The 57,671-nt window shown below is 36.8% G+C and carries 48 protein-coding genes and 2 tRNA genes (2 of these 50 only partly in view); 16 read left to right on the top strand and 34 right to left on the bottom strand.

All coding sequences use genetic code 11. The features are described from left to right. Nucleotides 1-3,914, top strand: partial view of a PKD domain-containing protein gene (locus tag LK994_RS07035; RefSeq protein WP_229762189.1) — the 3' portion only. It extends 766 nt beyond the left edge of the window; the window shows 3,914 of its 4,680 coding nt (coding positions 767-4,680); its start codon lies beyond the left edge, outside the window; its stop codon occupies nucleotides 3,912-3,914. Between the two features lie 2 nt (nucleotides 3,915-3,916). Here the strand turns inward: LK994_RS07035 and LK994_RS07030 are convergent, their stop codons facing one another. The 8 genes from LK994_RS07030 to LK994_RS06995 all read right to left on the bottom strand — a co-directional run bounded on the left by LK994_RS07030 (nucleotide 3,917) and on the right by LK994_RS06995 (nucleotide 10,834). Further along, entirely contained in the window at nucleotides 3,917-5,071 is a 1,155-nt protein-coding gene (locus LK994_RS07030; RefSeq protein WP_229762188.1) for an esterase-like activity of phytase family protein, read from the bottom strand. Between the two features lie 38 nt (nucleotides 5,072-5,109). Beyond that, a complete protein-coding gene (locus tag LK994_RS07025; protein WP_229762187.1) occupies nucleotides 5,110-5,409 on the bottom strand; it encodes a Dabb family protein in 300 nt (99 codons plus the stop codon). A 169-nt stretch (nucleotides 5,410-5,578) separates the two neighbouring features. After that, on the bottom strand, nucleotides 5,579-6,994 hold the full coding sequence (locus LK994_RS07020; RefSeq protein ID WP_229762186.1) for an NAD(P)(+) transhydrogenase (Re/Si-specific) subunit beta: 1,416 nt from the start codon (nucleotides 6,992-6,994) through the stop codon (nucleotides 5,579-5,581). Nucleotides 6,995-7,083: 89 nt separating this feature from the next. After that, nucleotides 7,084-7,392 (bottom strand): NAD(P) transhydrogenase subunit alpha, encoded by a 309-nt coding sequence (locus LK994_RS07015; protein WP_229762185.1) that lies wholly within the window; start codon nucleotides 7,390-7,392, stop codon nucleotides 7,084-7,086. Nucleotides 7,393-7,416: 24 nt separating this feature from the next. Continuing rightward, nucleotides 7,417-8,538 (bottom strand): Re/Si-specific NAD(P)(+) transhydrogenase subunit alpha, encoded by a 1,122-nt coding sequence (locus tag LK994_RS07010; protein ID WP_229762184.1) that lies wholly within the window; start codon nucleotides 8,536-8,538, stop codon nucleotides 7,417-7,419. Nucleotides 8,539-8,572: 34 nt separating this feature from the next. Next, nucleotides 8,573-9,370: an O-methyltransferase gene (locus LK994_RS07005; protein WP_229762183.1), complete on the bottom strand. Its 798-nt coding sequence runs from the start codon at nucleotides 9,368-9,370 to the stop codon at nucleotides 8,573-8,575. A 35-nt stretch (nucleotides 9,371-9,405) separates the two neighbouring features. Continuing rightward, nucleotides 9,406-9,897 (bottom strand): dihydrofolate reductase, encoded by a 492-nt coding sequence (locus tag LK994_RS07000; protein ID WP_229762182.1) that lies wholly within the window; start codon nucleotides 9,895-9,897, stop codon nucleotides 9,406-9,408. Nucleotides 9,898-10,012: 115 nt separating this feature from the next. Next, complete coding sequence (locus LK994_RS06995; RefSeq protein WP_229762181.1) at nucleotides 10,013-10,834, bottom strand: thymidylate synthase; 822 nt, start codon at nucleotides 10,832-10,834, stop codon at nucleotides 10,013-10,015. Between the two features lie 73 nt (nucleotides 10,835-10,907). On the opposite strand from LK994_RS06995, the gene LK994_RS06990 reads away from it, so the two are divergent. After that, nucleotides 10,908-11,405, top strand: coding sequence for a GNAT family N-acetyltransferase (locus tag LK994_RS06990; RefSeq protein ID WP_229762180.1), 498 nt, complete (start codon nucleotides 10,908-10,910; stop codon nucleotides 11,403-11,405). Nucleotides 11,406-11,592: 187 nt separating this feature from the next. After that, on the top strand, nucleotides 11,593-12,825 hold the full coding sequence (locus LK994_RS06985; protein WP_229762179.1) for an isocitrate dehydrogenase (NADP(+)): 1,233 nt from the start codon (nucleotides 11,593-11,595) through the stop codon (nucleotides 12,823-12,825). 81 nt (nucleotides 12,826-12,906) lie between these two features. Here the strand turns inward: LK994_RS06985 and LK994_RS06980 are convergent, their stop codons facing one another. After that, complete coding sequence (locus LK994_RS06980; protein WP_229762178.1) at nucleotides 12,907-13,230, bottom strand: hypothetical protein; 324 nt, start codon at nucleotides 13,228-13,230, stop codon at nucleotides 12,907-12,909. Between the two features lie 291 nt (nucleotides 13,231-13,521). Between LK994_RS06980 and LK994_RS06975 the strand changes: the two genes are divergently transcribed. The 5 genes from LK994_RS06975 (at nucleotide 13,522) to LK994_RS06955 (ending at nucleotide 20,840) form a co-directional block, all read left to right on the top strand. Further along, the gene (locus LK994_RS06975; RefSeq protein ID WP_229762177.1) at nucleotides 13,522-17,463 is read left to right on the top strand and encodes an IgGFc-binding protein; all 3,942 of its coding nucleotides are present in this window, start codon (nucleotides 13,522-13,524) and stop codon (nucleotides 17,461-17,463) included. Nucleotides 17,464-17,591: 128 nt separating this feature from the next. Then, entirely contained in the window at nucleotides 17,592-18,494 is a 903-nt protein-coding gene (locus tag LK994_RS06970) for a hypothetical protein (protein ID WP_229762176.1), read from the top strand. A 10-nt stretch (nucleotides 18,495-18,504) separates the two neighbouring features. Beyond that, nucleotides 18,505-19,386: a hypothetical protein gene (locus tag LK994_RS06965; protein ID WP_229762175.1), complete on the top strand. Its 882-nt coding sequence runs from the start codon at nucleotides 18,505-18,507 to the stop codon at nucleotides 19,384-19,386. Nucleotides 19,387-19,389: 3 nt separating this feature from the next. Then, nucleotides 19,390-19,614: a VF530 family protein gene (locus LK994_RS06960; RefSeq protein WP_229762174.1), complete on the top strand. Its 225-nt coding sequence runs from the start codon at nucleotides 19,390-19,392 to the stop codon at nucleotides 19,612-19,614. A 29-nt stretch (nucleotides 19,615-19,643) separates the two neighbouring features. Next, entirely contained in the window at nucleotides 19,644-20,840 is a 1,197-nt protein-coding gene (locus tag LK994_RS06955; RefSeq protein WP_229762173.1) for a pyridoxal phosphate-dependent aminotransferase, read from the top strand. 69 nt (nucleotides 20,841-20,909) lie between these two features. On the opposite strand, the gene LK994_RS06950 is transcribed toward LK994_RS06955, so the two are convergent. From LK994_RS06950 to LK994_RS06920, 7 genes are all read right to left on the bottom strand, one after another. Further along, nucleotides 20,910-23,777, bottom strand: coding sequence for a TonB-dependent receptor (locus LK994_RS06950; RefSeq protein ID WP_229762172.1), 2,868 nt, complete (start codon nucleotides 23,775-23,777; stop codon nucleotides 20,910-20,912). A 126-nt stretch (nucleotides 23,778-23,903) separates the two neighbouring features. Further along, nucleotides 23,904-23,977, bottom strand: a tRNA-Met gene (locus LK994_RS06945). A gap of 61 nt (nucleotides 23,978-24,038) precedes the next feature. Further along, nucleotides 24,039-24,650, bottom strand: coding sequence for a fumarylacetoacetate hydrolase family protein (locus LK994_RS06940; RefSeq protein ID WP_229762171.1), 612 nt, complete (start codon nucleotides 24,648-24,650; stop codon nucleotides 24,039-24,041). Between the two features lie 111 nt (nucleotides 24,651-24,761). Continuing rightward, nucleotides 24,762-25,343, bottom strand: a complete 582-nt coding sequence (gene pth, locus LK994_RS06935) for an aminoacyl-tRNA hydrolase (protein ID WP_229762170.1) — start codon at nucleotides 25,341-25,343, stop codon at nucleotides 24,762-24,764. A 46-nt stretch (nucleotides 25,344-25,389) separates the two neighbouring features. Next, a tRNA-Ser gene (locus LK994_RS06930) sits at nucleotides 25,390-25,476 on the bottom strand. A 35-nt stretch (nucleotides 25,477-25,511) separates the two neighbouring features. Further along, on the bottom strand, nucleotides 25,512-26,282 hold the full coding sequence (locus LK994_RS06925; RefSeq protein WP_229762169.1) for a TatD family hydrolase: 771 nt from the start codon (nucleotides 26,280-26,282) through the stop codon (nucleotides 25,512-25,514). A gap of 284 nt (nucleotides 26,283-26,566) precedes the next feature. Next, entirely contained in the window at nucleotides 26,567-27,199 is a 633-nt protein-coding gene (locus tag LK994_RS06920) for a polysaccharide deacetylase family protein (RefSeq protein ID WP_229762168.1), read from the bottom strand. A gap of 91 nt (nucleotides 27,200-27,290) precedes the next feature. Between LK994_RS06920 and LK994_RS06915 the strand changes: the two genes are divergently transcribed. The 4 genes from LK994_RS06915 (at nucleotide 27,291) to LK994_RS06900 (ending at nucleotide 30,989) form a co-directional block, all read left to right on the top strand. Further along, nucleotides 27,291-28,154: a hypothetical protein gene (locus tag LK994_RS06915; protein WP_229762167.1), complete on the top strand. Its 864-nt coding sequence runs from the start codon at nucleotides 27,291-27,293 to the stop codon at nucleotides 28,152-28,154. A 90-nt stretch (nucleotides 28,155-28,244) separates the two neighbouring features. After that, nucleotides 28,245-29,771 carry a glutamate--tRNA ligase gene (gene gltX, locus LK994_RS06910; RefSeq protein ID WP_229762166.1) on the top strand — a complete coding sequence of 509 codons (1,527 nt, stop codon included), beginning with the start codon at nucleotides 28,245-28,247 and terminating at the stop codon, nucleotides 29,769-29,771. 8 nt (nucleotides 29,772-29,779) lie between these two features. After that, nucleotides 29,780-30,187 carry a cobalamin B12-binding domain-containing protein gene (locus tag LK994_RS06905; RefSeq protein ID WP_229762165.1) on the top strand — a complete coding sequence of 136 codons (408 nt, stop codon included), beginning with the start codon at nucleotides 29,780-29,782 and terminating at the stop codon, nucleotides 30,185-30,187. A gap of 19 nt (nucleotides 30,188-30,206) precedes the next feature. After that, on the top strand, nucleotides 30,207-30,989 hold the full coding sequence (locus LK994_RS06900) for an enoyl-CoA hydratase/isomerase family protein (RefSeq protein ID WP_229762164.1): 783 nt from the start codon (nucleotides 30,207-30,209) through the stop codon (nucleotides 30,987-30,989). 12 nt (nucleotides 30,990-31,001) lie between these two features. On the opposite strand, the gene LK994_RS06895 is transcribed toward LK994_RS06900, so the two are convergent. The 3 genes from LK994_RS06895 to LK994_RS06885 are packed head-to-tail and all read right to left on the bottom strand — an operon-like array spanning nucleotide 31,002 to nucleotide 35,173. Continuing rightward, a complete protein-coding gene (locus tag LK994_RS06895; protein WP_229762163.1) occupies nucleotides 31,002-31,583 on the bottom strand; it encodes a C40 family peptidase in 582 nt (193 codons plus the stop codon). 5 nt (nucleotides 31,584-31,588) lie between these two features. Then, nucleotides 31,589-34,030, bottom strand: coding sequence for a beta-galactosidase GalA (gene galA / locus LK994_RS06890; protein WP_229762162.1), 2,442 nt, complete (start codon nucleotides 34,028-34,030; stop codon nucleotides 31,589-31,591). A 9-nt stretch (nucleotides 34,031-34,039) separates the two neighbouring features. Then, nucleotides 34,040-35,173 carry a glycoside hydrolase family 53 protein gene (locus LK994_RS06885; RefSeq protein WP_229762161.1) on the bottom strand — a complete coding sequence of 378 codons (1,134 nt, stop codon included), beginning with the start codon at nucleotides 35,171-35,173 and terminating at the stop codon, nucleotides 34,040-34,042. Between the two features lie 86 nt (nucleotides 35,174-35,259). Here LK994_RS06885 and fumC point away from each other — a divergent pair, with 86 nt between their 5' ends. Then, entirely contained in the window at nucleotides 35,260-36,660 is a 1,401-nt protein-coding gene (gene fumC, locus LK994_RS06880; protein ID WP_229762160.1) for a class II fumarate hydratase, read from the top strand. Nucleotides 36,661-36,740: 80 nt separating this feature from the next. Here fumC and LK994_RS06875 read toward each other — a convergent pair whose 3' ends face one another. From LK994_RS06875 to gldF, 6 genes are all read right to left on the bottom strand, one after another. Further along, complete coding sequence (locus tag LK994_RS06875; RefSeq protein ID WP_229762159.1) at nucleotides 36,741-38,414, bottom strand: hypothetical protein; 1,674 nt, start codon at nucleotides 38,412-38,414, stop codon at nucleotides 36,741-36,743. Between the two features lie 230 nt (nucleotides 38,415-38,644). Beyond that, nucleotides 38,645-39,316: a lipoprotein signal peptidase gene (locus LK994_RS06870; RefSeq protein ID WP_229762158.1), complete on the bottom strand. Its 672-nt coding sequence runs from the start codon at nucleotides 39,314-39,316 to the stop codon at nucleotides 38,645-38,647. 36 nt (nucleotides 39,317-39,352) lie between these two features. Further along, nucleotides 39,353-41,845, bottom strand: coding sequence for a bifunctional UDP-N-acetylmuramoyl-tripeptide:D-alanyl-D-alanine ligase/alanine racemase (locus LK994_RS06865; protein ID WP_229762157.1), 2,493 nt, complete (start codon nucleotides 41,843-41,845; stop codon nucleotides 39,353-39,355). After that, on the bottom strand, nucleotides 41,846-42,790 hold the full coding sequence (locus LK994_RS06860; protein ID WP_229762156.1) for a TerC/Alx family metal homeostasis membrane protein: 945 nt from the start codon (nucleotides 42,788-42,790) through the stop codon (nucleotides 41,846-41,848). It lies immediately after the preceding gene. Nucleotides 42,791-42,798: 8 nt separating this feature from the next. Then, nucleotides 42,799-44,535 carry a gliding motility-associated ABC transporter substrate-binding protein GldG gene (gene gldG / locus LK994_RS06855; protein ID WP_229762155.1) on the bottom strand — a complete coding sequence of 579 codons (1,737 nt, stop codon included), beginning with the start codon at nucleotides 44,533-44,535 and terminating at the stop codon, nucleotides 42,799-42,801. An 11-nt stretch (nucleotides 44,536-44,546) separates the two neighbouring features. Beyond that, entirely contained in the window at nucleotides 44,547-45,269 is a 723-nt protein-coding gene (gldF, locus tag LK994_RS06850) for a gliding motility-associated ABC transporter permease subunit GldF (RefSeq protein WP_229762154.1), read from the bottom strand. Between the two features lie 79 nt (nucleotides 45,270-45,348). On the opposite strand from gldF, the gene LK994_RS06845 reads away from it, so the two are divergent. Continuing rightward, nucleotides 45,349-46,503, top strand: coding sequence for a T9SS type A sorting domain-containing protein (locus tag LK994_RS06845; RefSeq protein ID WP_229762153.1), 1,155 nt, complete (start codon nucleotides 45,349-45,351; stop codon nucleotides 46,501-46,503). 220 nt (nucleotides 46,504-46,723) lie between these two features. Here LK994_RS06845 and LK994_RS06840 read toward each other — a convergent pair whose 3' ends face one another. The 3 genes from LK994_RS06840 to LK994_RS06830 all read right to left on the bottom strand — a co-directional run bounded on the left by LK994_RS06840 (nucleotide 46,724) and on the right by LK994_RS06830 (nucleotide 48,896). Next, nucleotides 46,724-47,074, bottom strand: coding sequence for a HesB/IscA family protein (locus tag LK994_RS06840; protein WP_229762152.1), 351 nt, complete (start codon nucleotides 47,072-47,074; stop codon nucleotides 46,724-46,726). A gap of 85 nt (nucleotides 47,075-47,159) precedes the next feature. Beyond that, nucleotides 47,160-47,576, bottom strand: coding sequence for a Fe-S cluster assembly scaffold IscU (gene iscU, locus LK994_RS06835; RefSeq protein WP_229762151.1), 417 nt, complete (start codon nucleotides 47,574-47,576; stop codon nucleotides 47,160-47,162). A gap of 102 nt (nucleotides 47,577-47,678) precedes the next feature. Then, nucleotides 47,679-48,896 (bottom strand): IscS subfamily cysteine desulfurase, encoded by a 1,218-nt coding sequence (locus LK994_RS06830; RefSeq protein WP_317206747.1) that lies wholly within the window; start codon nucleotides 48,894-48,896, stop codon nucleotides 47,679-47,681. Between the two features lie 166 nt (nucleotides 48,897-49,062). Here LK994_RS06830 and mce point away from each other — a divergent pair, with 166 nt between their 5' ends. Continuing rightward, the gene (gene mce / locus LK994_RS06825) at nucleotides 49,063-49,476 is read left to right on the top strand and encodes a methylmalonyl-CoA epimerase (RefSeq protein WP_229762150.1); all 414 of its coding nucleotides are present in this window, start codon (nucleotides 49,063-49,065) and stop codon (nucleotides 49,474-49,476) included. On the opposite strand, the gene LK994_RS06820 is transcribed toward mce, so the two are convergent. Then, a complete protein-coding gene (locus LK994_RS06820; protein WP_229762149.1) occupies nucleotides 49,468-50,106 on the bottom strand; it encodes an MBL fold metallo-hydrolase in 639 nt (212 codons plus the stop codon). The two genes, mce and LK994_RS06820, sit on opposite strands and share 9 nt — an antisense overlap. A 112-nt stretch (nucleotides 50,107-50,218) precedes the next feature. Here LK994_RS06820 and LK994_RS06815 point away from each other — a divergent pair, with 112 nt between their 5' ends. Further along, nucleotides 50,219-53,617, top strand: coding sequence for a ShlB/FhaC/HecB family protein (locus tag LK994_RS06815; RefSeq protein ID WP_229762148.1), 3,399 nt, complete (start codon nucleotides 50,219-50,221; stop codon nucleotides 53,615-53,617). A gap of 62 nt (nucleotides 53,618-53,679) precedes the next feature. Here LK994_RS06815 and LK994_RS06810 read toward each other — a convergent pair whose 3' ends face one another. The 5 genes from LK994_RS06810 to LK994_RS06790 all read right to left on the bottom strand — a co-directional run. Continuing rightward, on the bottom strand, nucleotides 53,680-53,895 hold the full coding sequence (locus tag LK994_RS06810) for a hypothetical protein (protein WP_229762147.1): 216 nt from the start codon (nucleotides 53,893-53,895) through the stop codon (nucleotides 53,680-53,682). A gap of 162 nt (nucleotides 53,896-54,057) precedes the next feature. Beyond that, nucleotides 54,058-55,140 (bottom strand): DUF6688 domain-containing protein, encoded by a 1,083-nt coding sequence (locus LK994_RS06805; protein WP_229762146.1) that lies wholly within the window; start codon nucleotides 55,138-55,140, stop codon nucleotides 54,058-54,060. 32 nt (nucleotides 55,141-55,172) lie between these two features. Further along, complete coding sequence (locus LK994_RS06800; protein ID WP_229762145.1) at nucleotides 55,173-56,753, bottom strand: DUF4153 domain-containing protein; 1,581 nt, start codon at nucleotides 56,751-56,753, stop codon at nucleotides 55,173-55,175. 38 nt (nucleotides 56,754-56,791) lie between these two features. After that, on the bottom strand, nucleotides 56,792-57,268 hold the full coding sequence (locus LK994_RS06795; RefSeq protein WP_229762144.1) for a hypothetical protein: 477 nt from the start codon (nucleotides 57,266-57,268) through the stop codon (nucleotides 56,792-56,794). 2 nt (nucleotides 57,269-57,270) lie between these two features. Then, nucleotides 57,271-57,671: the 3' portion of a hypothetical protein gene (locus LK994_RS06790; protein WP_229762143.1), read on the bottom strand. It continues 7 nt past the right edge of the window; the window shows 401 of its 408 coding nt (coding positions 8-408); the start codon falls outside the window, past its right edge; the stop codon is at nucleotides 57,271-57,273.

Below are 57,671 nucleotides of genomic sequence, written 5' to 3'. Positions count from 1 at the left end.
GCGGAACAGGAACAATCAGTTATTATTGGAGCTTTGGGGATGGCACTACCTCAACAATAAGTTCCCCTACACATACTTTCACCAACAGCGGAAATTATTCTGTTAAGCTTATTACATCAAATCAATATGGATGTACCGATTCAATCGTAAAAAATTTACAGGTACTCGATGCCGTTAGTGCTCAATTTTCGGGAGATAACCTGGAAAGTTGCAGACCACCTGTTCTTGTACATTTTAACAATAAAGAATTAGTGGACAATGGCTATTTATGGGATTTTGGTGATGGCTCAACTTCAAAATTCTCGAACCCAACACATGAATATAAAGACACAGGAACTTACACAATAAAATTAATCGTAAAAAATAATAATGGCTGCTCCGATTCGATAAAAAAAATAAACTATATAAAAATTAACCACCCTATCTTGACTTTTAATAATTTGCCCGATAGCGGTTGTCAATCGCTCACAAAAAAGTTAACTGTTGATATACTTAACAAAAATATGGTAAGTAGTTATTTGTGGAATTTTGGCGATGGAACAACTTCAACAGAAGAATCGCCTACACATACTTTCAGTAAACTTGGCTATCAAAACATTTCACTTATCAGCACTTCTGTAAACGGCTGCAAAGACACTGCTTATATGGACAATGCCATAAGAGTAACCACCAAACCTGTAGCCAATTTTTCAGCTGACATTCGTAATAGTTGCGCCAAAACAGCTATACAATTTACTAACCTTTCAACAGGTGGCGCAACGAGTTTTGAATGGAATTTTGGCGACTTTGGTGTTTCTAATGAAAAAGATCCAAAACATTCTTATAAAGATACCGGCTGGATGACTGTTCGTTTGGTAGCAATGAATGGGGGATGCACTGATACAATCGTCTTCAAAAAATATATTTACATAAAACCTGCTGTATCAAAATTTATGGGATCGATGAAATGTGAGGAGCCGTATGTAAGAACTTTTGTAAATCTTTCCAGAAACGCCACACGATTTTTATGGGATTTTGGCGATGGCACGACATCGACGGAAAATTCTCCGGCTCATACTTATCCAAGAAATGGCGATTTTGATGTAACGTTGTTTGTGTGGAACGACTCAACGGGTTGTGATCACTCATCTACAAAAGCTGCAAAAATACTCACTACCATTCCCTCATTCTCTGCATCCCGTACAGATGCCTGTAGAGATGAAAAGATATATTTTACAAGTCCACTCGACATGTCTGATGTATTTAATTTTTCCTGGAACTTTGGCGACGGAAGCAAACGAATTGACACCTCCAGTAACAAGGTTTGGCATATTTATAAAGAACCAGGCTTGTATACTGTAACGTTAACCACCACAAATATTCTAAACTGCAGAGACACATTAATAAAAACTAATTACATCAATATAACAGCACCAAAAGCGAATTTTGCAATTACAGATACAATTGTATGTGTTAATTCTCCTGCTCTTTTTGATGACAACTCTTCAAAAGGAGGAAACGCCGTTTTACAAAAATGGATATGGAACTATGGAGATGGCGTTATTGATACCCTAGGCAATCAATCTTTTATACATGCATTCAAAAGAGCAGGAAAATATCCCATATCCTTAAAACTGATTGACAGCAAAGGTTGCAGAGATTCTCTTGCAATTCCTTCTGCTATTCAGATCATAAAAGTGGATGCGAAATTCTCTTTATCAGATACTATTGCCTGCCCTAATTCTCCGGTAAAATTTACAGCTCCCGCCACCAATCCCGGCAATACTTATCTGTGGGATTTCGGCGATGGGAATACTTCAACTACCCAAACCCCCATACACAATTATTCTAATGAAGGATTATATACAGTTAAGTTATTTGTTAAAAATAGTAACGGATGTGAAGATTCCAGTAAAATAATAAATGCAATAAGAATTGCCCGAACCGTCGCAAATTTTAAAATGAGTGATTCTTTTCGTACCTGCCCTCCATTGATCATTCAGTTTACTAATTTCTCTGTTAATGCCAGAGAAGAATATTGGGACTTTGGTGATAACTCCTCCACTAACGTTCATAATCCCACACATTTTTATACTTACCCTGGAGTTTATACAGCCACTTTGTATTCAAAAGGACCGGGAGGTTGTATAGACACTATGCAGAAAAAAATAACAGTGACCGGCCCAAGGGGTACTCTTACCTATGACCCCTTAAGGTCATGTAAACCTTACGATGTTAATTTTAAAATTTCATCTACTGATGCGGTGTCATATATATGGGACTTTGATAATGGCAATACTTTAGCCAATAAAGACTCCATTATAAATTATCATTATCAGGATTCAGGAATTTTTATACCAAAAATAATTTTGATCGATAATGTCGGATGCAAAGTTCCCGTTGCCGGAAAAGATACAATAGTAAACGTATTTGCTGCTCCATCATTTAAATTTCCTAACAATATAATATGTACGCAAACCGATATAAATTTTACAAATACTACAATCACCAATGATATTATACTTACCTATTTCTGGGACTTCGGAGATAATACTACCTCTGCAGAAAAAAACCCGATACACCAATATAAAATACCTGGCTTATACTATCCCACATTAACAGTGACCACCCGCTTTGGATGTAGTGGACAATATCAAACACCGATACCAGTAAAAGTAGTTCCATCATCGGGTATAGAAATTCTATCGAATGGTAATGGATGCACCCCACTAACTGCGAAATTAAGTGGCTCTTCAACAGAAGAAGTTGCCTCATTTATTTCATGGCATTGGGACATGGGAAATGAAAAAACATCTGACTTACAAACTCCTCCCGATCAAGTGTACAATACAGCAGGAGTATACACAATAACACTTACAGCAATAAACAGTAATGGTTGTGCTAAAACGGTTCAAAAAGTTATTGAGGCTTATGCTACTCCTGTTATAAAAGTATCTCAAGACACACTCTTGTGTAGAGGGCAGGCTGTTACTTTACATGCCAGCGGGGCCTCAAAATATAGTTGGTTGTCTAACAGAGGCTTGATTAAAGATACTACTTCATCAATAACTACAATACCAGCTGTAAGTACTAAATATATTGTCACCGGAAGTTCATTGGAAGGTTGTAACGCCAACAGCAGTATCTCGGTAAATGTAAAACAACCATTGAGTATCACTTATAGCCAACCAGACAAATTGTGTTTTGGGCAAGCAAAACGTTTAGAAGCTAACGGAGCCGACAATTATGAATGGTCTCCTGCATATGGCTTGAGTTGCACAAACACAGCCAATCCTACAGCAAAGCCCGATAGTTCTATCACCTACAGGGTAATTGGCTCAGACGAAACGGGATGCTTTAAAGATACCGGTTATATAAAACTAACGGTATACCCTATGCCAACTGTAGAAGCCGGAGAAAACAAAACTGTAGTAGTTGGACAAAGTGTAACCATACAACCAAAAATATCGTCGGATGTTACTCAAGTAACATGGACACCACAAACAAATGTAATCAGCAGCTCTAATGATTTGCCCGCTTTAACAGTTAAACCAAAAGAAACAAGCCAATATACTGTTGAGGTTAAAAACAGAGGTGGTTGCAAAGCAACTGATAATGTCACAGTATTTGTTATTTGTAATGGCACCAATGTTTTTATGCCAAATCTTTTTACGCCCAACAGAGATGGTGTAAATGATATATTTTATCCGAGAGGGACAGGATTATACAAAATAAAAAATCTACGGATATTCAGCCGCTGGGGGGAAACCATTTTTGAAAAAAATAACTTCAACTCAAATGATGCTTCCTATGGCTGGGATGGAACTTTTAAAGGACAAAAATTAAATTCTGAAACATTTGTCTATACTATACAGATCGTTTGTGATAACAACGAAGTGTTAGATCTAAATGGAACGGTCTTTTTAGCCAATTAAATTTATTCTGTCAATTCAAATAAAAGAAACTGTGTTTTTTCGAGAAAATTAAAATTGTTATCCGCAACAAATAATAATGTTCGATGACCGTTGGGTAACAACGGACCAAAAGTTACTCCTTCAATATTATCAGTATAAATACCCAACGCATCCATATTTAACAATAACTTTTTTTCCGCAGGTATAAAATTGTTATTATTTTTCAAAGATGGGTTATCCATTATATCGGTAGCATTTTTGAGATCAGCTATAAATAATTTGATCGTACATGGCAACCTGCCAGTTGAGAAAGACCTTTCGATTACTAATAATTTATTATCACCGATAGATAGTATATCCGGTACCCCATTCACTTTAAATTCGTTTACAGGATTAGCCGGATAGGCAACAGGATCCAGCTTATAGGCGAACTGTTGTGTATTTTTTCTGTCGGCAACATCATATTTTAAAATCCTTATATAAGCATTATTATCTGTAACATCAGCTCTGGGGCCATCTTCATACAAAGGCTCTTCAACACTTACATATAAAGTTTTGTAATTATCTGCATATGTCAATCCTTCCAACACACCATTTTGTCTTGGTCCTTTTTCCGTTGACTGCATGATCAAATTATGAGGCAACGGAAAAGTGTCAATATATCTACCCTTAGATGAAATGATTGTAATAGCAGGGTTTTCTAAAACAATACCATCGGCCTTCACAATCCTTTCCCCTTCGCTGCTCCAAATCAACCGGTCGTTTTGAGCTTTATATCGAATCGCTTCCGGATCCGGAGCATGATACTTGTCTTGTTTATTATTGGGATATACGACGCCGTTAGATTGTAAAAGATATTCAACTCCTGCTAGCTGAATACTGTCAATTCCGTGTTGAGTAAGAAAGATATTTGCCGTGTAGAACCTAGCCGGATTGATCGCACTTCTGTCATCACTAATCAGATAGTACCTGTTATTGATCACATCATAATCAATGCCTGATAGACCACCAACCACAGTACTTTTATACGACAGATTATGTGGTAATGTATATTGTCCTAAAAATTTTACTGATGTAATGTCTGTGGCTATGGACGAAGACACAATTCTTTTTGTGTTACTACACGAAGTAGTAACACAAATAATAAAAAGAAACAGCCATTGCCTGATTGAAAACATTTAGCTAACAGATTAGCTATAAAGTTACATGGTGTTACTTACACCGCATCATAGATCACCACTTTATCCCAAAAGGTTCTAAAGTTCTCCAAAAATGCTTTGTGTACGGGATGGGTTTGGTACACATCATGCCCTGCCAGATCATTAAATAATACCAACAAAGAAAATGAATAACTACTATCTACAACCGGTCTGTTAATTGACGGTTCAGGAGTGCCTACATATATTGCCTGTGCAGTTTCTACACCGCATAATGATTCTAGTCCTTTTCTGAAATCTGCTTTTTGTCGTTCGGTTGTTTCGGCTTTAAGCCAAAAAAATACGTGATGAGTTAACATTGGAGTTATAAGTTTTAAGTAATAAGTTGGATGCAAAAGTAAGGCTTCGGATTTATTTATTTTCGTTAGGCTATGATATGTGTTGTTCTTTTTTGTCTGTCCATAAAATGATTTTAACAAAAAAATACCCCAGCGAAGGGCTGGGGTACAAATTATTAAAGTTGACTTATCATAATGATTTTATTTCAGTACACAAGTCCTGTAAAACTTTTTTAGCATCGCCAAATAACATGCTTGTTTTTGGCTGAAAGAATAGATCGTTTTCGATACCGGCATAACCAGGTTTCATACTACGTTTATTTACAATAACAGATTTAGCCTGTTCTACTTCCAAAATAGGCATACCATAAATTGGAGAAGCAGGGTCATTTTTCGCAGCAGGATTCACCACGTCGTTTGCACCCAATATCAATACAACATCAGTATTTTTAAATTCGTCATTTACCTCTTCCATTTCTTTCAACTTATCATAACTAACATCTGCCTCAGCCAACAATACGTTCATGTGACCAGGCATACGTCCTGCCACCGGATGAATAGCATAGGTAACTTCTACTCCTTTTTCTGTAAGGATTTTTTCCAACTCATGACAAACGTGTTGCGCTTGTGCGACCGCCAATCCATATCCCGGAACGATGATCACTTTACTTGCATAGCTCATTACAACCGCGGCATCACTTAAATTAATTTCTTTAACATGACCTTGTTCTTTACCACCTGCTGCTGCACCTCCAGCTTTGTTGCCGCCAAATGATCCGATCAATACATTCGCCAAAGAACGATTCATCGCTTTACACATTAACAAGGTTAACAATGTACCTGCAGCTCCTACCAGGATACCTCCGGTTAACATCACTTTGTTGTCATATAAAAATCCACCAAAAGCCGCTGCCACACCGGTGAAAGAGTTCAACAAAGAAATTACTACCGGCATATCTGCACCACCGATGGGCATTACAAATAGTACACCATATAATAAAGCCAACACTAAGATCACATAAATCAAAATGCTTGCGGTTGGATTTAAAACAAGATAAGTAGCTGCTGCTAATGCAACTGCCAAGAAGATAAGGTTAAGAATACTTTGACCAGGAAAACTGAGATCTTTTACCTTACCATTTAATTTACCCCAGGCGATCATACTACCAGCAAAGGATACACTACCAATCAACAGTCCTAGTGCTATGATAATTATTTTTCCGGTATGTCCGGTTGAAATACCTGACGCTGCAATTTCATGACTTAAATGATTAAACTCAACCAAAGAGATCAACGCCGCACAGGCACCACCCATACCATTAAAAAGGCTTACCATTTCAGGCATTGCCGTCATCTTAACTCTTTTAGCAGCTAAAGTACCTACCACACCTCCAATTGCTAAACCGGCAAATATCCAGATATAGTTACCCAGTTTTTGACCGTTATTTTCGTATAAAAATATAGTGCCGACAATCGCAACTGTCATACCAAAAGCAGCCACTAAGTTTCCCTTACGTGCTGTTGCCGGATTGGATAACATCTTAAGACCAAGTATAAAAGTGATTGATCCGATCAGGTAACAAATAGTTAATAAATTAAGTTCCATATAGTTTTAATAAAATTCGTTTTTTAAAATAGCTGAAAGCAAAAGGCATAAGACACAAAGCTTTCAGCTTTATGCTTTAAGCACTAAGCCTATTTTTTCTTCTTAAACATTTCAAGCATTCTATCCGTTACCACAAAACCTCCCACCACGTTCAGTGTTCCTAACACTACTGCTAAGAAACCTAAGATCAATGCTAGATAATTATCAGTAGGTGCCTGTCCCATTACGATGATAGCGCCGATAATAACAACACCATGTATTGCATTTGCACCACTCATTAGCGGAGTATGCAATACGCTTGGCACCCTGCCAATTACTTCTATCCCAACAAAGATCATCAATACTACTACGTAAATGATCTGTTGATTATCTGTGATCCATTGAAGAATATTTTCCATATTTATTTATTGTAATCTTTAAACTTAAATTAAACTTTTAATTCTGTCGTGAACCACTTCGCCACGTGTGGTAATGCATGAACCTTTTACCAGGTCATCTTCGAAATTCAGATTAACCTGTCCTTCTTTATCGATGATCAGTTGCAAGAAATTCAAAATATTCTTACCATATAATTTACTTGCATCACTGCTCATGGTACCAGCCAGTGAGGAATTGCCAACGATCGTAACACCGTTATGAGAAATGGTTTTATTATCCTGGCTTAGTTCTGTATTACCACCTGTAGATGAAGCAAGATCTATTATAACAGATCCATTTTGCATTGCTTCGATCATTTCTTTTGTAACCAATATCGGCGCTTTTCTTCCTTGTATTTGCGCTGTACATATCACAATATCAGCTTTAGCAACACTTTCAGCGATCTTCGCTTTCTGACGTTGCATAAATTCTTCCGTTTGTTCTACTGCGTAACCACCTGCTTTACTTGCATCGGCAGCTCCTTCAACTTCCACGAATTTTGCACCTAAACTCATTACCTCTTCTTTAACAGCAGGTCTGGTATCAAATACTTCGATCACAGCGCCTAAACGTTTTGCAGTAGCAATGGCTTGCAAACCGGCAACACCTGCACCCAATATCAATACTTTAGCCGGCTTAATACTACCCGCTGCAGTCATGAACATTGGAAAATATTTAGGAAATAATGTAGCAGATAATAATACCGCTTTGTAACCGGCAATATTTGCCTGACTACTTAATACATCCATGCTTTGTGCACGGGTAGTACGTGGTATCATATCTAAACTAAAAGTAGTGATCCCTTTAGTCGCCCATTCTTTCATTGTTGAAAAATTGAACAGCGGTTGGAAAGCTCCTAACACAACTGCACCCGGTTTTAATTTAGCAATATCTTCCGCAGGTAAACTGTTGATAGATAATACTATATCGGCAGTTTTTAAAACTTCATCGCGACTTGCGATCGTTGCGCCGGCCTCTGCGTATTTGTTATCTGCTGCAAAAGCACCTGCACCTGCTCCGGTTTCCACGGAAATGGATGTTTTCCATTTTTGTAAGGTTGCTAAATGCTCCGGCAATATAGATACTCTCGTTTCTGGGGCTGCGTCTTTTAATACACCTACTATCATAAGCAAAAATAATTGCCGCGAAGGTAGTAAAAAATCAATAGATGATGCTAAAGTGCTGCTTTGCCTTGATACTGGTATTTATGCAAACGATGCCGACAAAAAAAAGATCTATTGTCAAGGTTACGGCAGGGTGCTGTTGAATTTCAGTCCAGGCTTCTTCCATTTCCTTACTCCAGTGAATATCGTCGAAAACGAGAATAGTTGAGGGAGTTGATAAGTTAAGGAATTTAGTAAAATAATCAAGAGTCGGCTCTTTTCTATGATTCCCATCAACAAATGCAAAATCAATTTGTTGAAGTTGATCAAAAAGCGTTGGAAGTGTTTTGGTAAAATCCCCTTCTACAACTTCAATATTATCAAAATTCAAGATATCAAAATTTCGTTTTGCAACAGATGCGATTTCTTTTGCTCCTTCGCAGGTGTAAACACGTGCAGATGTATTTCCTGAAGCTAAGTATGAAGTGGTAACTCCTAAAGAGGTACCTAATTCAATGATTGTTTTAGGCTGATAATATTGCACCATTCTATATAATAGCTGTGCATATTTTTTGGGTTTCAAGGAAGAGGCTGCAATATCGCTTAGCATCCGCTGATTGGATTTGATAACAGTTGAACCTGCACCAAAATCTTCTACTTGAATTATCCTTTTGTTTAATAGTAATTCTTTTCGAATAGCTTCAATTTTAGTATAACAATCGTATTGTTTTTTATCTCTTAATACATTTTTGATAAAATCGAAAACAAATGGCGAGTGAACACCATGGCCTTTACCGTTGGACGCAGTAAGACGGTAGTTCAGGTATTTTTTTGCAAGTTGAAAAGAGGAATACAATTAAAAAGTAAAAATTAAAAATTAAAAATTAAAAATTATTTACGTACCAGAATCTGAAAGGAATAATCATATAGATGCTTTTCATCTTTTTTGAAATCTTCTTTAGAGACAAGCTCCCATTGTGCCTGATCTAATTCAGGAAAGAAAGTATCTCCGTCAATCCTGGTATGGACCCTGGTTAAATATATCTTATCTGCGATACCTAGAGACTGTTTATATATCTCTCCGCCACCGATGATGAATATTTCTTTACAGTTAGTTGCCTCGGCTTTTTTCAAGGCATCCTGCAGATCTTTTGCAACAATTGTATCTTCAGCCTGCCAGTTATCTTGTCTTGTTATAACAATATTTATTCTTCCTTTTAAAGCTTTACCCATGCTTTCAAAAGATTTACGCCCCATTATTACCACAGAACCCCAGGTCGTATTTTTGAAAAAACGCATGTCATTAGGTAAATGCCAGAGCAATTGGTTGTCTTTTCCAATGGCATTATTTTCTGAGGCGGCTACTACGAAGCTGATGGTCATATTAAATTAAAGAATTAAAGAATGAAAAATGCAGGAATGAAATATTCAAGCTACCAAAACCACTAAAAAGATAAGGATCGTATAACGTTCCGTCATCCCTTACTTCTTTCATTTACTACACCGCTACCGGTGCTTTGATAGCAGGATGTGATTGGTAATTGAGCAACTCAAAATCTTCAAACTTGAAATCAAAAATATCTTTTACTGCAGCATTAATTTTCATTTGAGGTAGAGGGAATGGCGTGCGGCTCAATTGTAATTCAGCCTGTTCAAAATGATTGCTATATAAATGTGTGTCTCCTCCTGTCCAGACAAATTCTCCAACTCCCAAATCACACACTTGTGCGATCATCATAGTAAGCAAAGCATATGACGCAATATTGAAAGGCACACCAAGAAATACATCTGCAGAACGCTGATATAGTTGACAAGAAAGTTTGCCTCTCTGTTCCCCCTTTAGGATGTTAGGGGGGGCAACATAGAATTGAAACAAACAATGACAAGGCATTAATTTCATTTCCGGCAAGTCAGCAACATTCCATGCACTTACGATCATTCTCCTGCTATCGGGATTTGTTTTTATTGTATGAATTAACTCAGCGATCTGGTCAACTACCTTACCATCCTTTCCTTCCCAACTACGCCATTGTTTCCCATACACTGGACCAAGATCGCCATTCTCATCTGCCCACTCATCCCATATCTTTACATTGTGTTCTTTTAAATAACCAATGTTCGTATTGCCTTGCAAAAACCACAACAATTCGTAAATAATACTTTTTAAATGACATTTTTTTGTTGTCACCAACGGAAACCCTTCTTCTAAATTAAATCGCATTTGATACCCAAATACGCTACGTGTACCAGTTCCGGTACGATCATTTTTATCGGTGCCGGTTTCTATAATATGTTTTAAAAGATGTAAGTATTGCTGCATATCTGCAAAATAAGTGAAAAGTGAAAAGTGTATGGTGAAAAGTTATTAAGACTGGCAAAATGAAAAGTGAAAAATGAAAAAATTATTGAGACTGAGACCTTTGTTGCAACTTTGGGGAATGAATATAATTATAAGACAAGCAGTTAAAGAAGATTGTGCCGCAATGATGCTATTAGTAAACGAATTAGCCGTTTATGAGAATGCGCCAAATGAAGTAACGATCGATTTTGATCATTTTGTCGAAAGCGGTTTTGGATCAAATCCTGTCTGGTGGGCTTTGGTAGCCGAAGTAGATGGTGTGATTAAAGGTTTTGCATTGTGGTACATCCGATTCAGCACCTGGAAAGGTCAGCGAATGTTTTTGGAGGATCTTTTGGTAACCGAACATATGAGGGGTAAAGGCATTGGCAGGTTATTGTTTGATGAATTGATCAAGGTAGCAAAAGAAAAAAAATACAGTGGTATAGCCTGGCAGGTATTGGATTGGAATGAACCTGCTATTAATTTTTATAAGAAATTGGGTGATGTAAGTTTTGATGGTGAATGGGTGAACTGTGCATTATCTGTATAGATTTCTCAATTTCGTTTCAAAAAAAGTTTAATAGTAGTACAAAAGATGAAAGGATTGTGACACAACGATGATGCCACAAGGCTCAAATGCTGGTATTTAAATATATAACATAAAAATTGCATTCGAATTTTCGGGCAAATGCAATACCTTCGCAGTCCAATTCGTAAATTACAAATCAATATTTTCCATGGCAAAAATTAAAGTAACCAACCCGGTTGTAGAACTAGATGGCGATGAAATGACCAGAATTATCTGGAAATTTATTAAAGACAAATTAATACTTCCTTATTTAGAAGTTCCTATTCAATATTTTGACCTTGGTATGGAGCATAGAGATGCTACAAATGACCAGGTTACTATCGATTCTGCGAATGCGATCAAAGCATGTGGCGTAGGTATCAAATGTGCCACTATTACACCCGATGAAGCCCGTGTGAAAGAATTTAATTTGAAACAAATGTGGAAATCTCCCAACGGAACTATCCGTAATATTTTGGATGGCACTGTTTTTCGTGAACCAATTGTTATGCAAAATGTACCACGTTTGGTAACAAACTGGACTGCGCCTATCATCGTTGGTCGTCATGCATTTGGTGATCAATATAGGGCAACCGATACCGTTATTAAAGGCAAAGGTAAATTAACCATGACCTTTACTCCGGAAGGTGGAGGTGAAGCTCAAACTTTTGAAGTGTACAACTACAAAGGCGATGGCGTTGCAATGTGTATGTATAATACAGACGAAAGTATCTATGGTTTTGCAAGAAGCTGTTTTAACATGGCTTTGAGCAAAAAATGGCCTTTATATCTTTCTACAAAAAATACCATTCTTAAAAAATACGACGGACGGTTTAAAGATATTTTTGAAGAAGTATATCAAAATGAATTCAAAGCAAGTTTCACTGCTGCAGGTATTGTGTACGAACATCGTTTGATTGATGACATGGTTGCCAGCGCATTAAAATGGAATGGCAATTTCGTTTGGGCTTGCAAAAACTATGATGGTGATGTACAAAGTGATACAGTTGCACAAGGTTTTGGTTCATTAGGTTTAATGACCTCAGTACTGGTTACTCCTGATGGAAAAACGATGGAAGCAGAAGCTGCACATGGTACCGTTACCCGTCACTTCAGAGAACACCAGGCAGGTAAACCTACTTCTACCAACCCAATTGCTTCGATCTTTGCATGGACAAGAGGTTTGGCTTTTCGTGGTAAACTAGATAACAACCAACCATTAATTGATTTTTGTAATGCACTGGAAGCTGTTTGTATCGAAACAGTTGAGAGCGGTAAAATGACAAAAGATCTTGCGGTTTGTATCCATGGCAATAAAGTAAATCATGGTGAACATTATTTATACACTGAAGAATTTTTAGATGCTATCGATGCTAATTTAAAGGCAAAAATGGGATTATAAAATTTCGAAATAATACTATAATAAAAAAAGCCCCGGCATATGTCGAGGCTTTTTTTATTACTTAATGTTTTCTTCTGCAGATTATAAAATAAGTATCAGTATCAAAAGAATGATGACAATAGCCCCTATTGACAGATAAACCCCTTGGTTACTGCTGGCCTGCGCCTGCATTTCTTTCAGTTCCTTTTTAAGTGATTTTCTCTCAGCTGTAGTAAGATTGGTCTTATCCATATTCTGAATTTCCGTTACTCTTTGTATAATATGTGCTGCAAGTTTAACGTCTGCTGCACTATCGCTCAAAGGTGTAGAAACATTGCTGTTATGCATTGCATTAGATGTAACCGGAATAGCAAGAGCAATGATAAAGCTTACAGCCATTGCTTTAAAAAAATTAGTGATTTTCATGATTTAAATTTTTGAGATGAAAAGATGTATTATAGTATTTAAAATTTATTTTGTGCTGGACTCTGATACCATGCTATTGAATATTTTATACCAGTGTAACAGTTATAATAATATGTTTCCAAATACAATGCCCGTTTACAAAACATCTATGCAGTAAAGGATTGCTTAGATTTTAACCCGAACCGAAAAGTTTTACCTGTAAAAGTGGGGAATAAAATCAACAAGATTAATTTACGCAATCGTTTGCACTAACTAAATTCATACAAATCCCGGGATAATTTACTTTTGGAAATGAAAAGATTGCTACCTCTGCTTATTAGTATATTATTTATTTCAGCCTTCCCTTTATTCTCCAATGCTCAGTGCCACGCTGATTTTATTCTGTCTTCTAATACAACCTGTAGTAATGGAGCTATACAGGTAACCAATATTTCAACATCGTCTGGTGATACGATTAATAAAGTGATATGGTATTGGGGAGATGGGAAATCAGACACGATCTTAAATCATAGCGATACGATCCAATTTCATAATTATTTCAGAGATAGTAGCTATTCAATCTTCCTTAAGATTTATACAAAATTAGGTTGCACTGATAGTGTTACCCATTCATTTGACCTTAGCATTAAACCACAGGTAGCATTTGCGATTGGTGCACAGACAACAAATTGTGGTTATAATACCATCAATTTTACGAGTGAATCCACCACCAGTACTGGAGATTCTTTATCATTATTATGGAAATTCAGTGACGATAATTCAACTGCTTCTACGAATACCTATAATAAAAAATATTATAACCATGGCGCTTATTCCGTTTCTTTAATTGTATCCTCATCAAATGGCTGTGCCGATATTTTATCTAAACAGGTAAGCATATACAGCATTCCAAAAGCTGCATTCAAAGTAAACAATGGATCTATTTGTATTGGAGATTCTGCATCGATGTCTATCACTGAAATGAGTGCGCCGGCAAACTCCTATTTTTTAAAAAAGGTTTGGTATTTTGGAGATGGCTCCTCTTATGTAGATCCGGCTGTTGTATATACAACAGTAAAGCATAAATATAAAAATCCGGGAAAATACATTGTTACATTATTGTATCAAACAAGCACCTGCAATATTTATTATTATGATTCGATAGAAGTAAAGGGTTCCGTAGTACCGGGATTCACTCAAAATGCAGAAACACTTGGCTTATGCGGATATCAAAAGATAAATTTTACAAATCTGACCGTAGCACCTGACCTTCCAATCGCAATCACTTATAAATGGAAGTTCAACAATACCTATACTGACACAGCAATGAACCCATCTTTTATTTATACGGCTAACGGAACTTACCCTGTTTCATTAACAGCCTCTTTTGTTGGTGGCTGTCCTAATACTTTAGACACAACCATTACCGTCAGTGGAATGATCTCAAAACCTAAGGCATCTTTTACTTTTGAAACCGATACCCTCAATTTATTGAAATTGAATTTTTTCGATTCAACTAAGATCGATTCATCGACTACTATCACCGGATATACATGGAACTTTGGTGATGGCACTAATACCATAGCAACCACCAACAAAACTGTTTCGCATGTATATCCCATGAAAGGATCTTATACGGTAAAATTAGTTATCACTTCTGCAAATGGCTGTATGGATAGTTTGACAAGAAACATTTCGGTTGATTCTACTCCGGTAGCTATATGTAATCCGTTGTTTTTAGCACCTTCAAATGTTTGTCTCGGTGTTACTACAACCTTTGTTGATTCATCTTATCTAAAAAACGGAACAGATACTTTATTAAAACAGATATGGGATTTTGGTGATGGCAAAAAAGATACTATCTACAATAATTTCTATTATTCACATCCGCATCTGTATGCAGCCTCGGGCCTATATTCAGTCTCACTCACTATTTTTACCAAACGTGGGTGCAGCAGCAGTTTAACCAAAACCACAGGAGTAAGAAGCTTATCAACGAAAGCAGATTTTACTTACACACAAATCCCTAATTGTTCAGTGACAAATCAAAATATTCAACTCAACGGAACTGTAAGTAATTATACCGGCAACCTGGTCGTCAAGTGGCTGCTGGGAGATGGATACACAGAATCGATTATCAACCCTATACATAATTATGCACCTGGAAATTATACAGTTAAATTTCTTAGCAGGGTATCCTCTTGCCAGTCAACATACGATACGCTTACAAAAATTATAAAGGTGCTTCCTAAATCAAAAGCTGATTTTACCTACAGTTTTGATAATACGAATACAAAAACAATTCTTTTCGAAGACCATTCGGTGTATGGCTTTAATAATATTACGCAGATGAGTTGGGATTTTGGCGATGGTACTTCATCTACAGAGACCAATCCTGCTCATACCTATCCAGGGTATGGCAATTACACTGTTAAACATTCTTTTGTTTCTGATAATGCAGCTTGTGTGCCTGACACAATTATGTACACCATACAAATTGATTCTTTTAAAACCCTGCCGGATAATGTATCGCTTTCGAGCATGGGCACAGAGTTTTGGGCAGGATATGGTTACATAGAGAATATGCGTAGAAAAGGAACAGATGCCAGTAGGCCATATATGTCCTTATATCTTGCTGCAAGCGAAAACCCTGCTACAGTATTAGTTGATATTCCTAACATGCCTATATCAAAAAAATCAGGATCAGGTTTTCCTAAAGTGGTATATATTCCTGCAAAATCTGTAGTGGAGGTTACGGGCTTTCCGATAGGCGACCCCAATGATATTTATAATCAAAATGACCAGGCAGATACCCGTCTGTATTTTACAGGAATAACGGATAGGGCTATACGAATAACCAGTAATCAACCCATAGGAGCATGGGAACATGTATACGCAACTAACAATACAGCCGGGGGCTCGTTGCTCATACCTACCAAAATGTGGAGCACCAGTTATATCGTACAAAGCAGAGGAGGCAGTACAAATACCCAAAATCCGAACTCGTTCTTTTTTGTAATCGCTGAAAGTGACAGCACCATTATAGAATTTACGCCTTCGGCAGATATTCTGGATTCCAGTACGGCAACTTTATTCACTCAAAATCATACTGCAGCAAATGTGTTGTATAAAGCTGGGGTTACGTATACAAAACTGTTGAACAAGGGTGAAGTATTCAATGCGATGGGATTCATTTCAGGTGTAGGCAGTGCAGGAGTTGCAGTAGACCTATCGGGCACAAGGATCGTATCGAATAATCCTTTCAAAAGAATTGCAGTATTTGGCGGCAATGGAAGAGTATTGATCAACGCCGCAGGATGTAGCAATACTGCGGGCTCTGATAATCTTATTCAGCAAATATTTCCAAAAGCTGCCTGGGGAACCAAATATCTTACTGCACCTACCAAAACTATGGAGACCGGTATTTATCGTATAACCGTTGACGATACTGCAACCAATGTTTTAGTGAATAAAGTCCCTTTATTAAAATCGTCAATCATCAATCAAAGTTTTTATGAAATCAGCCGCAACCAACCCTTATTGATCGAAAGTGATAAGAGAATAATGGTAACACAATACATTGTAACGCCGGGGTGCCCTAATTATACTTCAGGCAACAATGGTTCCGGAGATCCTGAAATGATCAATTTATCTCCTTTAAAATATGGCACAAAAAATGCAACTATTTTTTCTCCCAATTATAAAAGCAGTTTTGTTGCTGCAAGTGCAAGCTATGTCAACGTCATAATCAGAAAAGAAGGAGTTGCCAGTTTTAAAATAGACAATACTAGTCTTGTTGACACCAGCACCAGCAGCTATCTTGCCACCGGTGCCTACGGAAGCAGTGCCTTAATTTCTATGTTGAATGCATTTAAACCTTTTCCCGGAGATACAGACTATTCTTATGCACAAATTAAGGTAACTACAGGAGCTACACATACATTAGAATCTGACTCTTCTTTTGTTGCAATTGCTTATGGAATGGGAAATGGAGAAACGGTTGGATATAATGTTGGGTTTAATTTTAACACCCTTCCTGTTCGTTATCAGTATCTAGGTACAGGAGACTGGACGAATTCTATTAATTGGTTAGGAAATAAAATCCCGCCGAATCCTTTGCCTATGGGATCTGAGATCATTATTTCAGGTAACTGTACAATGAATGTTCCTCAAACAATTGAAGATGGAGCCAGAATGGTGGTAGAAGAGGGAGGTAAGTTAACGATCAATGGCAATCTGTTGATACAAAAATAATGCTGCTTGTATTTTTAAAAAAAGGGGTGACATATATGTTGCTCCTTTTTTATTTACTGAAGAAATACCCAATAACGGGTAGTGTAATAGATCAATAATATTGGTACTTTTAACTAAAATCATTAACCATGGTTAAAAGAATTTTCTCACTAATAATTGCAACTGTTGTTTCTTCTGTATCCCTGCTGGCACAAACAAACGGCATCCTTCCATTTACCGGCATAAAATATTTCAAAGGAGGTATCTGGGGTAAACAAATTGAAGTTACTCTCAATGGTACAACCTGGACTAGCAATAGATTACCTGTTAATACTGAGTTTGAAATAAATCTTGTTCAACCATGGGGATTAAAACAAGTAGGCGGAAAATATTTTCCAGGAGTAAAAATATTAATGCTTGACGCAAAAAAAGATACGCTGGCTTTTACTCCTAACGTATTTAAAGAAAATGAAAATACAGGCATGAATGAATATTCATTGAAGAGCCTTTCTATCTCTTTAAGTTTTAATGAAAAAGTAAAACCAGGTGATACTTGCTATCAATACATTACATTTTTTGACCTAAAAGGCCATAGCAAATTATTATTAGAATTCCCCGTCGTAATAACCGACCCAAAAGAAGAGTTGCAATTATCTAAATCCACTTATACTGCTAGTTCCACAAAAGGATATAATGCCAGCGCATGTGGTGGTATAGAATTAAAAAAAATTGAGGCATATATGGACAGTGGTTATTATCCAAAATCATTGTATCATTCAATTCGTTCTGCAGAAATGTTAGGCATTACAACTGATGAAGTAAATCAGGGGAAATTTCAAACATGGTTGTATGATGAAAACATGAAAGAGATCCCACAAATAAAAGCTGCTAAACATTATGCAGCGAAGACATTTAAAGACAGAGAGGAAATAAACATCTTAGTGCAGATTGCATTAGACCCTACAACTCCTAAAAATAAAGAATATACTGTTCGTTATCGTTGGGAAAGTAAGGATGGCAAAAAAGTGCTGGATATTGTAAATAAGTTTTAATATTAATACGATGAAACTAAAGCTCATTCCATTTCTTTTGCTGCTTTGCTTACAAACAATTGCACAAGACGAAAGAAAACTGGCTGAGACCTTCATTTTGTCATTGACAAAAAATAATTATAATTTACTAGCTCCACATATTGCCACGCCAGATATAATAAATAATGCTTTGTATGCCGGCAAAGCAAACAAAGCCAAATTAACAAAGGATTTTACAGTATACACTACTAAGTTAAAAACTGCATGGCCACAATATATTGTCAATGCAAAAACAGAAGGTATTAATCTTTCAAAAATTGAAATACTGAATGTATCGGCAGAGGTTATCAATAAAGAAGCAAATATGCACGGACTTAATATTATGTATAAACATGCTGATCGTTTTGGAATGATAGGAATGATATACTTTCCTTACAATAAAAAAGCTTATTTACTTGATCTGCCTAATCCGCTTTCGGCATTTACCTCAAAAGACAGTTTCAGTATTGCAACTAATTTACAATACAATCAGGATAAAAACGACCCGTTAATAGAAGCTGTTATTCAGGAAGAATTAAATATGCTATTTGGTTATGTAAAAGATATAAATATTACCGCCTTTACATCACATACTGTTCACCGTGATGATGACCCTTCAAAAAACTGGAAAATAGCTGGTGATCCTGCCAACAAATATGATTCATTACAAGCTGGTGCTACGATGGGCAAAATTCATCTTATCTTAGAGGGATGTCCGGATAAAAAATTTGAATCATTTAAAATAGAAAAAGAAAGCGAAGGCGTTTGGTATGTATACTCCTACCAATGCCTGGATGGCAAAATAATACATTTTGCATTTCTGAAAATACAAGGAAAATATCTGTTAGGAGATATAAATGTTGAAAAACCATAACATATGAATCAAAGTCAGCCATCCAAAGATCCACTTCATGGCAAAACATTAGAAATGATTGTAACACAATTAGTAGATCATTATGGATGGGAAGATCTGGGAAAAATTATCCGAATCAATTGTTTTAACGATAACCCCAGCATACAATCCAGCCTGAAATTTTTACGAAAAACCCCGTGGGCACGTAAAAAAGTAGAAACTCTATATATTGACAGCATCAGTCAATAAAAATTATTTTATCCTCTTATCTTTGCGGCATGTTATCAATTAGTCACCGTGGAAAAAAGATGCCGTCGTCCCCTATCAGGAAACTGGTTCCGTATGCGGAAGCTGCGAAGAAGAAAGGCATTACTGTTTACCATTTAAATATTGGTCAGCCCGATATAGAAACGCCTAAACCAATTTTAGATGCCGTACGCAACAGTACTTTTAAAATACTGGAATACAGCCACAGTGCCGGCAATTTAAGTTATCGTCAAAAATTAGTAGGCTATTATAAAAAAGCCGGATTTTCTGTAACAGAAGATGAGATCATTGTAACTGCTGGTGGTAGTGAAGCTATCCAGTTTGGATTTATGGCATGCCTTGATCCTTATGATGAAGTTATTATTCCTGAACCTTTATACGCAAATTATGAAGGTTTTGCTGTAGAAGTGGGTGTAAATGTTGTACCTATTACCTCCCAGTTAGATAAAGGCTTTGCACTACCTCCTATTGAAGATTTTGAAAAACATATTACGCCAAAAACAAAGGCCATTCTTATCTGCAATCCAAATAACCCCACAGGATATTTGTACAGTAAAGAAGAAATGGAGCTGTTGAAAAAGTTAGCTGTAAAACATAATCTGTATCTTTTTTCTGATGAAGCTTACAGAGAGTTTTGTTATGAAGGAGAACATTTCAGTGCCATGCATTTAACCGGCGCTGATGATAACATTATTTTGATAGATACTGTCAGTAAAAAATATAGTGCTTGTGGAGCCCGTATCGGAACACTTGTTACAAAGAATAAAGCATTATTGGCTACTATCATGAAATTTGCCCAGGCAAGATTGAGCCCTCCTGGCTTTGGTCAGATATTAGGCGAAGCCGCTGTTGATCTGCCGGATAATTATTTTGACACTACAAAAGCTGAATATAAATTACGCAGAGATACTATTGTAAAAAGATTGAATGCGATGCCTGGAGTTACCTGCCCTACACCAGGTGGCGCCTTTTATGTAATGGCTAAATTACCCATTGATGATTCTGATAAATTTTGTCAGTGGTTACTGGAAGATTTTTCTTACAACGATCAAACGGTAATGCTGGCCCCTGCCACAGGCTTTTATGGTACACTTGGACTTGGTTTAAAAGAAGTCCGCCTGGCCTATGTGCTAAATGTGGATGCCATTAATAAAGCAATGGATTGTTTAGAAAAAGCATTGGACAAATATCCCGGAAGGATGATATAATTTCATGAGATCATAAACTAAGAAAGGGTTACACATGTGTAACCCTTTCTTAGTTTATGTATCAATATTTTAAAATCTAAATGCCAGTTTTGTAAAGAATCTCAATCCGTTCGTACCCATTTGCACTGCATCCCACGGACCGCCTGCTTCTCCGTCATAGGCAGATAATTTTGCTCCCTTAACATATCCCAGATCAGGATGCACATTGAACAAATTATCAGCACCGAAATACAGATCTGCATTTTTACAAAGTTTATATGAAAAATACAGATCAGACACTAATTTCCCATTGTAATTAAACTGTTCCGGAACAGTTGCCGATGCATCATCCAGATCAACTAATGGAGGATACGTATTGGCATATCCGTAGCCAAACAAAGTGATCTTTCCAAAATAAGTAAGATGAGTTCCAATACCCCATTTGTTTACACCATAATCCAATGTTAGTCCTAATTTAACCGGCGGTGCTGAGGCCAATACAAATTGCTGTTCTCTCTCACTAAAAAATGCCTGGCGAGATTCATAGCTGCCATTTAAAGCCGCAGGAACATTTATTTTATCAATGGTCATATCCTGAATGTTGCCGGCAAATAAGGCTTTAAATCTTTTATTACCCCATTTTTTATTGTAATCAATTACTATATCAACTCCCTTATTTGTAGTATTTACAGCATTAGCGAAAAACTGTGCCTGTGCTACATTAAGATTGTCCAGTATTGTCTGCAATGCAGGAATTGTATTATCAAACTGACCAGATAAAACCACTCTGTCCTTTATTTTTACTAAATATCCATCTACAGTTACTGTTAAATTTTTTGCTGGCTTCCAGCTAAAACCTACACTGGCATTTACAGAAGTTTCTTCTTTCAATTCTGGTATACCGGCAGCTCTGGTGATAGAACTATAATTAGGTGCAATTTTTACATCGAAAGTTTTTCCTCCCTGCACATTGGTAAATGTATTGCTGAAATTAATCTGCTGTAAAGAAGGTGCTCTAAAACCCGTACTGGCTGATGCCCTGATATTAAAATTAGGTGCTACCTTATATCTGGTTGCTATTTTGTAGGTGCTTAAAAAACCAAAGTCGCTGTAATTTTCTACTCTGATCGCACCGCCTAACAACCATTCTTTTGTAACATCCAACTCTGCATCAACATATGCACCAATCGTAGATCGATTAGCTTTTATTTTATCTACAGGTTGAAAGCCAGGGAAGCCCTGGGCACCCGATGCAGGCGTTTGCAATGAATCGGGATCACCATTATCATCATAAGTACCTATCAGACTTTGATATACCACACCATCCGGTTTGTAATTAGCATACGATGCTTCTTCTCCTTCATAAATGCCATATTGTTCATAGCGGTATTCCGCACCAAAAGACAGATTCAATCCTTTAGCTATTGTCTGGAAGCGTTTGCTCAGATCAACATTAGAAGTATTTTGTATAAAATAAAAACCTCCGTCATCAAAATGATTTTTAAAAACACCGAGAGTTCCTAATGAAGCATTAAATGTCTTATCTCCGAAATAATGAAAATCATTACCGCCAAAACTATTGCTCAGATCCCAATCCCAATTTGATCTTGTTACACCCTCAAATCCAAAGGCTAATGAACCATCAGAAATATGTGTTTGTATATGAGGGTTGTAAACAGTATCGGGCAAACCTCCCCCGGGTGTAGAAACAACCTGCATGATCGCAGGCACATAGATCAAACGCCCCGTTGCATCTACCGGAAAACGATATGGACGGGCAGAAGACAACGGATTATACCCATGATATGTTCTTGTATATGCATAAGCATCGGACGATTTGTAGTTGTATCCGCCAAAAGCGTAAAAAGTAGTTTTACTGTTAGCAATAGGCAATTCCATATTGAACATAGCTCCCGCTGAATTTACAGACCCATCTCCATTCGCTCTTCTTCCCACATTTATTGGTAAACTATTTTTATTATTCATGTTAGTATCATTTACCTGTCTGAATGTTTTTTCCTGGGTAAGAAAATTTGCAGATAAATTAATAAAGCCTTTTTTCGCTTTCCCCAGCGCAATTCCTCCATTGATATCGAATGAGAAAGCTTTACCGTCTATTGCATCACCATGTATATATTGCTTCATGTTTCTGCCGAAATAAGCATTGTATTTATGGTCATAATATCCAGAGTAGCCGGCATTCACGGTAACGCCTTTCGTATCTTTTTTCAAGATAAGATTGATAACACCCGCAATCGCATCGGAGCCATATTGCGCTGAAGAACCATCACGAAGAATCTCAACTCTATCGATAGATGTTTCGGGTATAGCATTCAGGTCTGTACCTGAATTACCTCTACCCCTTGTACCAAATACCGCTACAAAAGCAGTTTGATGACGGCGTTTACCATTGATCAACACAAGGGTCTGGTCTGGCCCAAGCCCCCTTAATGTAGCCAGATCTATCTGATCTGCGCCATCACCACCACTTTGCCTGTTGTGATTAAAAGAAGGTGCTGCATAATTCAACATAGAAGTAAGATCAGGCTTGGCAGTTGTTAAACTGGCTTCTTTTACATTTATCACATCAATGGGCACTGGCGATTCTGTTTTAACCCTACCAGAGTGCCTGCTACCAACCATTACTACCTGTCCAAGGTCTTGTGCAATACTCTGAAGGCTTATCGTTACAACCGACCTGCCTTTTATTCTTATAGTTTCTGTAGAATGCCCTAGTGAACTAACTTCCAATACATCATCCGCTTTAGCTTCTAATGTAAAACTTCCGTCAGGAGCACTTGTAAGTGTTTTTCCGGTCGATTTTATGATGATCGTTGCTCCTGCAAGAGGTATTCCCGATGCATCAGTTACATGTCCTGTAATTTGTTGTTGTGAAAAAGCAGCTGTTACGAATAGCAACATTACTGCTATGCAAATTAATTGCTTAGCAAAATTCATAATAGTTGGTTTTGGTTACTTAAAGCTAAGAAGTATTTATGAAAATAATAACTTATATGGCAGATTATTGTAATGGCTAGTCCTGTTGAGTTTGGGAATGAAAAAAGCCTCTTTACAGAGGCTTTGTATCGGGGAGCAGACTTGAACTGCCGACCTTCGGGTTATGAATCCGATGCTCTAACCAGCTGAGCTACCCCGACAAACGGGCGGCAAAGATATTAAAAACCTGCAAACTCTCAAATGAAAATTGTATTTGTACGATTATTTAACTTCTATTTTCAGAAGCATTTCTTTATCGATAAATGCTTCCAGGTCGTCGCCAACCACACATTCACCTACTCCGGCGGGGGTGCCGGTAAAGATCAGATCACCTATATTCAATGAAAAATAATTAGAAATATTAGCAATGATTGCATCAAAACTGAATATCATATCACCGGAATTGCCTTGCTGTACCAATTCCTTGTTTTTGAGTAAAGAAAAATTAATATTCTTTTTATTCAATCCCGGAGTAATATCAAGGAATTTACCCACTGCTGCTGAATTATCAAAAGCCTTACTTTTTTCCCAGGGCAATCCCTTGCTCATTAAATCGTTTTGTAGATCCCTTGCTGTAAAATCGATACCAACAGTAATACCATTATAATAATTTGATGCCTGTCTTTCCTGTATGTACTTGCCATTTTTGCACACACGTAACACCAACTCACATTCATAATGCAACTCGTTAGTAAACTCCGGATAATAAAACGGAGTATGCCCTTGTAACAAGGCATTTTTGGGCTTCATAAATATAACCGGTTCATCGGGCACATCGTTCCCCAACTCTTTAGCATGTGCTGCATAATTACGGCCTACACAAATTATTTTCATCTAATTATTTTAAAGTACCCAGATTATAATGGCGAATATAAAGAAATAGCCAAATAAAATCAAGTTTCAAATATACCACCGATAAAACGTTTAAAAAACAGAAAATAGTATCTATTCGGCCTTTATCGATAAATTATTCACAGCCGTCATCGTTTGGGCAATCCCAACAAATGCGAATTGCTCTATTATCTCCACACATTTGGCGATCTTTAGTTTTACCAACGCCTCTTCGTTTTTATCCCATTTACTGAGCACAAAATCAGCTTGCCGGCCTTTCGGGAAATTATTTCCGATCCCAAACCTTAATTTGGGATATTGATCGGTTCCCAAAATATTTTGAATATCCTTTAATCCATTGTGTCCGGCATCACTACCGCTGCTGCGTAAACGTATTTTATCTAATGGCAAAGCCAGATCATCTACAATGGTAAGTGTATTTTCCAAAGAAACTTTTTCTTTATCCTGCCAGTATTTGAATGCTCTCCCACTTAAGTTCATATACGTTGTAGGGCAAATACAAACAAACTGCTTCCCTTTTACTTTTACCTCTGCAACATAAGCCAGTCTATCTATCTTAAAACTTCCCCCGTGTTTTTGCACAAAAGCATTTACTACATCAAATCCAATGTTATGACGTGTATTGGCATATTCATCTCCAATATTACCAAGTCCTATGATCAAAAATTTAGACATCTATCTGATTAAAAAATCCTTCACTATCATGAAGGATCATTTTTTGCAGAGAGGAAGGGATTCGAACCCTCGAAACAGTTTCCCGTTTACACACTTTCCAGGCGTGCTCCTTCAACCACTCGGACACCTCTCTATTTTTTAAGGACGGCAAAAATACACTAACCGTTTTTATACACCGAATATTTTTTTAGCATTTGCTGTAGTAGTGGCAGCCACTTCATCTACCGAAACATTTTTAACCAATGCTAGTTTTTCTGCTATGTATTTTATATAACTGCTTTCATTTCTTTTTCCCCTGAATGGTACAGGCGTTAAATATGGAGCATCTGTTTCCAATACCAGATGCTCAAGGTCGATCTTTTCAAGTATTTCTGCTAATCCTGCATTCTTGTAGGTAATTACACCACCAATACCCAGATAAAAACCCAATTCAATAATTTTTACAGCATCTTCATACGTACCGCTGAAACAATGAAAAATACCTCTTACCTTTTCTGATTTATATTCATTCACTACCTGTATTGTTTCTGCCATAGCATTTCTTGTATGAATAACTATAGGCAACTGATATTCAAGAGACAATTCAATTTGTTTTCTGAACGCCACGTATTGCTCACTGACAAAGGTTTTATCCCAATAAAAATCTAAACCAATCTCTCCTACTGCTGCAAATTTTCTTTTAGATAACCAATCTTCTACAATAGTCAATTCTTCTTTATAATTTTCTTTTACATAACAAGGATGTAAGCCCATCATTGCCATGCATTTTCCGGGAAATTTTTTTTCCAACCCGATCATTTTTTCAATAGCTGTACTATCTATTCCTGGCAGGAAAAACTGTTTTATTTGCTCAGTCTCCGCAGTTTTTATAACGATATCTATATCCGTATTAAATTCTTCAGAATAAAGATGACAATGTGTATCAATAAAAGTATTCATATATTTAAAATCTATTTACGCAGCAGTATTTTTTTATAATTGTTTTTTAATACAACTACTGCATTTGCTTACTCAAAAATGCTCAAACAACTGGTTTTCAATTATTTCAAACTCCTTTGTGGGCCTCATTTATAAAACCCTTCACCCCTTTTTTGTCTGAAAAATACACATTAAAAAAAATATTGCATTTTTAAAAACAAGATTGTACTTTTAACGCAGTTTTCATAGGGTACGGATTAAAAACGGGCTAAGGTTTCTACCTTGGCCCATTTTTATAAGCTACATCATACAATTGCGATATTTTTAAAGGCATAGCCCTTTTTAGAAAAATATTCTAATACTTTGGGTAAAACATACTGTAAATGACCAAAAGCTTTCTCACTATCATGAAAAACAATGATCGATCCGCTTTTCGCATTATCTATAACATTTGCCAAACATGTTTCTTTTGAAATTGATTGATCAAAATCTCCACTAAGCACACTCCACATAATTATTGTAAAATCATTTGGGGCAGAAGTTAATTGCCGCAACTGCGTTCTTCTTATTCTCCCATAAGGCGGACGAAATAAAGTTGATTGGATATGTTTTTTAGCTTCATCAACATTTTGTAAATATTTAACAGAGTCTGTTTTCCATCCATCTAAGTGGTTCTGGGTATGATTTCCTACGCTATGCCCATCGCTGATAAGCTTTTTATAAATATCTTCATGTGCCATAACATTTTTTCCGATACAAAAAAAAGTTGCTTTGGCATTATACTTGTTTAGTTCGTTTAAAACAAAGTTTGTTGCAACAGGGTGTGGTCCATCATCAAATGTTAAATAAATAACTTTATCCTGATTGGAATAAAAATCCCAGATACAGGATGAATAAATTTTTTTGAGCCATCGGGGTGTCTTAGCAAGATAAACCATACGGCAAATTAATTTTTTTGGCTGAATTAAACTTTTATAAAAGTATTTTGTCCTAAATAACCAATCATTAACCAACATAAAATACACAAATATGAAAGCAAAACACCTATTGATTGCCGGCACATGTGTTGCATTTGCAATCAGTTTTTCATCTTGCGAAAAAAATGACACAGCAGAGTCTCCCGGAACCGAAATAGCCACCACAACAGATCTGGCAAACAGGCAAGCTACCTCTGATAATATAGCGGAAGACAATAATGATATATTTATGGAAGCCTCTGTAAGTGGCAATGTTACCGGTAACAGGCCTGTTGCTGGAAGACCTCTTACACCCGGCCCGCCAAATATTATGGGTGGTGCTACTGTAACTGTAACTCCATTAGTAGGATTTCCAAAAACGATTACCATTGATTTTGGCGCAGGAACTACCGGTCCAAGAGGAGTTGTTCGTTCAGGAAAGATCAATATTGTAGTATCGGACTCTGTAAGAAAATCGGGTAGTACTGCAGTAATGACCTTTGAAAATTATTTTGTAAATGGATTTAAAGTAGAAGGAACTTATACCTGGACCAACACCAGTACTGTAGGTATAAAAAGCTGGAAACGTGAAGTAGTAAATGGTAAAATAACAAACTCTTCCGGCATTTACTGGACACATAACGGTGTTAAATTCGTTACACAAACAGAAGGATCTCTTACTCCGTTTGATTTATCTGACGATGTATTTTCAATTACCGGCACCCATACAATTATGAATATGCTGGGCAGAGAAAGAACTGTAACGATCGTTACTCCATTGATCAAAGCAACAAGCTGCAGGTATATCAGCCAAGGATCAATTAAAATTCAGGGGCCAAATCATAATGTAGTTATCGACTTTGGTGCAGGCACTTGTGACAATCTGGCTACGATATCACTGGATGGATTAGCCGCTACTCAAATCGAGTTACATTAATCATTATTTCATTGAGCATAAAAAACCGTTCAGTTTTTATACTGAACGGTTTTTTTATTCAATTTACCTGCAATACCTACCTTTGCAGCTATGAGTAAAGTTAGAGTAAGATTTGCCCCCAGCCCTACAGGAGGCTTACATTTAGGCGGCGTACGTACTGTATTATTTAATTATTTGTTTGCCAAAAAACATGGCGGCGATTTTATTGTAAGAATAGAAGATACCGATCAAACCCGTTTTGTACCAGGTGCAGAAGAATATATTTTCAATTGTTTAAAATGGTGTGGCTTGGTGCCTGATGAAAGTCCTGTACACGGCGGACCTTATGCTCCCTACAGACAAAGCGAGAGAAAGAGTCTATACAAAGAGTATGCATTACAGTTAGTTAAAGACGGGCATGCGTATTATGCTTTTGATACACCAGAAGAACTGGAATCAATGAGAGAAAAATTAAAAGCTACAGGAAGCAGCAGCCTTCAATATGATCATCATATCCGCATGAACATGAATAATTCCTTGCGTTTGTTACCCGAAGAAACGCAGGAATTACTGGACAAAAACACGCCTTATGTAATAAGAATAAAAGTAAATCCAAATGAATTCATTCCATTCACAGACATGATCCGTGGCGAAATGGAATTTGACACTAATAACGTAGATGATAAAGTATTATTGAAAGCTGATGGCATGCCCACTTATCATTTAGCTGTAGTTGTTGATGATTATCTGATGAAGATCACTCATGCCTTTCGTGGCGAAGAATGGCTACCTAGTGCTCCCGTGCATATTTTATTATGGAAATATTTATTTGGGTTAGATGACATGCCTCATTGGGCTCATCTCCCTTTAATTTTAAAACCAGATGGAAATGGAAAATTAAGTAAGAGAGATGGAGACCGCTTAGGCTTTCCTGTATATGCGATGGATTGGAAAGACGTTACTACCAATGAGATCACAAAAGGCTTTAAAGAAATTGGATTTTTACCGGAAGCATTTATAAATCTGCTTGCCGTATTGGGATGGAATGATGGAACCGAACAGGAAATATTTTCGATGGAAGAATTAATAGAAAAATTCAGCATTGAAAGAGTTCACAAAGGCGGCGCAAAATTCGATTTCGAAAAAGCAAAATGGTTCAATCATGAATGGATAAAGAAGTTGGAGGTTGGAAGTTTGCTGCCGGAAGTCAAGCGTATCCTGACAGAGAAGGGAATTATAATTACTGATGATAATTATTTGAAAGAAGTAATTGCATTGATAAAAGACAGGTGTACTTTAATACCTGATTTTTATACGCAGGCATCATTCTTTTTTGAAGCGCCAAAATCATTTGATGTAGATGCAGTAAAACCAAAATGGAATGAAGACAAGAAGAAATTCTTTATAGAATGGCAAAGCAGATTGAGTGATATAGCTGATTGGAATACACTTGCCATTGAAGAGTCTTTTAAACAACTGGCTGCAGAAAAAAATATTAAACCAGGCGAACTGCAATTACCGTTCAGGATAATGCTGGTTGGCGGCAAATTTGGTCCGGCGGTTTTTCAAATTGCATTCTTGATCGGGAAAGCTGCAACTATCAGTCGAATTGCAACTGCATCCGAAATTTTTGGTTAACTTTAAATATGAATCGTCCTATCAGAGTATTGGTTGCCAAAGTAGGCTTAGACGGTCACGACCGTGGAGCCAAAGTAATTGCCACCGCTTTACGTGATGCCGGTATGGAAGTAATTTATACTGGCTTACGCCAAACCCCTGAAATGGTGGTGAATGCTGCATTACAAGAGGATGTAGATGCGATCGGTATCAGTATTTTGAGTGGTGCCCACAATACTGTTTTTCCAAAGATCATTCGGTTGATGAAAGAAAAAGAAATGAATGATGTATTGCTTACCGGCGGTGGCATTATTCCTGAAGATGATATGAGATCGTTGAATGAAATGGGTGTAGGCAAATTATTTCCTCCGGGTACTACCACTACAGACATTGCTGCTTATATCAGTGACTGGGTAAAAGCGAATAGAAATTTTTAATTGACATCAATTACAAAAAATGTACGCTACTTTATTAACTGAAATTTCTCAAGGAACCTGCATTATCACTATCAATCGTCCTGATAAACTAAACGCATTGAATGCACAGGTATTTACTGATATAGAGAACGCCGTTGATGAGATACAAAACAATCCCGAAATAAAATCTGCTATCATTACCGGTGCAGGAACAAAAGCATTTGTTGCAGGTGCGGATATTGCTGAGTTTGCCGGATATACAAAAGAGGAGGCAATGTCGCTATCGAAAAGAGGACAAGATATTTTTTTCAAAATTGAAAATAGTAAGAAGCCAATTGTTGCCGCTGTAAATGGTTTTGCATTAGGCGGCGGTTGTGAATTAGCCATGGCCTGTCATTTTCGTTTAGCCAGTGAAAATGCTAAATTCGGCCAACCAGAAGTAAACTTAGGTTTGATACCTGGTTATGGTGGTACTCAACGGTTAACTCAATTGATCGGCAAAGGCAAGAGCATGGAGTTGCATATGACAGCACATTTAATGGATGCCAATGAAGCATTGCAATTGGGGTTGGTAAATCATGTAACTACTGCGGACACCTTATTGGAAAGAACAAAAGATATTCTTCAAATTATTCATACCAAAGCGCCTGTTGCTATCAGTAAAGTGATTGATTGCATCAACACAGCCGTTGTAAATAACACTGACCAAAGTGGCTATGACAAAGAAGTGCAATCCTTTGGAGATTGCTTCGCCACTGAAGATATGAAAGAAGGTACAACAGCTTTTTTAGAAAAAAGAAAAGCAAATTTTTCCGGAAAATAGATCATTCCATATTTATAACCGAATTGTTTTTACAAATCTTGTTTTGTAATATTTATTTAGCGGAGTAATTACCACACCATTGGCCTTGCCGGATGAAGAGTGAATAAATTTCAACGTGTCACTATTTTCTGTTATGATCCCCATATGACCTACGATACGGATCAAGCTGTCCGTTCCGGTAAATAAGATCAAATCTCCCGGCACAGCATCCTTAAGGAGAATCGCTGTTCCTACATTTGTAAAATCCACCGAACTCCTTGGTACGGCTATATTAAAATGATTGAACACATAAGTAATAAAACCGGAGCAATCAAAGCCTACCGTAGGATCCGTTGAAGCATATTTATATGGTACGCCTAATAAGGTTTTTGCAAAATGAATGACACTGTCAGCATTGATATTTTTTACATTGATAAATGGCTGAATAAAACTGTCTCTCACTAATTGCTCCGACTTAACAACAATTACGCTATCGCCGACAGAAATAGTTTGTTGAATAGTATCAGGGATAGCTATTGCTACATTATCAGGTTGAAAATAAGTACAACAATTAAATACCAACAATATTACCGTTATCAGAAAAATTCTATCCATACTTATTAATTAGTTTCCGCTACATATTTCCTGCTCCAATTTTTTTTCACCTGGATCTGTTTTTCCTCCCCCAACAAACCATTTCCGGTAACTATCAACCGACATATACCTTCTGCATTAATCGACTGAATAATTACCTGGCATTTACCATTAAATAAACTTCTTTGCCATTTCCCATCTTCACATTTATCAGGTTCATGGCAGCTCGGGTCTCCATTACCCACACCAATAATTTTTGCCGGCCCTTCCACTTTAAACTGTAAGAGATTCATTGCATCCGGCACTTCTCTTCCCTTGCTATCAACTACAGAAATATTCATTATACAAACATCTTCGCCATCTGCATTGATCATTGTTCTGTCAGGAGATAAAATAATTTTTACGGGCACTCCTGTTGTTTCCACATAGTCCGTAATTTTTGTACCTTTTCTAAACCCAACTGCTTCTAGTTTTCCGGGAGCATATGCTACACTCCATTGCAGATGTCCATTTACCGGCATTACTTTTTTACCTAAACTTTTCTTATTTAAAAATAATTCTACCGTTTCAGCATTACTATTTACCCACACATCTTTTACTTCTCCCTTTTGGCTCCAATTCCAATGAGGACTTACTTGTATCACATCTTTATCACTCCACCAGCTTTGATAATAGTAATAATTATTTTTAGGAAAACCGCATACATCCATGATGCCAAAATGAGAATTGATATTCGGCCACTCATATGGTGTTGGTTCGCCTCTGTAATCAAACCCCGTCCAAACGAAGCCACCCATGAACCAATCCTTATCGGCATTAGGTTTCCACCATTGCTCTGCAGATGATGCCCACCATGGATAAGTAATATCATGATCCGGCACATACCCTTTTACAGAATCAACCACATAAATCCCCCTGGTACAAACAGTGCTACCCGTTTCCGTTCCAACGATTGGCTGACCAGGATTACCCCTGTGATAATCATCGATGAACGGAATGCGATAATTAAATCCACGAACAGGAATCACTTCATTGATACCGGGTCTTTCATTGCCCATATCAGCTGCGTATGTACTAGTCCGTGATGGATCTAATTGTTTTTGTTTTTGCACCATGGTTTGCGCCAGTCTTTTACCAACATCTGTTTTTTGTATCCAACCTTCTTCATTGCCTATACTCCATAAAAAAATGGATGGATGATTTCTATCTCTTTTAATTAATTTTTCAAATTCATCAGCATATTGCTTACTGGTTCCCATTAGCCTGTTTTCATCTAACACCAACATCCCTAATTCATCACAAGCCTGCAGCAATTCCGGTGTTGGCGGATGATGTGAAGTACGATATGCATTAGAGCCCATTTCTTTCAGGGTCTTTATACGCCAGTATTGTAATGCATCAGGCACTGCAATACCTACTCCTGCATGATCCTGGTGATTATTGGTTCCTTTGATCTTAACATGCTTTCCATTTAACAATACACCTTTGTTTGCATCAATTACAATTGTACGAATACCAAAGACTGTTGTGGTACTATCAATGATCTTATCATCCTGTTTTACCAGCGTTATCAATTTGTATAAATAAGGATTCTCTAAAGACCACAGTATCGGGTTGGGGAACTTTATTTGTTGTTTAATCTTTTTTACATCCCCTGCAGCCGCAGAAACCCCTTCAACCAATGTGCCGGTGATCTTTTTCCCATCTCTGTCTGTTACATAATAAGTAATGTTAGTCTTTGCTTTTACAAAACCATCATTGGCAATAGTTGTTTCAATTGAAACAAGGCTCGTAGTATCAGTATTAGTTGTTGTAACATACGTACCATATTCTGCAATATGTACATTGTTGAATTTCTCTAACCATACATGCCGATAGATACCTGCCCCCTCGTAGAACCAGCCTTCGTATTGCGTTGCATCTACTCTTACAACCAATTGATTTTTTTTGTGATAATTGATATAATCGGTTATATCAAAACTACTTTCTGTGTAACCACTTTGGTTGTTTCCTAAAAAATGTCCGTTCAAATAAACATTGTAATTCCTATACACACCATCAAAATGAATGACAAAACGATTGCCCGAATCTTTAGCTGCAACAAAAAAACTTTTACGATACCAGCCAATACTCATTTCAGGAAACAAACCTCCAACTGGTTTATAACCATGCGCCAATACTGGATCACTTTTTTTATAAACAAAGGGTTGTTCAACTGCCCAATCATGTGGCACATCCAATACACGCCAACTACTGTCATTAAAATCTGGATTGATGGCGCCGTAAGATTCTCCGGCTTTTACCAAACTTCTATCAATTCCATAATTAAAATCCTTTACCGGATCGGATGCGTTTCCTAAATGAAATTTCCAATTTCTATCCATAGAAATTTTTTCACGTACAATAGATTGAGCGTAAAATGTAATATGGATCATCAGGCATCCAACAACAAAAAATATCTTTCGCATCTTCAACAATTAAAATTTGTAAGGAAAATTCATAAAGTTAATTCCAGGCAAAACATTTCCGTTTGCATCCACTAAAGAACGAACAGTCATTTCTCCACCCGTACCCATATAATCCGGAGCCCAGTATTGTACACCACTTCCGCCACCGTTAATTACAGCCTGCGTTACATCTTTTAAATATTTATATTGCCCCTCAATAGTGAACGGATACCCATCAACCGGTGTTTGCTTGATCACATATCCATTTGCTTCTTTAGCATCAAACCAATAACCAATTTCCACCAGCATTACTTTTTTGTTATACGTTGTTCTTAGTTTACTGACCAATGCTGTGATCTCAGGCATTGTATTCATGGTGGACCAATCGGCATAATGAGAAAGTCCAATAATATCGAAATCGGTAACGCCCGCTTCGGTTATACCTTTTGTCCAAGATACTGCATGTTGTAATTGAGCTACATGCAAAATTATTTTTGGCTTAACAGTTGAGGTAACAGAAAAATCTCTTACCGCTTTGATGCCTGCGTTTAAAAATTTTGCAAAAGAAGAATAATCATTGTTGACCACTTGCCCTACCGGCCACAGAACGCCGATGTTGGTTTCATTGCCCACCTGGATCATTTCAGGAACCAGATTTTTTTTCTTCAATTCATTCAATACATTCATTGTATATTGATATACTGAATCTTTCATTACATCTAATGTAAGTCCTTTCCAAGCTGCCGGAATTTCCTGCCGCTGCGGATCTGCCCAAGTATCAGAATAATGCAGGTCAAGATTTACTGCCATCCCCAGATCCTTTGCCTTCTTTATTAGCATTTCTACTTTAGGCAGATCATTATATTCCTGATCATTTCCTCCCCAGGTTGAGGTATATGCTTTTGGTGTATGCCATAATTTTAATCTTACTGTATTACAACCGTGATCTTTAAAAATGGTAAAAATATCTTTTGTTACGCCAGCATCTTTATACACTACACCCTTATCCAACATCTGAGTTGCATAAGAAAGATCTGCCCCCATACTAAACTGGGTCCAACTATAAATTTTACTGAGAGGTGTATTGGTTGTTACAATTTTTTTACTGCAGCCAGTAAAAACTACCGATAATAACAATAAACAGTAAACACTGATATTTCTCATATAGCTACATTTAAATTCTACTCAATTTACTACTTGTTTTACTGTAATTTTGCAATAATTATATTAAAAACCTTTATATATTTTTTATGGAATACAGAATAGAGAAGGACACTATGGGTGAAGTAAAAGTACCGGTAGATGCCTATTATGGAGCACAAACACAACGTAGTATTGATAACTTTAAAATTGCTCAGGACATTAACAAAATGCCTAAGGAGATCATTAAAGCATTTGCATATTTGAAGAAAGCGGCAGCATTAACCAATTTTGATGCAGGTGTTTTATCAAAAGAAAAATCTGATCTGATCGGAAAAGTATGTGATGAAATTTTAGCTGATAAACTGAATGATTATTTTCCATTAGTTGTATGGCAAACCGGTAGCGGTACCCAAAGCAATATGAACGTAAATGAAGTAGTTGCTTATAGAGGTCATGTATTAAATGGCGGACAATTAAGCGATAAAGAAAAGTTTCTGCACCCAAATGATGACGTAAATAAATCACAATCATCTAATGATACTTTCCCAACAGCTATGCATATTGCAGCATATAAAATTTTAATTGAAACTACCATCCCCGGGATCGAAAAATTAAGAGATACACTTGCTGCTAAAAGCAAGGAATTTATGAGAGTGGTAAAGATTGGTCGTACGCATTTTATGGATGCAACTCCATTAACCGTAGGACAAGAGTTCAGCGGTTATGTATCTCAATTGAATCATGGATTAAAGGCTATCAAAAATACATTGGCTCATTTAAGTGAACTAGCTTTGGGTGGTACAGCCGTTGGTACAGGCATCAATACCCCTGCCGGATATTCTGAAAATGTGGCAAAACATATTGCAACATTAACTGGTTTACCTTTTATTACTGCTGAAAATAAATTTGAAGCTTTGGCTGCACATGATGCTATTGTTGAAGCTCATGGTGCTTTGAAAACAGTTGCAGTTAGTTTAATGAAAATTGCAAATGATATCCGTATGCTTTCATCAGGACCACGTTCAGGCATAGGCGAAATTTTTATTCCTGACAACGAACCTGGTTCTTCTATCATGCCAGGCAAAGTGAATCCTACACAATGTGAAGCTTTAACAATGATCGCTGCTCAGGTGATGGGTAATGATGTTGCGATCAGTGTTGGCGGTAGTATGGGGCATTTTGAATTGAATGTGTTTAAACCGGTGATGATCTATAATTTCTTACACAGTGCAAGATTGATCGGTGATGGTTGCGTTTCTTTCAATGATAAATGTGCTATCGGATTAGCGCCGATAGAAGCCAATATCAAAAAACATGTTGACAACAGTTTGATGTTAGTGACTTCACTTAATACAAAGATCGGTTATTACAAAGCTGCCGAGATCGCTCAAACAGCACATAAAGAAGGAACTACCTTAAAAGAAATGGCAGTTAAATTAGGTTATGTAACTCCTGAAGAATTTGATGCCTGGGTAAGACCTGAAGATATGGTAGGAAAGATCGATTAATCCCTTGCTCCTCTTAATAAATTAAAAGCCACTCAACTTTGAGTGGCTTTTAATTTATTAAGTTATTTTGAAGCTGTTATTTAATTAACCTGGTAATGTCTGATGCTAAGCTCATCCTCAGGAGTAGTTGATCCTGTCGGTACCGTTTTAGCATATACAAGCCCTATACCTTTGGCATAATAATTTTCAACAGTTTCAATTGTTGAAAAAGGAGACCCCATAATGCTTACCTGTGTTTGTTGTGTCACTTTTATTACATTACTGAAAGTAACTCCATTTGTGGTAATACTGGTGCTACCATTACTAATGGTAAATACATATTTTAAACTGGTAGCAACTCCTGATTCTGTGCCTGAGTATGTTGCAGAGGTCCATGTAGTTCCTGTAGGGCCTTCCTTCAGAAATATAATGTCTGCATAAGTTCCTACATCAAAAAAGACAGAATAAGTAAATTGGTCGGTATATGTCCATGCATGATATTCATTACCACTCTTTCTTGCATATATAGTATCTGTCGACGCATCCGGGAATGTGGTTATCATTCTTGTATACGAATTACCACTAAAAGTTCCAGTGCCATTTACAGCTAGTTTAAGCGTATCTCCCGTTGATCCTGGATAAACCTCATCATATGTCCAATAACTGTTTTGAGTCAAAGGATAATAATCATTATTTACAACCGGTGGGGTAACAGTTCCTGGAGCTGTAGTTACACTAAAAGTACAAGTACCACTACCAGCAGTTACTGTAAACGTATTATTGCCTGCAGCTATCGGTGTGCCCGTAGCCGTTAGTGCTACAGTTTGTGAGCCGGTTGTTGTAAATGTTCCTGAACCGCTGAATGATATCCCATTAACACTGTTTGTACTTAATGAATAAGCGCCAGCTGTTGTTACATTAACCTGGAAGGTAACTGTGTTGGAGCTGGTTAATCCTGTGCCTGCCTGATAGGCGCCTGCTAATAAAAAACCTGTACAATCAGCGGGACTTCCTCCTAAAGTAAACACTGCCGCGGCCGGACCATCTGCAACAGTAACACTATAAGTACAACTTACGCCATTCACTGTGGCAGTATAATTAAAAGCTCCGGATGCTATAGGTGTTCCATTAGCAGTTAGCACTAATGTTTGCGGACCTGTTGTGGTAAAAGCTCCTGTACCGGAAAAACTAACACCATTAACAGCAGTAGTTGTTATACTATATGTTCCAGGAGTTGTTACTACTACCCCTAATTTTGCTTTATTGGCTGATGTAGCAGGTATATTGGAAGAGAAAGTTCCTTCCAATGTGGCCCCTGGGCAAGCTCCGGCTGACTCGTTTAAAGTAAACACTGCTGGCACTGCTACACTGCCTCTTACAGTAACCGCTACAGTACAAGCCGATGAACCATACCGAACGGTAAATACATTAACTCCTCCAAAAAGAGGCGTGCCATGGCCATATAAACGAACCAGGTTATCTCCTTTAACACCAAAGGTACCGGTGCCTTTAAAAGAATAACCGTTTATACTATCTGTGGCGATCAGGTAAGAGCCGACGCTATCTACATTTACATGCACATCTATATAATGTTCTACTAATAAAGTAACTCCGGAATTATACACGCCGTGTACACTACTTGGTAAACAATTTCCCGAAGAATCTTTCAGTGTTCCGGAAGATAACCTATCGGTAAAAACATCATCCTTTTTACAGGCTGAAAAGATAACTGTCAGGCAAATTACCGCAGCTAACAATGAATGCAAAAATTTCATAAAGTGATTATGTGATTAAAAATATTGATAAAAGTAACAATTATTATTATAGCATACCTTGAGATACCCGAAACTCTTTAATCTTAAGTATTACACTTTATTTGCATAATATCAATAAGTGACATATTTGTAACTATAGATTCCATTACTGTTGAATTTGATGCATGGGCAAAAACCTAAGGATATCGCAGGAAAGATCGACCTAAGATTTGAATAATAACTAAAAAATGTTATTGTACCTGCACATCGTCATTTACCACAGCATTTGTTTCAACAGTTACCGGTTGATCATGGTTATCATGGTGTTTGAAAAAACTTTTCTGAAATAATAAAATAGCAATCACACCACCTGAAATAGCTGCATCTGCCAAATTAAATATCGGTCTGAAAAATTCAAATTCTTCTCCCCCCCAAACAGGAAACCAATCAGGGAAATGTGCATCTCTTATTAATGGGAAATACAACATATCCACCACTTTACCGTGCAAAAAGCCTGCATATCCATGTTTTGGAAAAATTCTGGCAACATTCATCGGAGTACTCTCTTCAAAAATCAATCCGTAAAACATACTGTCGATCAGATTCCCCAAGGCTCCGGCAAATATCAATCCGGCACAAATAATAAAGCCACTATGATATTTTTTCTGAATGATGTTTCGCAAATACCATACACCAAAGATCACCGCACCAAACCTGAACAAGGTTAAAAGGATCTTTCCAAACTCGCCACCAAAAGACATCCCGTAAGCCATGCCTTCATTTTCTACAAAAAGTAACCGACTCCAGTTGCCCAACAAATTGTGCTGCTCGTTGATAACATAATGTGTTTTGATATAAATCTTTAATGCCTGATCTGCCAGAACAATAAATAAAATAATAAATGCTAAATTTCTTCCTTTCATAATTATTTGCGAAGATACTGTTTTAGAAAGTTTAGGCTATTCTTCGTAATAAACCCTTTTAACTCTTTGCGATATTCCTGTAAGGATCTCATAAGGAATGGTATCAGCCCAAACCGATAGATCATTTACTGATAACACCTCTCCAAATACGACTACATCATCCCCTTCCTCCACATTTAAACCGGTGATATCCAGCATGGTCATATCCATGCAAACATTACCGATCACCGGCACCAAACTACCACCCACCCACATTTTTCCAACACCATTGCTTAATGCCCTCGGGTAACCATCTGCATATCCTATCCGTACGGTAGCTATTGCAGAATCCTTTACAGCCACCCCCTTTCGGCTATATCCTACACTTTCGCCGGCTTTTACTTTTTTTATCTGTGAGATGGTTGTTTTTAAGGTGGTTACATTTTTTAATCGTTGCTGCATTGACGAATTATTATCTACCCCGTACAAACCAATTCCTAAACGCACCATATCCAACTGCATTTCTTTATGGCGATGGATAGCCGACGTATTAGCAATATGACATAGAAAAGAGTAGCCGATCTTGCTTTTCAACAAATCGCAACATTGCATAAATGACCTGAACTGCAACTGCGTAAAATCATCATGCGAAGCTGAATCACTTGCTGCTAAATGAGAGAAAACTGATTGTACTTTAAATATGGAGGATGTTGCTAACACGATTGCCAACCGTTCCATATCCTGTTGCTCAAAGCCAAGACGATGCATTCCTGTATCAATTTTAATATGTACAGGATAATAACTGATACCACTCTTTTCAAGATAATCTTGAAACAGCGATAACATATTAAATGAAAAAAGTTCAGGCTCTAAGTTATATTGTACCAATACATCAAACGTAGTTTCTTCGGCATTCATCACCATTATAGGTAATGTAATACCAGCTTTACGAAGCTCTACTCCTTCATCAGCATATGCTACCGCTAAATAGTCTACTTTATGAAACTGCAAGAGATTTGCTATTTCAAATCCTCCACTACCATAACTGAATGCTTTTACCATTGCCATCAATTTAACCCCGGGATTTAATTGCTGTTGGTATTCTTTTAAATTATGAGTAACTGCATTGAGGTTTATTTCCAAAACTGTCTGATGTACCTTTTGTTCTAATAAATGACTGATCTGCTCAAACTCAAAGACCCTTGCACCTTTAAGTAAAATCGTTTCATTATAAAAATGTAATGAATGAAACTGTTGTTTAAAATCATTGGTAGAAGAAAAGAAAAAACAGTTCGGAATATTTTTAAACACTTCCTTTTGCTTAGAAATTTCCGGACCTATCCCAATTAAACGATTAATATTTTTTTGTTGGAGTATGGCTGCTATATCACTGTACAGGTCTTTCACATTTTTACCGGATTGCAAAATATCACTCAATATCAATGTCCTGCTGGAGTGCTGTTGTTGCTGCGACAAAAAATCCAATGCTATCGTCAGCGAATTTATATCTGCACTATAGCTATCATTGATGATAGAGCAATTGTTCATGCCCTGCTTTAACTCCAATCGCATTTCTACATTACGCAGATGAAGCATTCTTTCGGCAATCAGTTGATGCCCGATTTTTAAATACAACAAAACGCACCAGCAATTAATGGCATTTTCTATTGACGCATCATCCACAAAGGGAATAACACAATTGATCACAGCTTCCTGATAATTTGCAGTAACCAATGTTTGATCCTCATTTTTCTCTACCGATAAAATCTGTAGTGTTGCCTGATTTTTTTTGCTCCACGAAAAAAGTGTGAACGCATCTCCATTTCTTACATTAGTAGCAAAGGTTGTTATGGCTTCATTCACATCCGGGTTATCGGCGCAATAGATCAACACACCGGTGTTTATGAAAAGTTTTAGCTTCTCATTTATTTTTTGGCGGATATTTAAAAACCCTTCGCTATGCGCTTGCCCGATATTGGTAAATATACCGATCGTTGGTTCGATTATTTTTTCCAGCCGTTGCATTTCATCTGGCTGAGAAATACCAGCCTCAAATATCCCCAGCGTATGTTGACTGTTTATCTGCCAAACACTTAAGGGCACACCTATCTGCGAATTATAGCTCTTCGGATTACGAACTATAGTATATTCATCATGCAGCAACTGATACAACCATTCTTTTACAATTGTTTTCCCATTGCTTCCTGTAATGCCAATTACAGGAATATTGAATGCTTTACGGTGGTAGGCCGTTAATAAATGTAAGGCCTGTAAAGCATTTTTAACCTGTAAGAAATTTGCACCGGGAAAATTAATGATTGCATTTTCAGAAAAATCTTCCTCTACAACAAAATTCATCACACCCTTATCATACAATTCTCTTATAAACAAGGAGCCATTTCTTCTTTCACCATTCAAAGCAAAGAACAATGTCTTATCAGGAAACAGCAATTTCCGGCTATCCAGCAAAATGTGCTCAATAGTTGCATCAGAACTTTGCTGCAACCAATTGGCTTTAATAATACCTGCTATGGAAGATGTAGTATACAATTATTCAGTTATTTCTTTTGGCTCACCTTTTCGTTTGTGATAGATCGAATATACAATAGCTCCGGCGATACAAAAAAGTATCACCAGCAGAGATACCCATTCGGGCAAATGCACCCACTCTGCTACCAACATTTTTACTCCTATAAAAACCAATACGATCGCAATCCCTTGCTGTAAATAATCGAATTTGCTTGCTGCCCCACGCAATAAAAAAAACAAACTGCGTAACCCTAATACTGCAAAAATATTGGATGAATAGATCAGTAATTTTTTGGACGGATCGGGTATAATAGAAAAAACAGCCGGTATTGAATCTAACGCAAAAACTATGTCAATCAAACCCAACATGATCACCACCATTGCAAGCTTGGTGAAATATGCTTTTTTGTTCTTCATGATTATAAACCGACCATCGGGTTCTTCATCTGTAGTACGCATAAATTTCCGCATAAATCTGTACGCCCAATTTTCTTCGGGATTAAACTCCGCTTCTTCACTGCTGCCGAACATTTTAATACCGGTATATACCAGGAACGCACCGAAGATGTACATGATCCAACCAAACCTTGCAACTAACTCACTTCCTAAAGCGATAAAAACTATCCTAAAAACAATTGCCATTAAAATCCCCAGTAATAACACCCTTGAATAACTGTTTTCTTTTACTTTAAAAAAAGAGAAAATAATAATGAAGACAAAAATATTATCAATTGAAAGAGACCACTCTAACAAATAAGCCGAGATATATTGAACTGCATCTGTTTTGCCGTTTTCGTGCCAGATAAAAGCAAAAAACAAAAAAGACAACGCTACCCAAAAAAATGTTTGTGTCAATGCATTTGTTAAACTGATGACAGTGTTTTTTTTGCTCAGGAGTCCCAGGTCAAAGATCAGTGCCAGAATAACAACCGCACCAAAAACCAGATATATCATTTCTATTTTCATGAAAAATTTTAACGGGTGTATTTCCTTTTACGCCACCACTGGTAAACAAATCCGAACAACGCTACCAGCAATACCGGTAAAACAATACAAATCACTTGCCACAAAGTGCGTTCTTCTTCTGTTTTCTTTACATCTAACAATCGCAATGTATAGTCTTTAGCCCTGGCGTCTAAGATATTTTTTTTATTGGCCAGATATTCTGTACAGTTTAAAAAGAAATCTTTGTTGGCATACCCAACCTTCGTATACTTATTGGTACCCATCGGTAATGGCCCAATTGTTTCAGAAACCTGATTCATTACGATGTCTGCATCACTCACTACAATTACTTTTCCGGGGGCAATGCTCTCTCTTAAAAAAGGAATATTATAACTCTTCAATGTATCGAGTTGTGATTGTGTAACTCTGTTAGCAAACATAGAAGTGAACTTTCCTTCCAACAAAACTGCTACAGGAATATTCTTTTTATTGTAGCTTTTTACATCTTCTACAGTTTGTAAACTATTTAGCTGTACGATTGCGGGAGTAGCAAAAGTGGTAGAGTTAGAAGAGGATGACAGTAAAACTGTTTTATTGATCCCTTCTGCTTCTACCAGATCAATCGAATTAGCAAAATTTGCCAATACATCTGCCTGGTTTTTTACGATCGGATGATCTGACCCCGGTAATAATAAAGGAGAATAAGGCCATGGCAATAATTGCTTCTGACTTTGCCCTCCTACACTACCAACTTCTACTGGTATCACATCACAATGTTTATCTGCAATAAGATCAGGATTAATTCTCACACCAAATCTGAATAACAGATCATTTAAATTAAGGTCTCTTGCATATGCAGTCAATTCGCCGCTTTGCAAACTATCTCTTTCAGCATATAATACATCCACCAAAAAAAGCAATCGGCCACCATTCATTACATATTGATCCAATTTAAATTTATCATCTTCAGTAAATTTTTCGGTAGGCTTAACAATCACCACTGTATTGTATTCCTGAGGAATAAATGGTTGTATTTTTACATTTACAGTATCAACTATAAAATTACTTCCCAACGTGTTGAATACATCATTCACAGGTAGAAACCCATAAGGCGGTTCTCCATTACCATAAGCATAGGCTACAATAGGCGTCTCTTTCTGCGTTAATTTCTGTATTGCATTGGCAAACTTAAATTCCAGTAGTGCTTCTGCGCTATTCAACGATTCTTTATCTAAAACATCATCTGAATTGAACACATTTTTCTGTACCTGGCCTTGTAACAGATCTATCGGAACTGACTTATCTCCATATCTTATTATTGCTGCAGGAAAAATTTGCCGTTGACTTTTCCCTTCTCCTTCTTTTACCTGCACCTGCTGGTTGGTTGGTCGCAAACCCATTGCCACTAAAGAATCAAACACATACGCTTTCAAAGAATCATTCAATCCTTCCCCAGGAATTTCAAATCTGTATTGAATATGATTACCGCCATAGTTTTTAAAATTGTCTAACAACTCTTTTGTGCTATTGGATAATTTTTTGAATTCAGATTTGATATCCCCCGAAAGTAATACAGTAATATCAACTGTGCTATCTAATCCGGTTAATAAAGATTTAGTTGACTTAGAAAGCGTAAATCTTTTTTCATTAGTAAAATCTATTCGGGTATGAAAAGAGGCCGCCAACCAGTTGATACCGATCAACACCAGCACCACCAGGGGTAACCAGAATTTTCCATTAACTATTTTGTCAACTATCTTCTTCATGAATACTTTACTTAACGCTTACCCAACTTTTTTACAATGATCAAAAGGAATAAAAAAATAAGACTCAAAAAATAAATCACATCACGGCTATCCAGTAATCCCCGGCTGGTACTTCTGTAATGAAAATCGATACCCAGCATTTCAATATAATAATCAGCCTTACCCTGAAAAAAAGGTAATTTACTCACTGCATTAAATCCGAAGTAGAGCAGCAAACAGGCAAACACACTTATCAAAAAAGCCACTACAGCATTATTACTAAATCCGCTGCAACATAAACCAATGGCTGCAAAAACTGCAGACAATAAAAACAAGCCAATATAACTGCCCGTAATACCGCCACTGTCGATTGTTCCGGTAGCACTTAATTGTTTTATAGTAAAAATGTAAATGAAAGTTGGGATAATTATAAAAATAAGCACTAATAAGATTGACAGGTATTTACCCAAAACGATCTGCCATTGAGAAAGCGGTTTGGTTACCAACGTTTCAAACGTACCTGACTTTAATTCATCTGCCAGAGACCGCATGGTAATAGCCGGCACTAAAAAGATCAACACCCATGGTGCCAATTCAAAAAACCTGTCTAAAGTGGCATAGCCAAAATCGAACAGATTACTATCCTTCAATACAAACAAGAAAATGCCATTTACCACCAAAAAGAGGATAATAGCAATATAACCTGTAAGATTTCCGAAAAACTGGTGTAATTCCTTTTTACAAATGCTCCACATTGATTTAAAATTGCTGCAATTTACTACATACCCTGTTATAAAACTTTGTAGCTGGTAATAATGGCTAATTTTTATATATTTGGTAAGAGATAAAGCATCGATATTATTGATGAAACATTTTACACTCTTATTTATTACTCATTTATTGTTCAGTGTGTCATTGCTGGCAGACTTTAATATTGCTGCGTCTGCTGTTTACCTCGATATCAATGGCACCTCATCTTTTTATAATACTCAAAAATCTTCCTCGTTATCTGGTATTGGCACTAATAATCTCAACGCCCAGTTAGGCGTATTTGGTAATAATAGCGGCAATTTGAAGTTGATCGGTGCCGAAATAAGGACGATCAAAAATAACACTGGCTCAATTTGCGGAGGTAATTTGTACTATTCTATTTATCCTGAAGGCGACAGACCTGCTGCTATTACTTTTTCTTCTATCAGTTTAAGCGTTTTTTGTAGTTGCAATGGGAACTCATTCAGCAGTTGTGGTGGTGGCTCTTGCGGAAGCATCTACGAACAGAAATTGCAAAATGTAACCAGATCTATTGACCTCACAACTTTTGAAGCAGGCAATTATACACTTGAAATATATTACGAAGCATCAGGTGAGAACTGCTCTCAACAACGGTTTGACAATGCCGGAGGTGCCAACTACAAAGCAGATTTTACAATAAGTGCTCCACTTGCCATCAGCCTTACTGCATTTGGTGCTTCATGTACAGACAATGCTGTTAAGCTAAAATGGGTAATTCAAAATGATGCTGATATTGTAAAATATGAAATTGAAAAATCTTCAACCGGACTGATCTTCAACCCTATTGGAACAGTGAATGCTAATGGTATAGCAACAATGAGCTCTTATAGCTTTTTAGATACTGACCCTATCGTTGGTACTAATTACTACAGAATGAGGGTATATCATAAAAACACCGCCGTTAATCTGTCCTCTATTATGAGGATATATTTCGGTAAAGTTGGGAACACTATATTTATTTATCCCAATCCTTCGGGATCAGCATTGGCTGTTCGGTTTGCCGCTGTAAACAGAGGACATTATCAAATGAGTATTTTAACAAATAGTGGCCAGCAGATTTCCTCTACATCTATTGAGCATGACGGTTTGGATAAAACTATAAAAATTGATATGCCTTCTTCTTTGCCAAAAGGAGTCTATCGATTATTTTTAATAGATAAAACACGGTTTTACAAACAAGCTTTTTTAATAAAATAATTTCCCGTGCAGCAATTATGAGTCCTGTATTGTCATATAGACCTGTACCTAAATAATTAAAGCCCTGTAAGATGAGCCCATTTTCAGGTTTTCATCAAATAACAAGTTGATTACCAAAACCAACTAGATTAGTCCCCTGATTACTTCGGGGGATTTTTTTATGCAAAAATCCCGTTTCATTTTATGAAACGGGATGATATTTTAATTCTATAGAATTGATTTAAACCGCAAAACTCTCGCCACACCCACAACTTCTGCTTGCATTCGGATTATTGAAATAAAATCCTTTGCCATTCAATCCATCGCTGAATTCAAGTTCTGTATTTACCAGGTATAAAAAACTTTTAAGATCGGTCACAATCTTAATGCCCTTGTCTTCAAACACCTGATCCATAGGCTTTTGCTCATTGTCAAAATCCATTTTATAGCTCAGCCCACTACAGCCGCCGCCAACAACACCTACTCTTAAAAAATAAGAAGGGTCGTCTGCCACACCTGAATCTTTCATCAGACTGATGACTTTATCTTTTGCCTTATCGCTGATGTATATTGCGTTATCTGTTGCTACCATACCGATTTGAAAATTTGAAAATTTGAAAATTTGGAGATGATTGGAGCTATTCATTTTCAAATCTCCAAATCATCTAATCTTCAAATTAATGAACTACACTTTCTTCAAACTTAATTGCTTCCATGCCATTTTTAACACGGTAATCATTGATTGCCGCTTTGATAGCATCTTCTGCTAATACAGAACAGTGGATTTTTACCGGGGGAAGATTCAGCTCTTCCACAAAATCCATGTTATCTACTTTCAGTGCTTCATCAACACTTTTACCTTTTAACCACTCAGTAGCTAAAGATGAAGAAGCGATAGCTGATCCGCAACCAAAGGTTTTAAATTTCGCATCCGTAATTAAACCTGCATCATCTACCTCGATCTGCAAACGCATTACGTCACCGCATTCCGGCGCACCTACCAAACCAGTACCAACATTTTTACTGCTTTTATCAAGCGTACCAACGTTTTTAGGATTTTGGTAGTGATCTATTACTTTTTCTGAATATGCCATGATTATTAATTTAATGATTTGGAAATTTGGTGATTTGAAGATGATTAAACTTTTCTGACTTAAAAACTCATCTTCAAATTTTCAAATCAGCTAATTTTCAAATTAGTGGTGTGCCCACTCAATTGTGCTCAAATCAATTCCCTCTTTATACATTTCCCAAAGCGGACTCATTTCTCTTAACTTCAAAACCGTTTCACTTATTGCTTTAATAGTGTAATCAATTTCTTCTTCGGTTGTAAAACGACTTAGACCAAAACGTAAAGAACTATGTGCCAGATCATCACCCAATCCTAATGCTTTTAATACATATGATGGTTCCAATGATGCTGAGGTACAAGCCGAGCCTGAGCTTAAAGCAATATTTTTATTAAAGCCCATCAACAAACCTTCTCCTTCTACGTGTTTGAAAGAGATATTTGTTACATGTGGTAAACGATGTTCACGACTACCGTTTACATAAGCTTCTTCCAATTTCAATAATTCAGTTTCTAATTTGTCTCTTAATTTGGTTATACGTTGTGTATCTGCTTCCATATCCAACATACACAATTCACAAGCTTTCCCAAATCCAACAATACCAGGTACATTCAAGGTACCACTTCTCATTCCTCTTTCATGGCCACCGCCATCCATTTGAGCGGTAACTTTTACTCTTGGATTTTTACGACGAACATATAATGCACCAACACCTTTTGGTCCGTACATTTTATGAGCAGTAAAAGCCATCAGATCAATACCATCTTTATTTACATCAACAGGTATTTTTCCTACTGCCTGAGTACCATCAGTAAAAACCAATATACCATGCTTACGAGCAATGGCACTGATCTCTTTGATCGGCATCACGGTACCAATTTCATTATTGGCATACATGATAGCAATTAATATAGTTGTTGGTTTGATAGCCGCTTCCAATTCTTTCAGATCAATTAATCCATCAGGCTTTACTTGTAAGTATGTCACTTCTCCACCTAATTTCTCAATGTGCTTACAAGTATCCAACACAGCTTTGTGTTCTGTTGTTGCCGTAATAATGTGGTTCCCTTTACTGGCATACATTTCATACACCCCTTTAATACCTAAATTATCGCCTTCTGTAGCTCCGCTGGTAAAAATGATCTCTTTTGGATCAGCCCCAATCAATTTTGCAACTTGTTCACGAGCATAATCCACAGCTTCCTCTGCTTCCCAGCCAAAAGGATGGTTACGACTTGCGGCATTACCAAAATGCTGCAGGAAATAAGGGGTCATAGCTTCCAGTACTCTCGGGTCCATCGGAGTGGTAGCATTATTATCTAAATAGATCGGCAACTTCAACATATCCTTGTTTAATTTTATTTTATAACACGAAATTACTACAAAAGGTTCTATTTTAGTGTTGTAAACGTCAACGTAACCATCATTTTACCGATTTCGAAAATGACCATCTGAAACACCACTCAATGCTGGTAAAATTGGGGTGATGGGATACGCAAAACATACTTTCATGCTAAAAATAGAACATATAGGCATCGCTGTAAAGGAATTAGCAACTTCCATACCGCTGTTTGAAAAGCTGCTAAATAGTCATTGCTATAAAACCGAACTGGTAGAAAGCGAGCAAGTAAACACGGCCTTTTTCAAACAAGGGGACACCAAAATTGAGCTGTTGGAAAGCCTGACAACAGATGGCGTTATTTCTAAATATGTTGATAAAAAAGGGGAAGGATTGCACCATATCGCATTTGAAGTAGCCGATATTTATACTGAAATGGATAGATTAAAAAACGAAGGATTCATTTTATTGAACGATACCCCCAAAAAAGGAGCCGATAATAAACTGGTTTGTTTCCTGCACCCAAAGTCTACCAATGGCGTGTTAATTGAATTATGCCAGGAACAGCCCAATCTGCTAAGCTAAATATGGATTGTTCCTTTTTTCCTCTCCGATGGTTGTAGTATCTCCATGTCCGCTGTACACCACCGTTTCCTCAGGCAATACCAATAACTTTTGCCTGATACTGCTTAACAATGTCTGGTGATTACCTCCTGGTAAATCTGATCTGCCGATACTACGCTGAAACAACACATCTCCACCGATTACAAAATTTTGTTTGGCGCAATAAAAGCAAATATGGCCGGGAGAATGTCCGGGAGCTTCGATTACCTTTAATTCATCTTCCCCTAAAAAAATGGAGTCCCCTTCTTTTAGTATGATAAACTCTCCGGCATAATTATCAAAAGGCATGTTGTACATTAAACCGGACGTTGGGGCAAAAGCCAATACCTGTTTTTCTATTTCATGTAGTTGCAGCGTTAGTCCGTAAGTTTCTGCAATAAATTTGTTACCAAAAACATGATCTAAATGACAATGAGTATTAAGCAACATTTTAGGCACCAAACCACTCTTCCCGATAAAGTTCTTGAGTTGTTCCTTTTCTTCATCAAAATAACAACCCGGATCAATGATGATACACTCCTTTGATTCATTAAAGAGTACATAAGTATTTTCCTGAATGGGGCTGAAAACAAAGGATTTGATCTGTAACACTTATTTATAGTTTAGATATTGAGCATTTATTTTAAAACAACTAATTTTATCACAAATTACGTTTATGCAAAATAAAACGATTTTGCCCCAAACATCCAAAGAAGTTAACAACATGAAGACGTTTCATAATAGTATCAAAATTGTTTTTTTATTGCTTATCGCCTCTTGTTCATTACCCATCGCTTCTCAGGCACAGGTAAATGCAGTTGAATTTGGAAGAAACCGCTTACAGTTCAAAAAATTTAAATGGGAATATTATCAAACTAAAAATTTCAATATTTACTTTAATCAAAACGGCCAGGAATTAGCAAAATTTGTGGCACAGATTGCAGAAAGAGAATTACCCGGAATAGAAAGTTTTACAGAGTATAATTTACAAAGAAGAGCTAATATTATTGTATACAATGAATTTGCTGACCTAAAACAATCCAATATCGGATTGGGCACAGACTGGCAAACTACGGGAGGATTAACCAAGTTGGTCAACAATAAAATGGTTGTTTATTTCAATGGAGATCATCAACATTTATTAAAACAAATAAGAGAAGGAATTGCAAAAATACTCACCGACAATGTTTTATTTGGAGATGACTTTGGCGAGATCGCCGGCAATCAGGCCTTGCTGGATCTGCCTCAGTGGCTTACCGACGGCTATATTGCGTTTGCCGGAAACAACTGGAGTACCGAATTAGACGACGAATTAAAAAGCGAATTACTAAGCGGCAACTATCGCAACTTTTACGATTTTGCTTTTGAACAACCATTACTGGCCGGTCATTCTTTCTGGTATTTTATTCAGGAAAAATATAAAAAGGAAAATGTTACTTACCTGCTATACTTGGCACGTATCTACAAAAATTTAAACAAAGCATGCCAACAAGTTTGCAAGAAAAAATTTAGAGACGTATTAGCTGAATTCATGGAATATGAAACAGATAAATATGAAAAAGATATTACCAGGCGCAACAGTTATCCAAAAGGAAAGTCTATTGAAAGTTTTGATATAAATAAGCGTTTGGATTATTACAAGATAAATGTAAACCCAGCGAAAAAAAATAATTCTTACGCAATGGTGCAATATAAAAAAGGCATCACAAGAATCATATTAAATGAAGATTACAATAATACTACTCTTATAAAATACGGTATTCGCAATTATAAAAATGCATCAACAACAGGCTATCCGATTTTAGCCTGGAACCCAAAAGGGACAAGGCTGATGGTTATATATAAAAAAGAAGGAAGAATTAAACTATTTGAGTTTGACACAGAAGTAAGAATCAAAAGATATAAACTTGACCTTACCGACAAATTCGATCAGATACAAGATGTTTCATACTCTCCTTACAACAGTGAATTACTGTTGGTAACAGCCGTCAAAAACGGACATACAGACATTTTTACTTTTTCATTAGATAACGAAAAAGTAAAACAGATCACCAATGATGTGTACGATGATCTGGATGCATCGTTTGTTGCTTTCTCTAACAAGAACGGAATCTTATTCAGCAGTAACAGACCAAGTGCCACCGCTAAAGGAAGTGATACTTCTTTACCAAGTGATAATCATTACAATGTTTTTTTAGTGACCGACTTTGGAGGCAAACCTGAACTCAATCAAATATCTCAGCTATCAAATTTAAAATACGGCAATGCCAGATATCCGATGCAATACAATGCCAATCACTTTACTTTCATCAGCGATGAAAATGGTATTGGCAACCGATATGCCGGTTTTTTCAATACAAAAAGATCGGGATTAGATACACTTGTATTGATCGGCGATGATATTTTGCACAATCCTTCTGCCAAAGAAGTTGATAGCACTTTAACTGCTAACAAAAAGACAGATATAGATTCCATTGCTGTTGTTTCAATTTCTGAAGACTCTGCTTATACATTCCCTTTAACCAACTACCAAAGCAGTGTTGCAGAAACACGAATTGCCGGAGAGAATAACCAGGTTAGTGAGGTCACCAGGCAAAGCGATGAAAAAATTGTATACAAATTAAATATTGATGAGAATACATTAAATAAAAGAAATGTAAAAATGACGCCGACCACTTACATGAAAAGTATAGTGATGGCGGATAAAATTATTAAAGAAGCGGCATTAATTGATACAGTTGCAATTGCCGACACACTTACTAAAAAAGAAGATGTTTTTCAAACAGAATTTGAAAATGAAAAACCTGACAGCAGCCTGCTAGGTAAAACAGTTGGCAGCAACACAAATGATAATGAGAACGTATTGCAAAAAGCAAAATTCTACAAATACAAGCCGGTTAAGTTTTATGTAGACTACGGCGGTGCCGAACTTTTTAACAATGCTATTTTACTAAATAAATACCAACCTTATCAAAATGGTTTAGGCCCGGTTACTTTACAACCCAATACTGTAGTAAATGGTTTTGTAAAATTTGCTGTGTCTGAATTATTAGAAGACACAAAAATTCTTGGTGGCTTCAGAATATCTTCTGATCTAAAAGATCATGAATGGTTATTGAGCTATCAAAATTTTAAACGAAGAATTGATTGGGGCGCCACTTATTATAGAAGTAATCAAGGATTCGGATTTACAATTGGTGGAGGTGGCCCGGTTTACCCCGGCAAAACATTAACTAATTTATATCAGGCGAATGTTAGCTATCCCTTTGATGAAAGTAAAAGACTGCAACTTACTGCAGGAATCAGAAGTGATAGAAATGTTTTTGCAACAATCCCCGATCCCAATCAATCAGACAAACCTTTTATTATACCCGATGTGCATCGTTTATTCCAAACAAGCAGTTTACAATACGTTTATGATAACACATTAAATCCGGCACAAAATATCTGGAATGGTTTGAGATATAAAGCTTTTATAGAATGGAATACTGATATCAGTAAAGAAAAATTTGCCACAGGTAAATTCAATTTCAACTGGGGCTTTGATGTTCGTTATTACTATCCTATTTATCGCAATTTTATTTGGGCGGGTAGAGCAGCTGGGGATTTCAGTTGGGGCAGCCAAAAAACAGTTTATTATTTAGGCGGTGCGGATGGCTGGTTCAAACCATCCTTTAATTCTAATAATACACCTGCTGCGGATCAAACTTATGCTTTCCAATCTTTAGCTGTGAACATGAGAGGTTTCATTCAAAATGTTGCTAATGGCAATAATGCAGTAACGATCAATAGCGAATTTAGATTACCTGTATTTTCTACATTATTTAACCGTCCGATCAACAATGCATTTTTAAGAAACTTTCAATTGATCCAGTTTGTTGATCTGGGCACTGCCTGGAATGGGGGATATAATGGCATTCGCCGACCTGAAAATATTTACGGGGCTCCTCCTGTGCAGGTACGATTAAAAGTGGGTGGGGTTGGGCCTTTTGCCGGAGGCTATGGCTTCGGAGCCAGAAGCACTTTGCTTGGCTACTTTTTAAAATTTGATGTGGGCTGGCCAATGTCGGGAGTATTCAGAGGAAGCCCGGTTAAATATGTTTGTTTGGGATTAGATTTTTAAATCAACATATTTTAAAAGTAACCGCCGGATTATTTGACAATCCGACTGTTACTTTTACGTACCTAACTTGTTTTTTCTGCTACCCATTTCCACCAAAAAGCAACACAGGTAGCATATACAAAAAGATGATACAGATCATCCGATACAGAATGACCATTTCTTACCGTTGCCATCGTAACCGGCACCATGAACATTACTGCTAAGATGGTTACGATATACCCGAATGGATGTATTGGCAAATACACCCAACCCATTTTTTTAAACCATTCTTGTTTCATATATATTATTTTAAAGATGATGTAAGCGTCTGTATGATACAAACCTGCATAGATATAATAAAAAAAGAAATCCTAGTAGCAATCTTTGAAACTGTAGAGTATTCCATTAAACGCATTCATAAATGATCTTTCAATTGTTAATGATTTAATTTCCCGTTAATATTATTTATCCTTCAATATTCGTCTCTCCTCAATACTCAAATACTGTTTTGCAATTCTATTCTCCGGCTTTCTGTCAAATGAGTAAAGAGTTATCAGAAAGAACCATTCTAATGGTTTCATTAGTATATATACAATATCAGACACTAATTTTATGTCGAAGAAATTATAATAACGATGCACCACATCTCCGACTCTGTTATATTGTTTTCTGATTATTTTATGAACAGAGGGAAATGTCTCCTGTACCAATTCTTCAAACGCATTTGAAACCAGTAATTGTCTGTTACAAATGATCTTTCCGCCATTCCTTACTCCATACCGCTGGGGCCTTACAATGTTTGTATGTCCTTTGGCAGCTACCGAACACAAATAATGCCCGCCACACTGTACATTATCACATTTATAATCCCATTGCGAAAGCCCATGTTTGTAAGTGTCTGTAAAAGCTCGAATAAGAGAATCAGGTTTCTGCCCAACGATCAACAGCAATGCCGTTACTACAAAAAGAACGGGTATGCAAAAAATAAAGATAATTGGAAACTTTACAACAGGTTTTAGTTGTAATACCTTCCTTGCTAACCGTTCAATTTTATTTAAATCATTGAGATCAATATCACTATTGCTCTCCATGAAGAGCTGATGGTTTTTCGCAATTGCTAAAATTGATAATAGTATAATGGGTATGTTTCCTAAAAAGACATAAATAGATTCTTCTACATGAATAGCAATAAAAATATTCAACACTATACAAATTATCAACAAAGCATTTGAAACGATCTCAACAATTGGACCTGCCATTTCTTTTCGGAAACTGGAATAAAAATAAGCCAATAAACAAAGCGCAATAACTGTATATATGGTTATTTGATGGTCCGGTGAAAAAGGGGCGCTATCGCCACAACAATTATTAACAGGACCACTTACCAGGTTCAAATACATATAGGGTAATATCAGCATTGAACATACCTCAGTTATCCTTAAAAGCACTGTTCCTACAATTCGTCGTCCGGTAAATACAAATCCTACAAAATCGATCATGGCAATAAATCCGGGAAACCCGAACACTAAAATATATAATCCCATAAAATATTTTTAATGAATGTAACTATAAGGTATTATTTCAATGAATAGCTAAGTGTAGTTTTTGAAAAGCTCTCCTTCACATATGAATCTGCCGCATTCCATGAAAGCCATGAATAGGTTTGTTGTTGTTGTAAAAATACTTTCTTTCTAATTTCAAATACTTCTCTTGGCGTTAATACAGAACGATATAAATATTCCCCTTCACTTCCGGGGATTTTAACTCCGGCTTTGTCCAATACATCCATGTTTTTTTCTAATACAGGCAAGGTCTTATCTGAGAGTGTCAGCAAGAATTTTACATCTAATAATACAGTATTTTTTCTTGCAAGATTATATTTAGCAATTGTTTCATCCCAATGAATACAGGATGCCACCACTAAAACGATGATAGCAAACCATGCATTCACTCTCAATAAATAGTATGTTGTTTTACGTTGATGGATCTTTATAAAAACAGTTATTAATCCCACTAATACAAGCAATAAAAAAACAAGTACTCCAATACGTTTATAAGCCAACCCCATATGTGCTATGTAATAATAATCTCTGAACAATACAGATACGACTAATACTGCATTTTGAAATAACCAGGCATATGCCCCATATTTCAACCACTTATTTTTTTTATAAAAATTCAAATTACCTCTAAAGAAAAAGAGTAATAGCGCCATTGCTAACACGATAGAAAAAATAAGTAGACCTGTGCCTTCATGTACATACTCAGACGGGTTAATATTATTTTTGTAGGTAAACCCAAACCACACATACACAATATCTAAGTAATTGATACAGAACAACAATACATTCAATAACATCAAACTGATAATTCCTGTGATATTTTCATTACGTAAAGCCATCACTCCATTGGCAAAGCGACCCATCAACAGAGAAAGCAGTTCAAACCAATAAGACTTTTTCCATTCCTTCAGATCATTTTTTTGCCTCCATAGGTCATTATGTTTTTTGACATCCAATTCAGAAAAATATGAAATATTACTTCTTAATAAAAGACCTCCTGTTACAAATAAGCCCAGCAATAAAAAACCAAAACGTTGCCAGCTAAACCAGGTAAATAACTTGCTAAAAAAAATTTGCAAGGCAATTCCAACATCATTCATCAAGTCTTGAAAAGCCGCATTGGCAAAATTGTATAATAGAAAAAACACAAAAACTAAAATCAATGGAATGACTAAAAAACGAAACATTTTACCTACCCCCTTTAGCTTAAACTTCCCTTCCCTCATCAATTGTATGTTTTCTAAAAAAGAGTGGATCATCATAATAAAATTAGTAATGGCTGAAGCTCCTGCATACCATACAGAACGGTGCAAGTATTGAGCAAAAACAATTACAAGTAACAGGCTGACGCTAAAGGCCAGTTTGCTTAATAAGGTATTTTGTATCACTACCGCTGCCAGTGTTACAATATGCGCTGCCAGTAACCACTTCATAGTAGGCTGTTTAAGTGAGGTAGGATACAATGCAAACAATGCCGATAAAATAAAGGCTGTAAACAGTAAGGTGTTCAAAGCCATTTTTTCCTGCCAGAATAGTATATTAAATAAAATGGCTCCAGCTGATACCAAAACGATTTTTAAAGATGCTTTTTTCATGTTGTTGAATTTTGTTGTTCTCATTTTTTTACTTGCTATTAGTTACGATCAATTTTATCCTTTAGTGTTTGTGTGGGTTCATAAAGAATATCCACCCACGGCCAGTCAGCAATGAATGCCGATCGCTGCCCCCTTTGATATGCCGATTTGAACTTACTCCAATATTCAGGCATTGTTACATATCCAAACACTACACTTATTAATACCGGAAATGATATATGTCTGTTACCAAGCATAAAACACTGTAAGCAAACTTCTCCTTCATCTGTTGTGTCATAATTGAGCAAAAGATGTTTAATGTCATGCTTTGCATAATAGGGCAAGAGTTTTAGTTTTTTTGTTTCCAGCATATCAATCAGATCTTTACCCAAAGTCGCATCCGGAAATTGTTGCAATTGTTCTTTGGTATAAGGAAATATCTCAGGTCTGCGAATCAGTCGTATAACGGGTAGAGCCAGATTATGAGTAAGATAAACAAGCACTTTTGATCGGATAGTTACTAATAATTTATACATGATCATTTCTCATTTTTATTAATAGATGTGATAGAAGTGTGATGTACCAAAATGGCAATGACGGCATCTATTACAGCAGACAATCCCATAAAAAAATAAAGACCTTTAAACTCATTGTTCAATAGTGTCCGAAAAAGAATAACTGAAATCAACGAAGCAAGAATGCCTGTTCTCAACAAAATGCCAAATAGTTTTTCACTGTTTACACACGCCATAAAGATTATCCAAAAAACAAAAATGCCGGGAGCTGAGAACAACAACGAAAAAACAAGCGCAAGTACAAATGCTCCCGGCCAACTCTCAAACCTACTTCCTGAAAAACTCAATATCGTTGCGCTTAATGCAGCATTGATCAAAGCGGCCACTACCCAAATGGTAAAACTGAATATAATGGTTTGTACAA

The organism is Ferruginibacter lapsinanis (assembly GCF_020783315.1).
Taxonomy (GTDB): Bacteria; Bacteroidota; Bacteroidia; order Chitinophagales; family Chitinophagaceae; genus Ferruginibacter; species Ferruginibacter lapsinanis.
This window is presented reverse-complemented; position numbering and strand designations above follow the sequence as displayed.

Bases quoted from the DNA above. Each gene is read 5' to 3' on its own strand.
- LK994_RS07030 (WP_229762188.1), bottom strand. From the start codon at position 5,071: ATGTTTTCAATCAGGCAATGGCTGTTTCTTTTTATTATTTGTGTTACT.
- LK994_RS07025 (WP_229762187.1), bottom strand. From the start codon at position 5,409: ATGTTAACTCATCACGTATTTTTTTGGCTTAAAGCCGAAACAACCGAA.
- LK994_RS07020 (WP_229762186.1), bottom strand. From the start codon at position 6,994: ATGGAACTTAATTTATTAACTATTTGTTACCTGATCGGATCAATCACT.
- LK994_RS07015 (WP_229762185.1), bottom strand. From the start codon at position 7,392: ATGGAAAATATTCTTCAATGGATCACAGATAATCAACAGATCATTTAC.
- LK994_RS07010 (WP_229762184.1), bottom strand. From the start codon at position 8,538: ATGATAGTAGGTGTATTAAAAGACGCAGCCCCAGAAACGAGAGTATCT.
- LK994_RS07000 (WP_229762182.1), bottom strand. From the start codon at position 9,897: ATGACCATCAGCTTCGTAGTAGCCGCCTCAGAAAATAATGCCATTGGA.
- LK994_RS06995 (WP_229762181.1), bottom strand. From the start codon at position 10,834: ATGCAGCAATACTTACATCTTTTAAAACATATTATAGAAACCGGCACC.
- LK994_RS06990 (WP_229762180.1), top strand. From the start codon at position 10,908: ATGAAAAAATTATTGAGACTGAGACCTTTGTTGCAACTTTGGGGAATG.
- LK994_RS06985 (WP_229762179.1), top strand. From the start codon at position 11,593: ATGGCAAAAATTAAAGTAACCAACCCGGTTGTAGAACTAGATGGCGAT.
- LK994_RS06980 (WP_229762178.1), bottom strand. From the start codon at position 13,230: ATGAAAATCACTAATTTTTTTAAAGCAATGGCTGTAAGCTTTATCATT.
- LK994_RS06975 (WP_229762177.1), top strand. From the start codon at position 13,522: ATGAAAAGATTGCTACCTCTGCTTATTAGTATATTATTTATTTCAGCC.
- LK994_RS06970 (WP_229762176.1), top strand. From the start codon at position 17,592: ATGGTTAAAAGAATTTTCTCACTAATAATTGCAACTGTTGTTTCTTCT.
- LK994_RS06965 (WP_229762175.1), top strand. From the start codon at position 18,505: ATGAAACTAAAGCTCATTCCATTTCTTTTGCTGCTTTGCTTACAAACA.
- LK994_RS06960 (WP_229762174.1), top strand. From the start codon at position 19,390: ATGAATCAAAGTCAGCCATCCAAAGATCCACTTCATGGCAAAACATTA.
- LK994_RS06955 (WP_229762173.1), top strand. From the start codon at position 19,644: ATGTTATCAATTAGTCACCGTGGAAAAAAGATGCCGTCGTCCCCTATC.
- LK994_RS06950 (WP_229762172.1), bottom strand. From the start codon at position 23,777: ATGAATTTTGCTAAGCAATTAATTTGCATAGCAGTAATGTTGCTATTC.
- LK994_RS06940 (WP_229762171.1), bottom strand. From the start codon at position 24,650: ATGAAAATAATTTGTGTAGGCCGTAATTATGCAGCACATGCTAAAGAG.
- pth (WP_229762170.1), bottom strand. From the start codon at position 25,343: ATGTCTAAATTTTTGATCATAGGACTTGGTAATATTGGAGATGAATAT.
- LK994_RS06925 (WP_229762169.1), bottom strand. From the start codon at position 26,282: ATGAATACTTTTATTGATACACATTGTCATCTTTATTCTGAAGAATTT.
- LK994_RS06920 (WP_229762168.1), bottom strand. From the start codon at position 27,199: ATGGTTTATCTTGCTAAGACACCCCGATGGCTCAAAAAAATTTATTCA.
- LK994_RS06915 (WP_229762167.1), top strand. From the start codon at position 27,291: ATGAAAGCAAAACACCTATTGATTGCCGGCACATGTGTTGCATTTGCA.
- gltX (WP_229762166.1), top strand. From the start codon at position 28,245: ATGAGTAAAGTTAGAGTAAGATTTGCCCCCAGCCCTACAGGAGGCTTA.
- LK994_RS06905 (WP_229762165.1), top strand. From the start codon at position 29,780: ATGAATCGTCCTATCAGAGTATTGGTTGCCAAAGTAGGCTTAGACGGT.
- LK994_RS06900 (WP_229762164.1), top strand. From the start codon at position 30,207: ATGTACGCTACTTTATTAACTGAAATTTCTCAAGGAACCTGCATTATC.
- LK994_RS06895 (WP_229762163.1), bottom strand. From the start codon at position 31,583: ATGGATAGAATTTTTCTGATAACGGTAATATTGTTGGTATTTAATTGT.
- galA (WP_229762162.1), bottom strand. From the start codon at position 34,030: ATGCGAAAGATATTTTTTGTTGTTGGATGCCTGATGATCCATATTACA.
- LK994_RS06885 (WP_229762161.1), bottom strand. From the start codon at position 35,173: ATGAGAAATATCAGTGTTTACTGTTTATTGTTATTATCGGTAGTTTTT.
- fumC (WP_229762160.1), top strand. From the start codon at position 35,260: ATGGAATACAGAATAGAGAAGGACACTATGGGTGAAGTAAAAGTACCG.
- LK994_RS06875 (WP_229762159.1), bottom strand. From the start codon at position 38,414: ATGAAATTTTTGCATTCATTGTTAGCTGCGGTAATTTGCCTGACAGTT.
- LK994_RS06870 (WP_229762158.1), bottom strand. From the start codon at position 39,316: ATGAAAGGAAGAAATTTAGCATTTATTATTTTATTTATTGTTCTGGCA.
- LK994_RS06860 (WP_229762156.1), bottom strand. From the start codon at position 42,790: ATGAAAATAGAAATGATATATCTGGTTTTTGGTGCGGTTGTTATTCTG.
- gldG (WP_229762155.1), bottom strand. From the start codon at position 44,535: ATGAAGAAGATAGTTGACAAAATAGTTAATGGAAAATTCTGGTTACCC.
- gldF (WP_229762154.1), bottom strand. From the start codon at position 45,269: ATGTGGAGCATTTGTAAAAAGGAATTACACCAGTTTTTCGGAAATCTT.
- LK994_RS06840 (WP_229762152.1), bottom strand. From the start codon at position 47,074: ATGGTAGCAACAGATAACGCAATATACATCAGCGATAAGGCAAAAGAT.
- iscU (WP_229762151.1), bottom strand. From the start codon at position 47,576: ATGGCATATTCAGAAAAAGTAATAGATCACTACCAAAATCCTAAAAAC.
- LK994_RS06830 (WP_317206747.1), bottom strand. From the start codon at position 48,896: ATGTTGAAGTTGCCGATCTATTTAGATAATAATGCTACCACTCCGATG.
- mce (WP_229762150.1), top strand. From the start codon at position 49,063: ATGCTAAAAATAGAACATATAGGCATCGCTGTAAAGGAATTAGCAACT.
- LK994_RS06815 (WP_229762148.1), top strand. From the start codon at position 50,219: ATGAAGACGTTTCATAATAGTATCAAAATTGTTTTTTTATTGCTTATC.
- LK994_RS06810 (WP_229762147.1), bottom strand. From the start codon at position 53,895: ATGAAACAAGAATGGTTTAAAAAAATGGGTTGGGTGTATTTGCCAATA.
- LK994_RS06805 (WP_229762146.1), bottom strand. From the start codon at position 55,140: ATGGGATTATATATTTTAGTGTTCGGGTTTCCCGGATTTATTGCCATG.
- LK994_RS06800 (WP_229762145.1), bottom strand. From the start codon at position 56,753: ATGAAAAAAGCATCTTTAAAAATCGTTTTGGTATCAGCTGGAGCCATT.
- LK994_RS06795 (WP_229762144.1), bottom strand. From the start codon at position 57,268: ATGTATAAATTATTAGTAACTATCCGATCAAAAGTGCTTGTTTATCTT.